The 57,437-nt window shown below is 59.1% G+C and carries 55 protein-coding genes, 1 other RNA gene and 1 pseudogene (1 of these 57 running past the window's edge); 13 read left to right on the top strand and 44 right to left on the bottom strand.

From position 1 onward, the window contains the following. On the bottom strand, positions 1–598 hold the 5' portion of the coding sequence (locus KZO34_RS13415) for an HDOD domain-containing protein (RefSeq protein WP_219477361.1). It extends 659 nt beyond the left edge of the window; only the first 598 of its 1,257 coding nucleotides appear in the window; its start codon is at positions 596–598; its stop codon lies off the left edge, out of view. A gap of 173 nt (positions 599–771) precedes the next feature. Here KZO34_RS13415 and ilvD point away from each other — a divergent pair, with 173 nt between their 5' ends. Next, positions 772–2,607: a dihydroxy-acid dehydratase gene (gene ilvD / locus KZO34_RS13410; RefSeq protein ID WP_219477360.1), complete on the top strand. Its 1,836-nt coding sequence runs from the start codon at positions 772–774 to the stop codon at positions 2,605–2,607. A 66-nt stretch (positions 2,608–2,673) separates the two neighbouring features. Here the strand turns inward: ilvD and KZO34_RS13405 are convergent, their stop codons facing one another. Together KZO34_RS13405 and KZO34_RS13400 are read right to left on the bottom strand one after the other, a co-directional pair. Beyond that, on the bottom strand, positions 2,674–3,105 hold the full coding sequence (locus KZO34_RS13405) for a peptidoglycan-binding domain-containing protein (RefSeq protein WP_257900428.1): 432 nt from the start codon (positions 3,103–3,105) through the stop codon (positions 2,674–2,676). A gap of 107 nt (positions 3,106–3,212) precedes the next feature. Beyond that, the gene (locus tag KZO34_RS13400) at positions 3,213–4,313 is read right to left on the bottom strand and encodes an AI-2E family transporter (protein ID WP_219477359.1); all 1,101 of its coding nucleotides are present in this window, start codon (positions 4,311–4,313) and stop codon (positions 3,213–3,215) included. A gap of 152 nt (positions 4,314–4,465) precedes the next feature. Between KZO34_RS13400 and KZO34_RS13395 the strand changes: the two genes are divergently transcribed. From KZO34_RS13395 to KZO34_RS13385, 3 genes are all read left to right on the top strand, one after another. Beyond that, positions 4,466–4,810 (top strand): hypothetical protein, encoded by a 345-nt coding sequence (locus KZO34_RS13395; protein ID WP_219477358.1) that lies wholly within the window; start codon positions 4,466–4,468, stop codon positions 4,808–4,810. 77 nt (positions 4,811–4,887) lie between these two features. Next, the gene (locus KZO34_RS13390) at positions 4,888–5,136 is read left to right on the top strand and encodes a hypothetical protein (protein ID WP_219477357.1); all 249 of its coding nucleotides are present in this window, start codon (positions 4,888–4,890) and stop codon (positions 5,134–5,136) included. 147 nt (positions 5,137–5,283) lie between these two features. Then, positions 5,284–6,183 (top strand): haloalkane dehalogenase, encoded by a 900-nt coding sequence (locus KZO34_RS13385; protein WP_219477356.1) that lies wholly within the window; start codon positions 5,284–5,286, stop codon positions 6,181–6,183. A 27-nt stretch (positions 6,184–6,210) separates the two neighbouring features. Here KZO34_RS13385 and KZO34_RS13380 read toward each other — a convergent pair whose 3' ends face one another. Further along, positions 6,211–6,999: an acyl-CoA thioesterase gene (locus tag KZO34_RS13380; RefSeq protein WP_219477355.1), complete on the bottom strand. Its 789-nt coding sequence runs from the start codon at positions 6,997–6,999 to the stop codon at positions 6,211–6,213. Positions 7,000–7,195: 196 nt separating this feature from the next. Here KZO34_RS13380 and KZO34_RS13375 point away from each other — a divergent pair, with 196 nt between their 5' ends. Then, entirely contained in the window at positions 7,196–8,710 is a 1,515-nt protein-coding gene (locus KZO34_RS13375) for a DEAD/DEAH box helicase (RefSeq protein ID WP_219477354.1), read from the top strand. On the opposite strand, the gene KZO34_RS13370 is transcribed toward KZO34_RS13375, so the two are convergent. Genes KZO34_RS13370 through KZO34_RS13355 form a run of 4 tightly spaced genes read right to left on the bottom strand, consistent with a single transcriptional unit; the run spans position 8,707 to position 11,709 of the window. Next, positions 8,707–9,216 (bottom strand): dihydrofolate reductase, encoded by a 510-nt coding sequence (locus KZO34_RS13370; protein WP_219477353.1) that lies wholly within the window; start codon positions 9,214–9,216, stop codon positions 8,707–8,709. The two genes, KZO34_RS13375 and KZO34_RS13370, sit on opposite strands and share 4 nt — an antisense overlap. A gap of 60 nt (positions 9,217–9,276) precedes the next feature. After that, entirely contained in the window at positions 9,277–10,116 is an 840-nt protein-coding gene (locus tag KZO34_RS13365; protein ID WP_219477352.1) for a thymidylate synthase, read from the bottom strand. Further along, entirely contained in the window at positions 10,113–10,901 is a 789-nt protein-coding gene (gene lgt / locus KZO34_RS13360) for a prolipoprotein diacylglyceryl transferase (RefSeq protein WP_219477351.1), read from the bottom strand. The genes KZO34_RS13365 and lgt overlap by 4 nt, the downstream gene beginning before the upstream one ends. 10 nt (positions 10,902–10,911) lie before the next feature. Then, on the bottom strand, positions 10,912–11,709 hold the full coding sequence (locus KZO34_RS13355) for a sulfite exporter TauE/SafE family protein (protein WP_219477832.1): 798 nt from the start codon (positions 11,707–11,709) through the stop codon (positions 10,912–10,914). 89 nt (positions 11,710–11,798) lie between these two features. Between KZO34_RS13355 and KZO34_RS13350 the strand changes: the two genes are divergently transcribed. The 4 genes from KZO34_RS13350 (at position 11,799) to dxs (ending at position 15,842) form a co-directional block, all read left to right on the top strand. After that, complete coding sequence (locus KZO34_RS13350; RefSeq protein WP_219477350.1) at positions 11,799–12,572, top strand: NRDE family protein; 774 nt, start codon at positions 11,799–11,801, stop codon at positions 12,570–12,572. 55 nt (positions 12,573–12,627) lie between these two features. Continuing rightward, positions 12,628–12,882 carry an exodeoxyribonuclease VII small subunit gene (locus KZO34_RS13345; RefSeq protein WP_219477349.1) on the top strand — a complete coding sequence of 85 codons (255 nt, stop codon included), beginning with the start codon at positions 12,628–12,630 and terminating at the stop codon, positions 12,880–12,882. Continuing rightward, a complete protein-coding gene (locus KZO34_RS13340; protein ID WP_219477348.1) occupies positions 12,882–13,778 on the top strand; it encodes a polyprenyl synthetase family protein in 897 nt (298 codons plus the stop codon). Before KZO34_RS13345 ends, KZO34_RS13340 begins: the two co-directional genes overlap by 1 nt. A gap of 132 nt (positions 13,779–13,910) precedes the next feature. After that, positions 13,911–15,842: a 1-deoxy-D-xylulose-5-phosphate synthase gene (gene dxs / locus KZO34_RS13335; RefSeq protein ID WP_219477347.1), complete on the top strand. Its 1,932-nt coding sequence runs from the start codon at positions 13,911–13,913 to the stop codon at positions 15,840–15,842. A gap of 67 nt (positions 15,843–15,909) precedes the next feature. On the opposite strand, the gene ribA is transcribed toward dxs, so the two are convergent. The 6 genes from ribA to KZO34_RS13305 all read right to left on the bottom strand — a co-directional run bounded on the left by ribA (position 15,910) and on the right by KZO34_RS13305 (position 23,417). Then, positions 15,910–16,524 (bottom strand): GTP cyclohydrolase II, encoded by a 615-nt coding sequence (gene ribA, locus KZO34_RS13330; RefSeq protein WP_219477346.1) that lies wholly within the window; start codon positions 16,522–16,524, stop codon positions 15,910–15,912. Between the two features lie 141 nt (positions 16,525–16,665). Further along, on the bottom strand, positions 16,666–17,148 hold the full coding sequence (gene moaC, locus KZO34_RS13325; RefSeq protein ID WP_219477345.1) for a cyclic pyranopterin monophosphate synthase MoaC: 483 nt from the start codon (positions 17,146–17,148) through the stop codon (positions 16,666–16,668). 88 nt (positions 17,149–17,236) lie between these two features. Then, positions 17,237–18,208: a Nudix family hydrolase gene (locus KZO34_RS13320; RefSeq protein WP_219477344.1), complete on the bottom strand. Its 972-nt coding sequence runs from the start codon at positions 18,206–18,208 to the stop codon at positions 17,237–17,239. Between the two features lie 2 nt (positions 18,209–18,210). Continuing rightward, a complete protein-coding gene (argJ, locus tag KZO34_RS13315) occupies positions 18,211–19,428 on the bottom strand; it encodes a bifunctional glutamate N-acetyltransferase/amino-acid acetyltransferase ArgJ (RefSeq protein ID WP_219477343.1) in 1,218 nt (405 codons plus the stop codon). 106 nt (positions 19,429–19,534) lie between these two features. After that, positions 19,535–22,285 (bottom strand): preprotein translocase subunit SecA, encoded by a 2,751-nt coding sequence (gene secA / locus KZO34_RS13310; protein WP_219477342.1) that lies wholly within the window; start codon positions 22,283–22,285, stop codon positions 19,535–19,537. Between the two features lie 196 nt (positions 22,286–22,481). Then, the gene (locus tag KZO34_RS13305; protein WP_257900426.1) at positions 22,482–23,417 is read right to left on the bottom strand and encodes a M23 family metallopeptidase; all 936 of its coding nucleotides are present in this window, start codon (positions 23,415–23,417) and stop codon (positions 22,482–22,484) included. A gap of 232 nt (positions 23,418–23,649) precedes the next feature. Here KZO34_RS13305 and KZO34_RS13300 point away from each other — a divergent pair, with 232 nt between their 5' ends. Then, on the top strand, positions 23,650–24,096 hold the full coding sequence (locus tag KZO34_RS13300) for a DciA family protein (RefSeq protein ID WP_219477340.1): 447 nt from the start codon (positions 23,650–23,652) through the stop codon (positions 24,094–24,096). Between the two features lie 11 nt (positions 24,097–24,107). On the opposite strand, the gene lpxC is transcribed toward KZO34_RS13300, so the two are convergent. The 18 genes and pseudogenes from lpxC to rsmI all read right to left on the bottom strand — a co-directional run bounded on the left by lpxC (position 24,108) and on the right by rsmI (position 43,811). Next, entirely contained in the window at positions 24,108–25,025 is a 918-nt protein-coding gene (gene lpxC / locus KZO34_RS13295; protein ID WP_213479049.1) for a UDP-3-O-acyl-N-acetylglucosamine deacetylase, read from the bottom strand. Positions 25,026–25,415: 390 nt separating this feature from the next. Beyond that, positions 25,416–26,405: pseudogene (gene ftsZ, locus KZO34_RS13290) on the bottom strand (cell division protein FtsZ); the annotation flags it as partial. A gap of 98 nt (positions 26,406–26,503) precedes the next feature. Further along, complete coding sequence (gene ftsA, locus KZO34_RS13285) at positions 26,504–27,739, bottom strand: cell division protein FtsA (protein WP_219477338.1); 1,236 nt, start codon at positions 27,737–27,739, stop codon at positions 26,504–26,506. Positions 27,740–27,774: 35 nt separating this feature from the next. Continuing rightward, positions 27,775–28,614: a cell division protein FtsQ/DivIB gene (locus KZO34_RS13280; RefSeq protein ID WP_219477337.1), complete on the bottom strand. Its 840-nt coding sequence runs from the start codon at positions 28,612–28,614 to the stop codon at positions 27,775–27,777. After that, positions 28,607–29,572, bottom strand: a complete 966-nt coding sequence (locus KZO34_RS13275) for a D-alanine--D-alanine ligase (protein ID WP_219477831.1) — start codon at positions 29,570–29,572, stop codon at positions 28,607–28,609. Before KZO34_RS13275 ends, KZO34_RS13280 begins: the two co-directional genes overlap by 8 nt. A 1-nt stretch (position 29,573) precedes the next feature. Next, complete coding sequence (gene murC / locus KZO34_RS13270; RefSeq protein ID WP_219477336.1) at positions 29,574–31,019, bottom strand: UDP-N-acetylmuramate--L-alanine ligase; 1,446 nt, start codon at positions 31,017–31,019, stop codon at positions 29,574–29,576. Next, the gene (gene murG / locus KZO34_RS13265) at positions 31,012–32,097 is read right to left on the bottom strand and encodes an undecaprenyldiphospho-muramoylpentapeptide beta-N-acetylglucosaminyltransferase (protein ID WP_219477335.1); all 1,086 of its coding nucleotides are present in this window, start codon (positions 32,095–32,097) and stop codon (positions 31,012–31,014) included. Before murG ends, murC begins: the two co-directional genes overlap by 8 nt. Further along, entirely contained in the window at positions 32,090–33,271 is a 1,182-nt protein-coding gene (ftsW, locus tag KZO34_RS13260) for a putative lipid II flippase FtsW (RefSeq protein ID WP_374706533.1), read from the bottom strand. The genes murG and ftsW overlap by 8 nt, the downstream gene beginning before the upstream one ends. Positions 33,272–33,288: 17 nt before the next feature. Next, positions 33,289–34,629, bottom strand: a complete 1,341-nt coding sequence (gene murD / locus KZO34_RS13255; protein ID WP_219477333.1) for a UDP-N-acetylmuramoyl-L-alanine--D-glutamate ligase — start codon at positions 34,627–34,629, stop codon at positions 33,289–33,291. A 15-nt stretch (positions 34,630–34,644) separates the two neighbouring features. Further along, on the bottom strand, positions 34,645–35,730 hold the full coding sequence (gene mraY, locus KZO34_RS13250) for a phospho-N-acetylmuramoyl-pentapeptide-transferase (RefSeq protein WP_219477332.1): 1,086 nt from the start codon (positions 35,728–35,730) through the stop codon (positions 34,645–34,647). After that, a complete protein-coding gene (locus KZO34_RS13245; RefSeq protein ID WP_219477331.1) occupies positions 35,715–37,106 on the bottom strand; it encodes a UDP-N-acetylmuramoyl-tripeptide--D-alanyl-D-alanine ligase in 1,392 nt (463 codons plus the stop codon). Before KZO34_RS13245 ends, mraY begins: the two co-directional genes overlap by 16 nt. After that, on the bottom strand, positions 37,103–38,587 hold the full coding sequence (locus tag KZO34_RS13240; RefSeq protein WP_219477330.1) for a UDP-N-acetylmuramoyl-L-alanyl-D-glutamate--2,6-diaminopimelate ligase: 1,485 nt from the start codon (positions 38,585–38,587) through the stop codon (positions 37,103–37,105). Before KZO34_RS13240 ends, KZO34_RS13245 begins: the two co-directional genes overlap by 4 nt. 4 nt (positions 38,588–38,591) lie before the next feature. Continuing rightward, positions 38,592–40,331, bottom strand: a complete 1,740-nt coding sequence (locus KZO34_RS13235; protein WP_219477329.1) for a peptidoglycan D,D-transpeptidase FtsI family protein — start codon at positions 40,329–40,331, stop codon at positions 38,592–38,594. A gap of 33 nt (positions 40,332–40,364) precedes the next feature. After that, complete coding sequence (ftsL, locus tag KZO34_RS13230; protein ID WP_219477328.1) at positions 40,365–40,769, bottom strand: cell division protein FtsL; 405 nt, start codon at positions 40,767–40,769, stop codon at positions 40,365–40,367. A gap of 2 nt (positions 40,770–40,771) precedes the next feature. After that, positions 40,772–41,755 carry a 16S rRNA (cytosine(1402)-N(4))-methyltransferase RsmH gene (rsmH, locus tag KZO34_RS13225; RefSeq protein ID WP_219477327.1) on the bottom strand — a complete coding sequence of 328 codons (984 nt, stop codon included), beginning with the start codon at positions 41,753–41,755 and terminating at the stop codon, positions 40,772–40,774. After that, the gene (gene mraZ / locus KZO34_RS13220; protein ID WP_218636862.1) at positions 41,752–42,204 is read right to left on the bottom strand and encodes a division/cell wall cluster transcriptional repressor MraZ; all 453 of its coding nucleotides are present in this window, start codon (positions 42,202–42,204) and stop codon (positions 41,752–41,754) included. The genes rsmH and mraZ overlap by 4 nt, the downstream gene beginning before the upstream one ends. 304 nt (positions 42,205–42,508) lie before the next feature. Beyond that, positions 42,509–42,859: RNase P RNA component class A (rnpB, locus tag KZO34_RS13215), an RNA gene on the bottom strand. A gap of 55 nt (positions 42,860–42,914) precedes the next feature. Beyond that, complete coding sequence (gene rsmI / locus KZO34_RS13210) at positions 42,915–43,811, bottom strand: 16S rRNA (cytidine(1402)-2'-O)-methyltransferase (RefSeq protein WP_219477326.1); 897 nt, start codon at positions 43,809–43,811, stop codon at positions 42,915–42,917. 132 nt (positions 43,812–43,943) lie between these two features. Between rsmI and KZO34_RS13205 the strand changes: the two genes are divergently transcribed. From KZO34_RS13205 to KZO34_RS13195, 3 genes are read left to right on the top strand one after another with little or no spacing between them, the layout of a single operon-like run. Continuing rightward, positions 43,944–45,827: a penicillin-binding protein activator gene (locus KZO34_RS13205; RefSeq protein ID WP_219477325.1), complete on the top strand. Its 1,884-nt coding sequence runs from the start codon at positions 43,944–43,946 to the stop codon at positions 45,825–45,827. Between the two features lie 25 nt (positions 45,828–45,852). Then, positions 45,853–46,218: a YraN family protein gene (locus KZO34_RS13200; RefSeq protein ID WP_219477324.1), complete on the top strand. Its 366-nt coding sequence runs from the start codon at positions 45,853–45,855 to the stop codon at positions 46,216–46,218. A gap of 9 nt (positions 46,219–46,227) precedes the next feature. Continuing rightward, positions 46,228–46,818 (top strand): D-sedoheptulose-7-phosphate isomerase, encoded by a 591-nt coding sequence (locus KZO34_RS13195; protein ID WP_219477323.1) that lies wholly within the window; start codon positions 46,228–46,230, stop codon positions 46,816–46,818. 54 nt (positions 46,819–46,872) lie between these two features. Here the strand turns inward: KZO34_RS13195 and KZO34_RS13190 are convergent, their stop codons facing one another. The 12 genes from KZO34_RS13190 to KZO34_RS13135 all read right to left on the bottom strand — a co-directional run bounded on the left by KZO34_RS13190 (position 46,873) and on the right by KZO34_RS13135 (position 57,291). After that, positions 46,873–47,280, bottom strand: coding sequence for a ClpXP protease specificity-enhancing factor (locus KZO34_RS13190; protein WP_257900445.1), 408 nt, complete (start codon positions 47,278–47,280; stop codon positions 46,873–46,875). A gap of 59 nt (positions 47,281–47,339) precedes the next feature. Then, positions 47,340–47,969, bottom strand: coding sequence for a glutathione S-transferase N-terminal domain-containing protein (locus tag KZO34_RS13185; protein WP_219477321.1), 630 nt, complete (start codon positions 47,967–47,969; stop codon positions 47,340–47,342). 109 nt (positions 47,970–48,078) lie between these two features. Next, complete coding sequence (locus KZO34_RS13180; RefSeq protein WP_219477320.1) at positions 48,079–48,834, bottom strand: cytochrome c1; 756 nt, start codon at positions 48,832–48,834, stop codon at positions 48,079–48,081. Beyond that, positions 48,834–50,066: a cytochrome b gene (locus KZO34_RS13175; protein ID WP_219477319.1), complete on the bottom strand. Its 1,233-nt coding sequence runs from the start codon at positions 50,064–50,066 to the stop codon at positions 48,834–48,836. The genes KZO34_RS13180 and KZO34_RS13175 overlap by 1 nt, the downstream gene beginning before the upstream one ends. After that, a complete protein-coding gene (petA, locus tag KZO34_RS13170) occupies positions 50,066–50,659 on the bottom strand; it encodes a ubiquinol-cytochrome c reductase iron-sulfur subunit (protein ID WP_219477318.1) in 594 nt (197 codons plus the stop codon). The genes KZO34_RS13175 and petA overlap by 1 nt, the downstream gene beginning before the upstream one ends. 242 nt (positions 50,660–50,901) lie before the next feature. Continuing rightward, on the bottom strand, positions 50,902–51,294 hold the full coding sequence (gene rpsI / locus KZO34_RS13165) for a 30S ribosomal protein S9 (RefSeq protein WP_041340250.1): 393 nt from the start codon (positions 51,292–51,294) through the stop codon (positions 50,902–50,904). Between the two features lie 12 nt (positions 51,295–51,306). Next, a complete protein-coding gene (gene rplM, locus KZO34_RS13160) occupies positions 51,307–51,735 on the bottom strand; it encodes a 50S ribosomal protein L13 (RefSeq protein WP_218636853.1) in 429 nt (142 codons plus the stop codon). Between the two features lie 208 nt (positions 51,736–51,943). Further along, positions 51,944–52,720 carry a TatD family hydrolase gene (locus KZO34_RS13155; protein WP_219477317.1) on the bottom strand — a complete coding sequence of 259 codons (777 nt, stop codon included), beginning with the start codon at positions 52,718–52,720 and terminating at the stop codon, positions 51,944–51,946. A 20-nt stretch (positions 52,721–52,740) separates the two neighbouring features. Next, on the bottom strand, positions 52,741–54,321 hold the full coding sequence (gene prfC, locus KZO34_RS13150; RefSeq protein WP_219477316.1) for a peptide chain release factor 3: 1,581 nt from the start codon (positions 54,319–54,321) through the stop codon (positions 52,741–52,743). Positions 54,322–54,410: 89 nt separating this feature from the next. Next, the gene (gene rimI / locus KZO34_RS13145; RefSeq protein WP_308318822.1) at positions 54,411–54,929 is read right to left on the bottom strand and encodes a ribosomal protein S18-alanine N-acetyltransferase; all 519 of its coding nucleotides are present in this window, start codon (positions 54,927–54,929) and stop codon (positions 54,411–54,413) included. Further along, entirely contained in the window at positions 54,896–55,708 is an 813-nt protein-coding gene (locus KZO34_RS13140; RefSeq protein WP_219477315.1) for a 2-isopropylmalate synthase, read from the bottom strand. Before KZO34_RS13140 ends, rimI begins: the two co-directional genes overlap by 34 nt. 32 nt (positions 55,709–55,740) lie before the next feature. Further along, positions 55,741–57,291, bottom strand: a complete 1,551-nt coding sequence (locus tag KZO34_RS13135; RefSeq protein WP_219477314.1) for a 2-isopropylmalate synthase — start codon at positions 57,289–57,291, stop codon at positions 55,741–55,743. Positions 57,292–57,437: the final 146 nt, after the last annotated feature.

Below are 57,437 nucleotides of genomic sequence, written 5' to 3'. Positions count from 1 at the left end.
TGTTACAGGCCCGCACGAGCTTCGCAGCCATGGCCGGGTCCGCGGAAATGGCGTTGGCCACCTGCTCGGCCGTGGAGTCCTCGCGGTCAACCGCCCGACGAACTTTCCAGGCCACGTCCGGCACGCTGGGCAGCTTGACCTGATTTGAGCGCAGTTCGGAGTAGAACTCCATCAACAGCTCATGCTCCTCGCCGTCACCGCCCCCAAAGCCTTCACCCGAATCCATTTCCACCTGCTCAACCGGCGCGGCGCGCAGCAGCTGGTTCAGGATGTCCTGCTCGACCACAAGAAACTCGCACGGTTTAACTGCGGTCACCTCGTACATCCGGGGCTGCAGTCTGGCGATCGGGTTGAGCGCTTTTTCGGTCTCAGACTCAATCAGGGACTTGCGATGGTCAACCGATTCCAGCTCCACCATGCCCGCCACCAGGAAAAAATCGAGTCCGTCCCGGATGCCGCGCTCCACCACACGCTGGCCGGGGCCGTAGGTCCGGCGTTCGGCGCGACTGGCCAACAACACCAGTTGATCATCGCTGAGCCGGTTCAGAGGCTGGAATTCTTTCAGGCGGCGAAGTGGCAGGCTGTCCTGGCCGGCCATAGGCAAGCTCCTTGTGTAATACAAATCCACGGGCGATCGTCGGTCCCTGTTACTCATTGTAAACACGGTCAGCTAAAACAACCATGCGATAGGAGTCTAATCTGGTATCCTTTGTGGTCGCACAATGCCAACCAGAAACCACCGTCAGGTAATAACAGAGAGATCAGAACATCATGCCTCAGTATCGTTCGCGGACTTCCACCGCTGGCCGTAACATGGCCGGCGCCCGCGCCCTCTGGCGCGCCACCGGTATGAAAAACGAGGATTTCGGCAAACCCATCATTGCGGTTGCCAACTCCTTTACCCAGTTTGTGCCCGGTCACGTCCACCTGAAAGATCTGGGGCAGCTGGTCTGCCGTGAAATCGAGCAAGCTGGCGGCGTCGCCAAGGAATTCAACACGATTGCCGTCGATGATGGCATCGCCATGGGCCACGATGGCATGCTGTATTCCCTGCCCTCCCGGGAGATCATCGCCGACTCCGTTGAGTACATGGTTAACGCCCACTGCGCCGACGCGCTGGTGTGCATCTCGAACTGCGACAAGATCACCCCGGGCATGCTGATGGCCGCCATGCGCCTGAACATTCCCGTCATCTTCGTATCCGGTGGCCCGATGGAAGCCGGTAAAACCAAGTTGTCGGAACACAAGCTCGACCTGGTGGATGCCATGGTCATCGCCGCGGACCCCAACGCCGATGATGAAACCGTGGCCGAATACGAGCGCAGCGCCTGCCCGACCTGCGGTTCGTGTTCCGGTATGTTCACCGCCAACTCCATGAACTGCCTGACCGAGGCGATCGGCCTGGCCTTGCCCGGCAACGGCTCAATGCTGGCCACCCACGCCGACCGGGAGCAACTGTTCCTGAATGCCGGCCGTCAGATTGTGGAGAATGCCCGGCGCTATTACGAGGAAGACGACGCCAGCGTGCTGCCCCTGAGCATTGCCTCCATGGCGGCGTTTGAAAACGCCATGGTGATGGACATCGCCATGGGCGGTTCCACCAACACCATCCTTCACCTGCTGGCAGCGGCCCAGGAAGGTGGCGTTCCGTTCACACTGAACGAAATCGACCAGCTGTCCCGCAAGGTGCCCCAGCTGTGCAAGGTTGCCCCGAACTCCCCGAAATACCACATGGAAGACGTCCATCGGGCAGGCGGCATCATGGGCATTCTCGGCGAACTGGAGCGCGGCGGCCTGATCAACACGGATCTGCCGACCGTCCACAGCAAAACCATGAAGGAAGCCCTCGAAACCTGGGACATCATGCGCTCCCCGCCCGCTGAAGTGGTGGAATTCTACAAGGCCGGTCCGGCCGGGATTCCGACCCAGACAGCATTCAGCCAGAGCACCCGCTGGCCGACCCTTGACGGAGACCGGGAGACCGGCTGCATCCGCTCGGTTGAGAATGCGTATTCCTCCGAGGGCGGACTGGCGGTGCTTTACGGCAACATCGCCCTGGATGGCTGCGTTGTGAAAACCGCCGGCGTGGATGAGAGCATCTACGTGTTCGAGGGGACTGCACGGGTATTCGAGAGCCAGGACTCCGCCGTGGCGGGCATTCTGAGCGATGAAGTCAAACCCGGCGACGTCGTTATCATCCGCTACGAAGGTCCCCGCGGCGGGCCCGGCATGCAGGAAATGCTTTACCCGACCAGTTACCTGAAGTCCAAAGGCCTGGGCAAGGACTGCGCTCTGCTCACCGACGGCCGCTTCTCCGGCGGAACTTCAGGCCTGTCCATCGGTCATGCCTCACCTGAGGCCGCAGCGGGTGGCGCCATTGGCCTGATCGAGAACGGCGATCGCATCCGCATTGATATCCCCAACCGCACCATCAATGTCGAGCTGGATCAGCACGAACTGGATCGTCGCCGGGAGGCTCGGGATACCAAGGGCTGGAAACCGGATCTGGCCCGGGACCGCAAGGTGTCGGCAGCACTGAAAGCTTACGCCCTGCTGGCCACCAGCGCGGATAAAGGCGCCGTACGGGACCTGAGCAAACTCGACTAGGCCACTGTCCGCCCACAAAAAAGCCCGCTCAGGATCTCTGGCGGGCTTCTTTGTGTCAGGGCCGGCTTACCAGAGCGACCAGCCGCCGTCGTCGTCTTCTTCGATCGCACCCTCCTCGGCGCTCTCGGTCTGCTCCGTTGCCGCCGGTTCAGCCTCGGCCGCGGCACTGGATCCGGAGTCATTCTGGGCCGGAGCCGTTGAGGCCGCAGCCACCTGGACCGAGATCATACCCAGCGCTTTCTTGGTCTCGTCGTCCAGAATTCCTGTCGCCTGGAGCCCATTTTCCTTCTGGAACGTGGTCAGTGCCGCGCGGGTCGCATCGTCCATCTGGGAACTGACATTCGAGATGTTGTACCCCGCGCCGTAAAGCGCGTTTTTGAGGGCAACGGTTTCGTTCGCATAGGCTGCGGGCGCCAGCCCAAGCATAGCAGCAGTGCCAGCCGCAATTGCCAGACGGCCCAGATGGTTGGTCGCTTTTCTCATGGTACTCACCTGCATACTCCTGATATCTTGCCGATACCCGTTTCTTTATTGTTTTGTGGTGCCTATCTCCACAGGCTGGGGCAAACAGTGAAAATCGTATCACACTTTGGCGACATGTAACCTCAACGCGGATCATCCTCATCATGGGTCGGAAGAGCGCGCCCTCTTCCCTCTCGGTGCGATTCTTCCCCAAACTCCCGGATGAAGATGCCCCAGAAGGCCATGAACAGGGCCGCCACCAACGGCCCCATCACAAACCCGTTGACCCCGAACATAACAATGCCGCCCAGGGTGGACAAGAGCACGATGTAGTCGGGCAGTTTGGTATCCCGGCCCACCAACAACGGACGCAACAAGTTATCCGCCAGCCCAATGACGACCACCCCGAATATCGTCAGGACCACCGCTTCTATCACATCCCCGACCGCCGCCAGGTAGATCGCAGCCGGCACCCAGACCAGCGCCGCCCCCACTGCCGGCAGCAGCGACACAATCGCCATCACCACGCCCCAGAGCAGCGCGCCATTGATGCCCAGAATCCAGAAAATGAGTCCGCCGAGGGCGCCCTGAATGATCGCTATCAGCAAATTCCCCTTGACCGTGGCGCGGGTCACTTCGGCAAACTTGGCAAACAGCAACCGCTCACGCTCATCACCGAGGGGCAGCGCCCGAATCAGGAGTTCCACCAGCTTGGTACCGTCCCGCAGAAGGAAGAACGCAAGGTAAACCATCAGGGCCAGACCGAGGAAAAACTGGAAGGTATTCTGACCGACCCCAAGCGCCTGCTTGGCAAGAAACTGGCTACCACCAACGAAGATGCTGACCACCCGGTCACGGATTTCGGCAAAATTGATATCAAACTGGGCCAGAAACGACTGAATGGCGGGAAACGATTGGTTCACCTGATCGATGTACTCGCCCGGACGTATTTCTCCCGCCTGGATCCGCTGGTAAAGACCGACACCCTCGGCAATGAGCGAGGTCACCAGCACCAGCACTGGAATGACCACAATCACCATGCAGATGACCAGCGTGATCAGCGCATTCACGTTCGGGCGATCCCCAAGCTTACGCACCAACAATTGCTGGACCGGATGAAAAATCAGCGCGATGGCCACGGCCCAGAAGATGGGGCCAAAAAACGGCTTCATCAGCAGCACGAATGCCAGGGAAACCCCCACCAGCATCGCGAGAAAAGTCCGTGTTTCCAGTTTTGCGTACATAGTTGTGGTTTTTCCTGACAAGTAAGAGCAAAAGACGCCCTGACCGGCATCTGCGGCGGGACAGGGCTAGCCTACCACGGCAACGTGGCCACTGTAGCCTGCTTCGGGTTATAGTGGACGGTTGTTGATCAGCTATTAAACAGGTCGAGCTGTTGGAATTGGAAACCTTTAACCCGGAAACCGCCCTGGAAGCCGCCATCGAACTGCGCCGGGTGCTGGCAGCCCGTACCCATCGCCGCAAGGTGTTGGGGCAGGAGGTGCTTGTCCCCGGTCAGCTGGGAGAGGCGCTCCAGCTTCCGCGCACGATCAACCGGTTGCAGAGCAAGCAGCAGCGGCAACGGGAACTCGGCCTGGACGATTTTCAGGAATTGTGGCCAACCCTCTCGCCGACAACTCGCGAAAAAGTACTTGATGGCATAGGCTGGTATAATCCGAAGGAGCTTGATTGGGAAGACAAGCGCTCCAACCGTCGACCAGTGGTCGATCCGGATAACTGAGCCGTAATGGGGTAGGAGACTTTAATTTGTAACACTCCGCCCCTAGGTTGGACTTTATCAGGAGGATAATAATGAGCATGAATGAACAACCTATCTACACTGCCCTGGTGGCCGAGGGCAGCGCCGTCCCCACCCTACTCTGCGGCCACTGTCGTTCGATCCTGTCCCGCGCACGGATTTTCCGGAACGAAGGCGATAGCCAGCAGGACGTCGAGTGCATGACCATCGGTCTGTGTTCTGCCGACGATTGCGGCGCCGTCAACTGCTGCGATGCGGCCATGGCAAGCATTGACAACCCGGAACAGCTGTTCGGAATGGCGTCCTGATTCAAAGCGGCAACGCACTGTTACGCAACTCAAACACACAAAATTTCCATCTGATTTATCCTGATTGTCGACGATTGTCTTATCGGGCTTCCCAGTGTCGGAAGCCCTGGGCAATCACGCAACCAATCAGCCGGGACAGTCGATGGCATGCGTATTCTGAGAACCGATGAAGCCCGCTTCGCAGGTCTTCCGGATTACCCTTTTGCTCCGCATTATCTGGATGTAGCCCCCAACCTGCGGATGCATTACGTAGACGAGGGTCCGGAAAACGCTTCACCGGTGCTGATGCTGCATGGGGAGCCGTCATGGTCTTACCTGTACCGGCACATGATTCCGCTGGTCGCCGGAGCAGGCCACCGGGTCCTGGCACCTGACCTGATTGGCTTCGGAAAATCCGACAAGCCCGCGGACGTCGAAGACTACAGCTATGACCGCCATATGACCTGGCTCGCGAGCTGGCTCGAATCCCTCGATCTCAGGAACATCACCCTGGTGTGTCAGAACTGGGGCTCACTGCTGGGATTAAGGCTGGCGGCGGAGCATCCGCACCGCTTCCGTCGGATCATCGTTGGTAACGGCATGCTGCCGACCGGCGAGAGTCGGGTTCCGACGGTGTTTACACTCTGGAAAGCTTTTGCCAGCCACAGCCCCTGGTTCCCGATCGGTCGCATTGTTCAGCTGGGTACCGAACGCACCCTCTCGAAAGATGAACTCGCCGCCTATGAAGCCCCGTTCCCTACGGCGGATTACAAGGCAGGCGCCCGGGCATTCCCGAAACTGGTCCCGGTCTCTGGCGATGACCCATCCGGCGAAGCCAACAAAGAAGCCTGGCGGGTGCTGGAGAAATGGCGCAAACCCTTCATCACCTGTTTCAGCAATGGCGACCCAATTACCCGGGGCGGTGATCGCTACATGCAGCGCCGGATTCCCGGGGCCCATGGCCAACCACACATCACGTTGAGAGGCGGGCATTTCCTGCAGGAAGACTCCCCCGAGGACTTCGCCCGCATCATCATAGACGCCATGAAGTCGGAAATGGCGGCCTGAGCCGCCTGTTTGGCGTCCCCCCTTCCGTCAGCCAAACACCGTTACCGTCTGCCGGCTCAGCGCGACCAACTCACCCTCGGCCGTCCAAATACCGGCGTGGGTGTGGCCGTATCCGGCTCCAGCCTGGTCGATGCTCGCTTTGTAGAGCAGCCAGTCGCCCGGTGTCAGAGCGGGGCGCGGGTGGACAATGTCCAGCGCCCAGCTCAGCGAGCTAGCAGGCACCCGGCTGCTCAGGTGGGGCAGGACCGCCGGTGGCCAGGCATCAACCAGCGCCACAATATGGGCATCGGAAAACGTTTCTGGAGTCTCACGGAATTGCATCCACCCTCCTATTTCCCGACCGCCTTTACCGGAAAATGGCATGTGTCCGAACGACCAGCGCATCTCGATATGCTGGATGAATTCCGGTGTCGTGCCGGGAACATAGGGCAACGACGGGCATTGCTCCACCGGCTGGGCCTCGGGCGCCGGACGGGCCTCAACCTTCACCACCGATTCCCGGTCGCCACCGAAACTGGCCAGACACACTAGCCGCGGCTCGCCGTTCTGCACGATACGCCCCTGGACCTGGCTGACAGCCTTGCCCTCACGCAGGATTTCCGCGTGGAATGTGGCCGGCACCCCCGGCTCGACCGGCCCCACGAACGACACCTGCATCGACCGCATCGCTCGTCCCTCACTGACCAGGTGTTCCATGCGATCGAACATGAGTGCAGCAATCAGGCCACCAAAACTCGGTCGACCCTGGCTCCAACTGGCAGGAATTACTAGCTCCTCGTCGGCCCGAACCGCCAACAACAACTGATCAAAGGTCATTCTGGATTCCTGTTAGCAACCTATCGGCAAACAGGAAGACTGCCGCAGATAGCCTCCCAAAGCAATCATGCCGCACCGGCAACTACCTACAGGGATGAGGGGATTATGCGTATTAAAGGAGCTCCAAAGCGGCTATAATGCGGCCACATCATGCATTGCCCGGCAATGCCTTACCCCCCGAATTCCGAGTAAATCAATGTCAGAAATGTCCTTTGCCGAACTGGGTCTGGATCCGGCCGTACTTGAAGCCGTGACCGCTGTTGGCTATGAAAAACCGTCGCCTATTCAGGCTCAGTCTATCCCCGCGCTGCTGGCCGGCAATCATCTGCTGGGTGTCGCCCAGACAGGTACCGGCAAAACCGCCGCCTTTGCCCTGCCGCTGCTGAGCCGAATTGACGCGTCCGTGACCGAGCCCCAGATTCTGGTTCTGGCCCCCACGCGGGAACTGGCCATTCAGGTCGCCGAGGCCTTCACGACCTACGCCAGCAAATTCCGCCAGTTTCATGTGCTGCCCATTTACGGCGGCCAGGACTTCTATCCCCAGATCAAGGGCCTTCGGCGCGGCGCCCAGGTGATTGTTGGGACTCCGGGACGCATGCTCGACCACCTGCGTAAGGGCACGCTGAAACTGGACAGCCTCAAGGCCCTTGTTCTGGACGAAGCCGACGAGATGCTTCGCATGGGCTTCATTGACGATGTCGAGGCAATCCTGGCCAAGACGCCTGACAACTGCCAGCGCGCGCTGTTCTCTGCCACCATGCCGCCGCAGATCAAGAAGGTCGCCCAGACCTACCTGCGCGATGCTACCGAAGTAAAAATTGCGAGCGAAACCCGCACCGTTGAACGGATTTCCCAATTCGTGCTGCCGGTCTATGCCGAGCGCAAGCTGGACGCCCTCACCCGCATTCTGGAAGTGGAGCCGGTTGACGCTGCCATTATCTTCGTGCGCACCAAGGCCGAGACCACCATGCTGGCCGAAAAGCTGTCGGCCCGGGGCCATGCCGTCGCACCCCTGAGTGGCGATCTGAACCAGCGCCAGCGGGAGCAAACCGTTGAAGACCTGAAGCGTGGCAAGAAGGACATCATTATTGCCACCGATGTCGCCGCACGTGGCCTGGACGTCGCCCGCATCACGCATGTGATCAATTACGATGTGCCTTACGATACCGAAGCCTACATCCACCGTGTTGGCCGGACTGGCCGCGCAGGGCGCACAGGCAAGGCTATTCTGCTGGTTACGCCCCGGGAGCGCAGCTGGCTGAAGACCCTTGAGCGAGCGACCAATTCGCCGATGGAAGCCTACGAACTGCCGTCACCCACCGATCTCAAGAAGATGCGGGAGCAGCAGTTCGAAGCCCAATTGCTGGGCTTCGCGGAAGATAAGAAACTGGCCAAGGCCATGTCGCTGCTCGATGAAATTGCCGAGCGCAATGACATGGATATGGCGATGGTCGCCGGCGCCCTGGCGTGCTGGATGGAAGCCGCGCAGCCGGGTTCACTGCCGCTGGAGCAGCCAGAAGCCCTGCCGGTGGTTTCTGCCACCCCGCCCCGCCGTGATCGCAAGGGTGGTCGTCCGGGCGAGTTCCGGAAGGGCCCGAAAGGCGGCTTCAAGAAAGGCGGACCCAAGGGCAAGGGCGGCCCCGGCGGTCGCGGTAAGCCTCCCGGCAAGGGCGGCAAGCCTGCTGGAAAGCGCCCACCTCGCCAGGCTTAAGCCTGGCGCTGGTAGACGACGAAGCTATAGTCGTACGGATTGTTGTCGGACGCGGAGAAATCCTCCCGTCCGATTTCTTCCCACTGATCCCAGTTCACTTCCGGAAAAAATGCGTCCCCGTCCACTTCTGCGTGCACCTGGGTGACATACATTCGATCCACCATCGGCAGCGCCTCGGTATAGATCTGGCCACCCCCGATGATCATCACCTCTTCACCACCTTCCAGTTCCGCCTGGGCCTCAGCCTTGACCAACGCCTCCTGCAATGACGTTGCCGCCACAGTTCCTGCTGGCGCCTCCCAGTCGGGGTTCCTCGAAATGACAACGTTCATTCGGCCCGGCAATGGCCGACCGATGGAGTCCCAGGTCTTGCGCCCCATGATGATGGGCTTGCCCATGGTCGCCTGCTTGAAGTAACGCAGGTCGCCCGGAAGGTACCAGGGGAGGTTGTTGTTGCGGCCGATGACCCGGTTTCGGGACATGGCGACGATGAGGGCTTTCCTCATTTCGGGTCCTCTTGCTTCGGAGTTGGCAAGCGGCAGACTGAAGAAACAGCCTGCTGAAGTTTAAATCGCAATCGGTGCCTTGATCCCCGGGTAAGGGTCGTAGCCTTCAAACTCAAAATCTTCCAACTCATATTCAAAGATCGATGCCGGCTTTCGCTTGATCACCAGCCTGGGCAAGGCACGCGGTTCACGTCTGAGCTGTTCGAAAACGATGTCGTCGGTCAGGTGGTTCTGGTACAGGTGACAATCGCCGAATGTGTGCACGAATTCCCCGACGTCGAGATCACACTGCTGGGCAATCATGTGCGTCAGCAGGGCATAGGAAGCAATGTTGAACGGCACACCGAGGAACAGGTCAGCACTGCGTTGGTATAGCTGGCATGAAAGCTTGCCGTCCACGACGTAGAACTGGAACAGACAATGGCAGGGAGCCAGCGCCATGCGCCCTTCCCGCACATTCTCCTGGGGACCGATAGACTCGTCCGGAAGCTCGGCCGGATTCCAGGCGGAAACAATGAGGCGTCGGGAATTGGGCTTGGTGCGAATCTGCTCAATCACCTCACTGATCTGGTCGACCACGCGGCCATCCGGGCACTGCCAGCTGCGCCATTGTTTGCCGTAAATCGGCCCCAGATCGCCATCGTCCAGCGCCCACTCATTCCAGATCGACACCTTGCGCTCTTTCAGCCAGGTGTTGTCGGTGGAGCCGTTCAGGAACCAGAGTAATTCGCAAATGATACTGCGCACGTGGACTTTCTTGGTGGTGACCAGGGGGAAGCCGTCCTGGAGGTTGAAACGGATCTGGCGCCCGAACACGGATCGGGTGCCAACGCCGGTCCGGTCACCCTTGTCGAATCCGTTATCGACAACATCCTGCATCAGGTCGAGATAGGCCTTCATTCTGCGTTTCTCCGGTAAGCAATGAACATCAGGGCGGCGCCCGCAACAATCATCGGCATCGACAGCACTTGTCCCATGGTCAGCCAGTCAAACGCCAGGTAGCCGAGCTGCGGATCCGGCTCGCGCACGAACTCAACCATAAACCGGAATATGCCGTAGAAAATCAAAAACATTCCGGATACTGCCATCCTCGGCCTGGGCTTGGCGGAGAACCACCACAGGATAACGAACAGTGCAACGCCCTCAAGGGCAAACTGATAAAGCTGGGAGGGGTGCCGGGCCAGAGCATCCGGCGCTGTCGGGAAGACCATTCCCCACGACACATCCGTCGGCTTGCCCCAGAGTTCACCGTTAATGAAGTTTCCAATGCGCCCTGCGCCGAGCCCCACTGGAACCAGGGGCGCCACGAAGTCGGCGATTTTCCAGAAACCGGCGCCGACTTTGCGGCCATACCACCACATCGCGAACATCACACCCAGAAGGCCGCCGTGGAATGACATACCGCCCTCCCAGACTCGGAGCAGCCAGAGAGGGTCCGCCAGAAAAACATCGAAATTATAGAAGATGACATAGCCGAAGCGCCCACCCAGTATCACCCCGAGGGCGAGGTAGAACAGCAGGTCGCCCATCTGCTCTTCATTGATTGGCGACCAGGGCTTGCGGGTGCGCAACCGCCCAAGCCACCAACCAGCCACAAAGCCCACCAGATAGGTCAGGCCGTACCAGTGAATCTTGAGCGGGCCGATGGCTATCGCCACCGGATCAATTTGGGGATGCTGCAGCATCGACAACCTCTCAGCTCAGAAGGAAACGAAGCCCCACGACAAGCAGGACCACGGCAAAAATTCGTTTCAGCACCGCGGCATCCAGCCGGTGCGCCAGCGCCGCCCCTACCCGGGCGAATAATACGCTGGTCAGAATAATACCCAGCAGCGCAGGCAAGTATATAAAGCCAACGCTGTACTCTGGCAGGTAGGGGTTGTCCCACCCGGTCCAGACGTTACCCAGCGCACCGGCGACGGCAATGGGTAACCCGCACGCTGCGGACGTACCTACCGCGTGCTGCATTCGCACATTGCACCAGGTCATGTAGGGCACCGTCAGAGTGCCACCGCCGATCCCGAAAATGGCAGAGGCCCAGCCAATTATCCCTCCGGATGCAACAAGACCGGACTGCCCCGGAACCACCCGTCCGGGTTTGGGGTTAGCACCGGTCAGCATCTTGATGGCAACCGCGATGACGAAAACCCCGATCACCAGTTCCAGTGCCGGCCCGCTCAACAGCGACGCGGACCAGGCGCCAACCACCGCACCAACCACGATGCCTACTGCCATGGGCCGGAAAATGTCCCAGCGGACAGCCTCGTGCTTGTGATGCGAGCGAATGGAGCTGAGGGAGGTGAACACGATGGTCGCCAGCGACGTGCCAACCGCCAGGTGGGCCGCCACTTCAGGACTGATGCCCTGGAGCCCGAAACTGAATATCAGGACCGGGACAATAATCAGCCCGCCACCGATGCCAAACAGACCCGCCAGCGTGCCTGCCAGGGCACCAAGCGCCAGATAGGAAGCAAATACGTAGATCAGGGTCATCGCCTTGTCCATAGCCCCGGGAAACAAGGCTGGTATGATACACACCGCAACTGCCAACTTCATTAACTCCAGGAGCGTCGCGAGACACCATGTGCCTTATTGCCTTTGCCCTTGGCCAGAGTCGCCATTTCCCCCTGGTGGTAGCTGCTAACCGGGACGAGTTTTTCCGCCGCCCGACAGCGCCAATGGACTGGTGGGAGACGGCTCGGGGCACCCAGATACTGGCCGGCCGGGACCTTCAATCCGGTGGCACCTGGCTTGCGGTATCTCGGGATGGCACCGTCAACGCCGTGACCAACGTCCGCGAAGGTACACCGGAAGACGGCCGCCACAGTCGCGGGGAACTGCCCTTGCGAGCCCTTGAGGAACCGATCCCGGACCTGGCAGCCAGCCTGGCTGCGAAACCCGGGCAGTACGCGGGTTTCAACCTTGTGCATCTGAGCGACTCCTCGGGTTGGTATTACAGCAACCGGGACGCCCATCCCGGGCGGGACATTCACCGCGGCGTGTATGGCCTGAGTAATCATCTACTGCAGACGCCGTGGCCCAAACTGCTGCGCCTGCGGCAGGCCGTGGGCGACGCCGTGGCATCCGCCAGCGGTGACGGGGAAGCGTTACACCAGGAGCTGATTGCCCTGCTCCAGGACACAACACCGGCGCCGGACAACCTGCTGCCGGATACCGGCATCGGTATCGAGACCGAGCGCTTCCTGTCGTCACCCTTTATTGTCGGCGACGCCTACGGGACCCGCGCCACCACCGTCGTCAGTGTTTCCCGGCGCGGTGAAGTCCGGGTTAGCGAACAAACCTGGGGGCCGAATGCACAACCTCAGCATTGCCGCCGGTTCCACTGGCAGCGATAGCCCACAAGCTCTGATATAATCCGCGAAATTCTGCCACCCGATCGGAGGGCCCCTGATGGCCAGTGAACAAGGCGCCACATCCATTGCCGATTTTGAAAAGTCCCTTGATGAACTGGAAACGCTCGTGCGGAATCTGGAACAGGGCGAGCTGTCGCTCGAACAGTCTCTGACCGCGTTCGAACGCGGCGTAAAGCTTACCCGGGAATGCCAACAGGCACTGAAAAATGCCGAACAGAGGGTCGAGCAACTGGTTCAGAACAGCGATGGCACCCTGGGAACCCAACCGTTTACGCCGGACGACGCCGACTGATGACTGACCAGAACAAGCTGGCGCTGGATTTCCTCGAGGCCTGCCGGGGCCGGGTGGACGCCGAACTGGAGCGCTGCCTCGCGCACGGCTCCGCTTCCGAGCGACTGCAGGACGCCATGCGGTACAGTGTGCTTGGCGGAGGCAAGCGGATTCGGCCGGCCCTGTGCCTGGCGGCGGCCAAGGCCGCCGGCCAGACAGGTGACGAGGCGCTGGCACCCGCCTGTGCGGTGGAGCTGATCCATGCTTACTCCCTGATCCATGACGACCTGCCCGCGATGGACGATGACGAATTGCGCCGGGGCCGACCGACCGCCCACATCGCGTTCGACGAGGCCACCGCCATTCTTGCCGGCGACGCACTCCAGGCGCTGGCGTTCCGCTGCCTGTCCGGAAACGACAACATCGACGCTGCCGCGCGTCTCGCCATGGTGCACGAGCTGGCAGGGGCAAGCGGCCATTACGGCATGGTCGGTGGCCAGGCCATTGATCTGGAATCCGTTGGCAAAACCCTGTCACTCGCCCAGCTCGAAACCATGCACCGGCACAAGACTGGCGCTCTGATCGAGGCCAGTGTAAAGCTGGGTGCACTGACAGCTCCCTCAGTGCCCAAATCAACCCTGGACAATCTGGCAACTTATGCCAAGGCATTGGGGTTGGCGTTCCAGGTGCAGGATGACCTGCTGGACATCGAAGGTGATACCGCGGTTATTGGCAAGCCTCAGGGATCAGACGCCGCCCGCGCCAAACCCACCTATCCGGCCCTGCTTGGCGTGGACGGTGCTCGTGAGCATTTGGCCGCGTTGCTGGCGCGTGCGCTGAAAAGCCTCAGGGACTTTGGGCCAGAGGCGGATCCACTGCGCGCCATGGCCGATTACGTGGTGGCACGAACCCATTGAATCCCGGCGCCTGAAGGGCGCACACTGAGCTTAACAATCTCGCAACAACTGGCCCGATTGGTGTGAAACAGGCGCCCCTGTTCCCCTATAATGCCAGGCAGTTGCCGAACATTCCGGAAAAGACCCGAGCAGATGCAGGACACTTATATTTTCAAGGAAATTCCGTCACAGCGGCCCAACACGCCTCTGCTGGACCGGATGGATTCACCGGCTCAGTTGCGAGAGCTGCCGGCTGACCAGCTCACCCAGCTGGCCAGGGAGCTCAGGGCGTTTCTGCTGTGGTCGGTCGGTCAGACCGGCGGCCATTTCGGCGCAGGGCTGGGCGTACTGGAACTGACCGTTGCTCTGCATTACGTGTTCAACACCCCGGAAGACCGACTGGTCTGGGATGTGGGCCATCAGGCCTATCCCCACAAGATACTGACCGGCCGGCGGGAACAGATGGGCACGATCCGTCGCAAAGACGGTCTGGCCGGATTCCCGAAGCGGGCCGAAAGTGAGTACGACACCTTTGGTGTGGGCCATTCCAGCACATCCATCAGCGCCGCACTGGGCATGGCCATCGCCGCGCGCCTTCAGAAAACCGGTCGCAAGAGCATCGCCGTGATCGGCGACGGCGCCATGACCGCAGGCATGGCCTTCGAAGCCCTGAACCATGCCGGCCACCTGCATGCCGATATGCTGGTGATTCTGAATGACAACGACATGTCGATCTCCCACAACGTCGGAGGCCTGTCCAATTACTTTGCCAAGCTGCTCTCCAGCCGGACCTATAACCAGGTTCGGGACAGCAGCAAGAAGGTGCTTCAGGGCACCCCTCACCTGATGGCACTGGCCAAGAAGACGGAAGAGCACTTCAAGGGCATGATCGCGCCCGGCACCCTGTTCGAAGAGCTTGGTTTCAATTACATCGGCCCGATTGATGGCCACGACCTGCCGCTGCTGGTGGAAACCCTGGAAAACATTCGGGAGCTGGAGGGCCCACAGTTTCTGCACGTGGTGACCACCAAGGGTAAAGGCTTCGCCCCCGCGGAGGCGGATCCCATTGGTTACCATGCCATTAACAAGATTGAACCGGTACCTCCCAGCAAACCGGAACCGATCAAACCCAAGCCGACCAAGCCAAAGTACGCCAACATCTTTGGCCAATGGCTGTGTGATGCGGCAGCGCAGGACGAACGGGTTGTGGGCATCACTCCGGCCATGTGTGAAGGCTCGGACCTGCTGGCCTTCTCCGAACGCTTCCCGGACCGCTACTTCGACGTCGCCATTGCCGAACAGCATTCGGTCACCCTGGCGGCGGGCCTAGCCTGTGATGGTGCAAAACCCGTGGTGGCGATCTATTCCACCTTTCTGCAGCGGGGCTATGACCAGCTGATCCACGACGTTGCCATCCAGAACCTGGATGTGCTTTTCGCGATCGACCGGGCCGGCCTGGTGGGCGAGGATGGTCCCACTCACGCGGGCGCCTTCGACATCAGCTACCTTCGCTGCATTCCGAATATGGTGGTGATGACGCCCTCCGATGAGAATGAAACCCGACAGCTACTGCATACCGGCCTGATGATCAGTGGCCCGGCGGCGGTGCGCTACCCTCGCGGCACTGGCCCCGGCGTCCGGATCGAACAGGAGCTGCAGGCGCTTACCATCGGCAAGGGGCGGCTGATTCGGGAAGGCGGCGACATTGCCATCCTGAACTTTGGCACCCTGCTGGCTCCCGCACTGGAGGCTGCCGAGGCATTAGGAGCCACCGTGGCGGACATGCGATTCGTGAAACCGCTGGATGAAGAGATGGTGCTGGCACTGGCGGAGCAACATGAGCTGCTGGTGACCCTCGAGGAGAACGCCATTGCCGGTGGTGCGGGCAGCGCCGTGACCGAGTTCCTGAGTCGCTGCGAGGTGACGATGCCGGTCCTGCAACTGGGGCTGCCCGACGCCTTCATCGATCATGGTAAGCACGGTGAACTGCTCCACGACTGCGGCCTCGACGCCGACGGCATTCGGGTCGCTATTGAAGAACGGATGGAACGCTTGCAGCGTCAGCGCCTGAAGGCGGTTAAATAGCTCCAGCGCCAGACATAAAAAAGCCCGCCAGTTGGCGGGCTTTTTTATGTCTGACAAACGCAATGCTTCACCCTTCAGGGTCGTCGTCCTGATGAGTCTCCAGCCAGTGACCGAGCTTGCTTTGTTTGGTGTCCAGGTAATGCTCGTTGTGGGGGTTCCGGCCCACGTGCAGCGGCACCCGCTCGGCAATATCGATACCGTAGGAGGTCAAGGCTTTCACCTTGCGCGGATTGTTGGTCATCAGTCTCAGGCTCTTGATGCCGAGATGCTCCAGCATGTCCTTACACATGCTGTAATCCCGAAGATCCGCCGCAAAACCCAGCTTTTCATTGGCTTCGACGGTATCGGCCCCCTGGTCCTGGAGATGGTAAGCGCGAATCTTGTTAAGCAGCCCGATACCCCGCCCTTCCTGGCGCAGGTACATGAGGATGCCCCGGCCCTCTCGGGCAATGCTGCGAAGAGCCTCTTCAAGCTGATAGCCGCAGTCACACCGCATGCTGTAGAGGGCATCCCCCGTCAGGCACTCAGAGTGGGTGCGGGCAAGCATGGGTTCGGTGCTGTTCAAGTCACCCAGGGTCAGGGCCACGTGCTCTTTGCCAGTGTCCGGTTCTTCAAAGCCGTGCATGTCAAAAACCCCGAACGGGGTCGGCAACCGGCAGGTCTGGATGTAACGAACAGCCACAGTCGTTCCTCGTGGTTCAGTCAATCGGGCCGCGCATTCTATCACGCGGCCGTCAGCTTGGCGTAGTCCCGGCACTGTAGCCCCTCCGATGATGCTGAGATATCGGTGATTTACGTACCGGCGATCCTCGCGGATTAGATCTCAGGAGCTTTCTGCCACCCAATGACCACTGCGCCCGCCTTTCTTCTCGAGCAGGCGAACTGCCCCTATTTCCATGCCGCGGTCCACCGCCTTGCACATGTCATAGAGGGTCAGGGCGGCGACGCTGGCAGCAGTCAGCGCTTCCATTTCCACACCGGTCTGACCGGAGAGCTTGCAACGGGTCAGGATATGGACGGAGGCGCCATCGTTTCCGGGGGTCAGTTCCACCTTTACCGAGGTCAGGTTGAGCGAATGGCACAAGGGTATCAGCTCATGGGTTTTCTTGGCGGCCATGATGCCCGCAATGCGGGCAACTGCCAGCACATCGCCCTTGGGATGCTCACCATCAACAATCATACTCAGAGTCGCCGGTGCCATGCGGATGGTGGCCTCGGCCCGGGCCTCTCGCTCGGTGACCGCTTTCTCGGTCACATCAACCATGCGGGCCTCACCCTTGTCGTCAAGATGCGTCAGTCTGCTCACAACGTCTCCAGAAATGCCTTGAATCGGGGAATGGATACTGCAGGATGTCGAGCATACCAGAGATAACCGGCAATGCCGCCGCCCGCTCTCAGATTTCAGGCCACCAGAACCGGATACCCGCGACACCCTGTCCGCCCTCATCCCGGGCGCGTAATATGTCGTCCGGCCCCAATCCGCCAAGGGCATAGACCGGCACCCGGGCGGCAGCGGCCAGGCACCGGAAGTCATCCCATCCGATCCCGCTGGCTTCCGGATGGGTCGCCGTCGGCTTGACCGGACCCAGGGTAACGTAGTCTGCCCCAAGCGCAGTCGCCTGGGCAATCTGACCCGCGTCATGGCAGGACACTCCCAGCCAGGCGCCATCGGGAATCGGCCTGGCCGACAGGCCGGCCGCTTGTCGCCAGGGCAAGTGTAGTCCGGCCGCACCCGGGGTTTCCCGGAATAACGCGGGCGCACCATGGACAATCACTCCAACACCGGCGTCACTGCCTACCGAAACCGCCTGCCTCGACAGCTGCAGATAGTCTGCAACCGGCAGATTCGTCGCGCGCAGAACGACCATTTCTCCCGACAACCTTGCCAGTGATGTTCGCAGCGTCGACAGGCCTTCAGCAACATTCTCGACAGTACCGGTAATGGCCAGGACCGGCGGCAACCTCAGAGCCCGGATGATGGGACGGTTGGCAGCGGGAAAATCCTCATCGCGCAGTTCATCCGGCCACACCCACTCCACCGGCTGGCCTTCACGGCCCTCGGCCTCACCGAGAGCATCCTGGGTGCTCCAGACGTCCAGAAACACTCGCTTGTCGCCATAGTCATGACGAATCCCGATAACCGGCGCCAGGGATCCCTCGGGTACGCTAAGGCCCGTTTCTTCCGCAATCTCTCGAACCAGAGCCTGCTGCACGGTCTCATCCAGCTCAACCTTGCCACCGGGAAACTCCAGTAACCCACCCTGATGCACATGATCCGGACGCCGGGCAATCAGAACCTTGCCATCACGGATTACCACCGCCACCGCGACGTGCACCTCTCGGGCCGCAACCACTGCCTCGGTCATGCTCAAGTCCGGTACTCGGCGTTGATGGTGACGTAATCGTGGGAAAAGTCACAAGTCCATACCGTTTCCACCACGTCGCCCCGTTTCAGGTCGATGGCGATGGTGATGTCCTCCCGGTCCATCACCGCCTGCCCCCGCTCTTCCGAGTAGTCTTCGGCTCGCCCGCCATGTCGGACCAGACAGACATCGCCCAGGAAAATTTCCAGGGCATCAAGGTCCAGGTCGGGAACCCCGGCCCGCCCGACCGCCGCCAGAATCCGGCCCCAATTGGGGTCCGACGCAAACAGCGCCGTCTTCACCAAAGGAGAATGTGCAACCGTGTAGGCGACGTCGAGCGCCTCCTGCTGGTCAGCGGCGCCGCTGACCTCAATGGTGACAAACTTGGTGGCGCCTTCACCGTCCCGGACAATGGCATGGGCCAGCTCCAGGTATACTTGCTCCAGCGCCACCCGAAGTTTCGGCAGCGTCGGGCTGTCGACGCTGATCTCCGGCCCGTCATACTGACCGCTGGCCATCAGCATGCAGCAGTCGTTGGTCGACGTGTCACCGTCGATGGTAATTCGATTGAAGGATTTTTCACCAAGCTCTGATGCCAGGGTCTGCAACAGGCCGGGCTCAATTCGGGCATCGGTCGCGATGAAGCCAAGCATGGTAGCCATGTTCGGGCGAATCATGCCGGCGCCCTTGCTGATGCCGGATATGGTCACGGTATGACCATCGAGATCCAGCTGACGAGACGCGCCCTTTGGGCGGGTATCCGTGGTCATGATGCCACTGGCCGCCTCGGCCCAGAGATTTTCATGGGTGCTCGCCAGCGCTTCTGGAAGCGCGCGGGTGATCTTCGCCACAGGCAATGGCTCGCCGATCACGCCGGTGGAAAAGGGCAGCACCTCGGCCGTGCTCACGCCGGCCTTTTCAGCCAGGGCATCACAGCAGGCAATGGCATCGGCCATTCCCCGCTCGCCGGTACCGGCATTGGCATTACCGGTATTGATCAGCAGGTAGCGCGGCGCCGTCTGCGCCAGGTGACGGCGACTCAAGGTCACGGGTGCCGCGCAGAACTGGTTGCGGGTAAAAATACCGGCAACACGGCTTTCCGGCGCCAGCTCAAACACCACGACGTCTTTTCGACCGGGCTTTTTGATCCCGGCACTGGCTATCCCCAGCCTGACTCCGGCAACCGGGAAAAATTCGGGCAAGGTTCCGGGACCTACCGCCATCCTGCATCTCCTCTGACAACGCCTGGAACAGGCAATTCAAAACGTAAAAACCCGCAGCCTGACGGTTTCAGGTTGCGGGTCTTGGACTTCGGCTCAGTGTCGGCGGTCAGCTGACCTTGCCATGACACTGTTTGTACTTCTTGCCGGACCCGCACGGACACGGCTCATTGCGCCCGACCTTGCGCTCCTGCCGGACAAAGGTTTCCGGCGTAGCCGCAGGCTGCTGTGCGCCCTGGCCCTGGCCTTCTCGCTCACGCTGTGTCTCCGCCGTCGCACTGGTCTGATCATGACGCAGCCGAGCTTTGGCCAGTTCCTGCTCAAGCTCCTGTTTCCGACGGCGCTCGACTTCCTCCATTTCCTCACGGCTCTGGACCCGAACATGACAGAGCACGCGGGTGACATCCCGCTTCATGGTCTCAAGCATGTCTTCAAACAGGTTAAAGGCTTCGCGCTTGTACTCCTGCTTGGGGTTCTTCTGGGCATAACCGCGCAAATGAATACCGCGGCGCAGATGATCCATGTTGGAAAGGTGCTCTTTCCAAAGGGTATCCAGCACCTGCAGGAACACCTGCTTCTCAAACTTGCGCATTGGCTCGGCGCCGGCGATTTCTTCTTTCGCCTTGTAGGCGGTCACAACCTCGTCGAGAATCTTCTGTCGGAGATTTTCCTCGTACAGGTTGCTGTCCTCCTCCAGCCATTTCTGCACCGGCAGCTCCAGAGCCATCTCAGACTGCAGCTGCGCTTCCAGGCCGGCAACATCCCACTGCTCCGGCATGCTCTGGGGTGGAATGTACTCGCTGATCAGGGTATCGACCACATCAGCCCGGATGGTATCCACCATCTCGGAGATGTCGGCCGACGACATCACCTCGTTGCGCTGGTCATAGATAACCGTGCGCTGATCGTTGGCCACGTCGTCGTATTCCAGCAGGGTTTTCCGCATGTCGAAGTTGCGACCCTCGACCTTACGCTGGGATTTTTCGATGGCATTGGTGACCATGCGATGCTCGATGGCTTCACCCTTCTTCATGCCCATGGCCTGCATCAGGCTCTTGACCCGATCCGGCGCGAAAATGCGCATCAGGTTGTCTTCCAGGGACAGGAAGAAACGGGAAGAACCAGGATCGCCCTGACGCCCGGCACGGCCGCGCAGCTGGTTATCGATACGGCGGGATTCGTGCCTTTCGGTGCCGATGATGTGCAGGCCGCCGGCGTCCAGCACCTGATTGTGGCGCTCGGTCCATTCGGCCTTAATCTTCGCGACGTCTTCCTCGCTCGGATTCTCCATGTCGGCAACTTCAAATTCCCAGTTACCGCCCAGCACAATGTCGGTACCACGACCAGCCATGTTGGTGGCGATGGTCACCGCGCCGGGGCGACCGGCCTGGGCAATAATCAGGGCTTCGGAATCATGCTGTTTGGCGTTCAGGATCTTGTGATCGATTCGCGCCTTCTTCAGCAGCATCGACAGGAGTTCTGACGCTTCGATGGAAGCCGTACCAACGAGGATGGGGCGACCTTCGGTCGTTACATCCTTGATCTCGTCAATGATAGCGTGAAACTTTTCTTCCTGAGTCAGGTAGATGAGGTCATTGTAGTCGATACGCTGGATCGGCTTGTTGGGCGGAATCACCACCACGTCGAGGCCGTAGATCTGACGGAACTCAAAGGCCTCGGTATCAGCGGTACCGGTCATGCCCGCAAGCTTGTCGTACAGACGGAAATAGTTCTGGAAGGTGGTGGAGGCCAGGGTCTGGCTCTCGGCCTGAATATTAACCCCTTCCTTGGCCTCGACCGCCTGGTGCAGGCCCTCACTCCAGCGACGGCCAGGCATGGTCCGGCCGGTGTGTTCATCCACGATAACCACCTGTCCGCCCTGGACGATGTAATCCACGTCTTTCTGGAACAAGTGGTGGGCGCGCAGCGCCGAATGCACATGGTGCAGCAAACTGAGATTGGCGGCGGAATACAGGCTCTCGCCTTCAGCCAGCAGGCCCTGGTTGAGCAGCAATTCCTCAACCCTTTCGTGACCCGCCTCGGTCAATTCGACCTGACGGGACTTTTCATCAATGGTGAAGTCACCGGTCGGCTCGCCCTCTTCCGGCACTTCACCCTTTTCCAGGTTCGGAATCAGTTCGTTGATGGCCTTGTAGAGCTTGGAGCTGTCTTCAGCCGCACCGGAGATGATCAGCGGCGTACGCGCCTCATCGATCAGAATCGAGTCGACTTCATCGACGATCGCGTAATTAAGGCCACGCTGCACCTTGTCCTCAGTGCTGAACGCCATGTTGTCACGGAGATAATCAAAGCCGAACTCGTTATTGGTACCGTAGGTGATATCGGCCTGGTAGGCGGAACGTTTTTCCTCCTGCGGCTGGCCAGAAGCCACGACCCCGACCTGCAAGCCCAGGAACCGGTACAACTTGCCCATCCAGTCCGCATCCCGGCGCGCCAGGTAATCGTTGACAGTAACAACATGCACACCTTTGCCTGGCAGGGCATTGAGATACACTGACGCGGTCGCCACCAGGGTCTTGCCCTCACCGGTCTTCATCTCTGCGATATGTCCCTCGTGAAGGGTAATACCACCGATCAACTGGACGTCGTAATGGCGCATGCCCATGACCCGGCGGCTGGCCTCACGGACCGTGGCAAATGCCTCCGGAAGGATCGCCTCCAGGCTCTCACCTTCATCAATGCGACGACGGAACTCAGCAGTCTTGCCTTGCAGCTCGGAGTCGGACAAATTGCCAAATTGTTCCTCAAGTTCGTTTATGCGCGACACCGACTTACGCATACGCTTGATTTCTCTGGCATTTTTACTGCCGAACATCTTGGTTGCAAGCTTTGTGAACATAGACCACTGCTTCTTTGATTAAACGGAGGAAGCCGGCATTCTAACCTTATTTCGCGACAGGACAAAAGGCAGGCCTCACAGCCGCGGAGTTTGGGATAACTTATTGATGCCCCGGCCGCCGGCCAGTGTGACTCAGGACAACACCAGCGGCAACGGAACTCAGATAAAAGGCAGGATAACCGGAGTGAAATCGCGCTCAGTTGCTCGACCGCGCAATGTATTTTACAGGATCCTTCGAGCGTCCGTTGTCCAGAACCTCGAAATGCACATGGGGACCGGTAGACCGCCCCGTACTGCCCATCAGGGCAACCACCTGCCCTTTCTGGACGACATCGCCGACCTTGACCTTCACGGTCTTACAGTGGCCGTAACGGGTGACCAGGCCATCACCATGATCAATTTCCACCAGATTGCCGTAGCCATAACGATCTCCGGCCCAAGTTACAACACCGCCAGCCACCGAAATGATATCGCTGCCGTCCTTGCCCGCGAGGTCAACACCGTCGTGCCAGGTCCGCTTACCATTGAAAGGATCGGACCGATACCCGTACTTCGAGGATAGCCAGCCCCAGGTAATGGGCCGCCCCTCGACAAACATCTCCTCCTCCAGCTTCTGCCGGGAGGCGAGCTTGTCCAGCAGGCGCAGCTGCTGTTCACGGTCTTCCAACTGAACCTCGAGGCGCCGGATCATGGCGGTGAGACCAGGCACGGTAAACGATTCTTTCGCAGTACTACCCTCCGGACCACCGACAGCCGCGGGTTCCTCAAAGTTAAACTCTTCGCTGGCGACCAGCCCGGATTCAACAAATCGTTGCCCCAGAGCATCTAGCCGAAGCAGGCGCCCCTGCATTTCCCCGAGACGAAGGGTGAGAGCGTCAATTTGCTGCTGGACTTCCTGCTCAACCGCGGCCAGCTCCGATTTCTGCTCATTCAGACGCGCCTGCCAGTGGGCAACCAGACCAGACGGGGTCGGCTTCGTTGATTCGACTTTGCTGATGGCGACCTGGTAGCCCGCCCAGCCGGCTGAACCGAGCAAGGCAAGCACGAGAAAAATCAGGCCGACGGCAACGGCGCCGTTCAAGGCCACCACACGGGATTTCCCATGGTGCTTGCCAACAAGGATAATGTTCATATCGTCATCTGGTTTCATCGTTGAGCCGCAACCTGGTTCCTGTAGTGTTGCGCCCCGGAAGTTTCCGAGTGGGCTTGCCGTCCATGACAACAACTACGTACTTGAAAGTCGCAGCGCCCGGGTAGACATACTGAGTTTCCACAATGTAAAACGAGTCTAATACAGGCACTACGCACAAACCGTGCCGAAGTGTAACCAATCGTAACCGAACTCGTCGAGTGAGCGCACGTCAATGAAGCGAAAAAGTGATCAGAAATTGAGCTTCGACAAACTCGGTGGCACACCGGTTCTGAAGGACCTTGTCGCCAAAGCGGAACTTCACCGCCAGGCGGAAGAGCAGGTATTGGCTGCCGTACCGCCAGCACTTGCCGCCGGCACCCGGTTTGTCAGTTGCCGGGAAGGCGAACTGGTCCTGTCAGCGGAAAACGCGGGCAAAGCCAGTCAGATCCGTTTTCGCCAACACGAGATCATGGAAAAGGTTCGGGAGCATGAGCTGTTCCGCTTCGTCTGGAAGCTGAAAGTGAAGGTTGCCCCGCCCCGATTTCAGGACAAACCGACCTTCAAAAAAGCGCCGCTCAGCAACGAAAATGCCCGGCTCCTCAAAGAGGAAGCCGGGCACACGAAGGATAAAAAACTGCGCGAGGTTCTCGAAAAACTCGCAAGCCACGTCCGGGATTAAGGCGTCCCGCCTTAAGCCTGGGCCGCCAGCACAGGTTTCATATAGGAGATGGGCGCTGTAGCTTCGTCATCAAACGTGACCACTTCCCATGCATCCTCTTCCGCCCTGAGCTTGCGCAGCAGCTTATTGTTCAGGTCGTGACCGGACTTGATACCGCGGAACTCACCAATCAGGCTGTTGCCAAGCAGGTACAGGTCGCCGATGGCGTCCAGCACCTTGTGTTTGACGAACTCATCATCGTAACGAAGACCGTCTTCGTTAAGAATCTTGTAGTCATCAACCACGATCGCGTTATCCACGCTGCCACCCAGTGCCAGATTCATCGCCCGCAGCTTCTCGATATCACGCATGAACCCGAAGGTCCGGGCGCGACTCACTTCCTTGACGAAGGAGGTGCTTGAAAAGTCGACGGTTGCGGTCTGGGCACGCCCCTTGAAGACCGGGTGGTCAAAATCAATGCCGAAACTGACCTTGAAGCCTTCGAACGGCAGGAAGGTCGCCTTCTTGTCGTCTTCTTCAATGGTCACTTCGCGCTTGATGCGGATAAAGCGCTTGGCCGCTTCCTGCTCGGCAATACCGGCAGACTGGAGCAGAAACACAAACGGTCCAGCAGAACCATCCATGATCGGCACCTCAGCAGCACTGAGTTCCACAAAACAGTTGTCGATACCGAGACCAGCCATGGCTGACAGCAAATGTTCAACTGTTGCCACCCGGACACCGTCTTTTACCAGCGTCGTGGACAGCATGGTCTCACCCACATTTTCCGCGCAGGCACGAATCTCGACCATTGGGTCCAGATCGGTCCTCCGGAAGATGATTCCCGAGTCAACCGGCGCGGGCTTCAGGGTCAGGTAAACCTTCTCTCCTGAGTGCAGCCCCACACCCGTTGCACGGATAGTGTTTTTTAGTGTCCGTTGTCTGATCATCGGTTCATTATTCCGTCACAAATTGTCGATATTCTGAGCAAAAATCTGCCCGGAGAATATCAGAAAGAAATACTGAGTACCATTTAGCCAGCCTGGCTTTGCGTCAAATTTACAATAAGCCAACGTTCGGTAAACAGTGCACGTTTTTCCGCATTAAAGGTTCATTATTTTTTACCTGCGATAGATAAAACCCCTAAACCGGACCACAATTGCGACAGATTATCAATCAGCCTGCCGACGCAGGAATGCGGGAATATCGAGATAGTCGACTCCCTGCTCTTCGCTGTCTTTGCTCTGGTCAATCGCAACGTTTCCGTTGGATACGGCTCGACGACGCAGAACGGCCGGACGATCAAGCTGGTTGTAATCAGTGGTACCGTCCAGGGTGCGGGTATTGTCCACCACCTTGGTCGGCTTCTCACGGTCGCCACCCAGGCCGGTCGCGACCACGGTCACCTTCAGTTCATCAGTCATCTCCGGATCAATCACCGTGCCTACCACGACGGTGGCGGAATCGGACGCGAATTCGCGCACAATGTCACCGACCTCGGAGAACTCACCAAGGTTGAGATCCATGCCAGCAGTGATGTTGACGAGGATACCCTTGGCGCCCTGCAGGTTGATATCTTCCAACAGCGGGCTTCGTACGGCGGCTTCGGCAGCTTCGCGGGCCCGGTTCTCGCCGGTGGCGCGGGCGGTGCCCATCATCGCCATGCCCATCTCGGACATCACGGTTTTCACGTCGGCAAAGTCGACGTTGATCATGCCATTGCGGGTAATCAGGTCAGCAATGCCCTGAACCGCGCCAAGCAGTACATCGTTGGCGGAGGCGAAGGCATCCAGCAGGCTGGTTTTCTTGCCCATGACCGCCAGCAGCTTCTCGTTCGGAATGGTGATCAGCGAATCAACGCTCTCTTCCAGTTCCTTGAGCCCGGCGTCGGCGACGCTCATGCGCTTGCCACCCTCAAACATAAACGGCTTGGTGACGACCGCAACGGTCAGGATCCCAAGTTCACGAGCAACATCCGCTACCACGGGCGCCGCCCCGGTGCCGGTACCACCACCCATGCCGGCGGTGATGAAGACCATGTCCGCGCCCTTCAGGGACTCGGCAATACGATCCCGGTCTTCCAGAGCCGATTGACGCCCCACTTCCGGGTTCGCGCCCGCACCCAGCCCCTTGGTGATATTGCCACCCAGCTGGATGATCTGACGAGCATCCATATCGGTCAGGGCCTGGGCATCCGTGTTGGCGCAGATGAATTCCACACCTTCAATGTCGCTGTTGAGCATGTGACGTACGGCATTACCGCCGCCACCACCAACACCGACGACCTTAATGACAGCGTTTTGCTGGACATTATCGACGAGTTCGAACATTTCCCCTACTCCTTCGTGCTGTTTTATTCAGCCTTTCCAGGCTGTTATTTCGAGATTGTGTTTTCGAGATACCTTCGTTTACTGCTTACCCGGCGCCGTCAGAAATGACCGGTGAACCAGGCCTTCATGCGCTCAAACAGCGTGGGTGCATCTTCACCCTTGAGCACCGGCGCCCGCCCCAGATCCATCTGGCGGAAGCCATGGATCAACAACCCCACGCCCGTGGCGTAGATCGGGTTGTTGACCACTTCCGTCATGCCGGAAACCGCCTGCGGACAGGCCAGCCTTACCGGCATGTGGAAGATTTCCTCAGCCAGTTCCACCACACCTTCCATGGTGGAGGAACCGCCCGTAATCACGATGCCTGCGGGAATCAGATCCTCGAAGCCAGAGCGTCGAAGCTCCGACTGGACCAGGGTGAACAGTTCCTCATAGCGAGGCTCCACCACCTCCGCGAGGGCCTGGCGGGAGAGATCCCTGGGCGCACGGTCGCCGACACTCGGGACCTTGATGGTTTCATCCGCACCGGCCAGCTGGGTCAGCGCGCAGGCATATTTGATCTTGATCTCTTCGGCGTTCTGCGTTGGTGTGCGCAGCGCCATGGCAATGTCGTTGGTGACCTGGTCGCCGGCAATGGGAATCACCGCGGTGTGCCGGATGGCGCCACCGGTGAAGACAGCAATATCCGTGGTACCGCCGCCAATATCCACGACACAGACACCCAGTTCTTTCTCATCCTCGGTCAGGATGGCGTGGCTTGATGCCAGCTGTTCAAGAATGATGTCGTCAACTTCCAGACCGCAACGCTTCACACATTTCTCGATGTTCTGGGCCGCATTCACCGCGCAGGTCACCAGATGCACTTTTGCCTCCAGGCGCACCCCGGACATCCCCATTGGTTCCTTGATTCCTTCCTGGCTATCGATCACGAATTCCTGCGGCAGTATGTGCAGGATTTTCTGGTCGGCCGGAATTGCCACCGCCTGAGCAGCATCGATCACCCGGTCGATGTCAGCCTGAGTCACTTCACGGTCACGGATCGCCACGATGCCATGGGAGTTCAGACTCTTGATGTGACTCCCGGCAATGCCCGCATACACCGAGTGGATGCGACAGCCTGCCATCAGCTCAGCTTCTTCGACCGCCCGCTGGATGGCCTGGACGGTGGTTTCGATATTCACCACGACGCCTCGCTTCAGTCCCCGAGAGGGGTGTGAGCCAATGCCCACAACCTCAATGGTGCCGTCCATCTTGCGCTTGCCGACAATCGCAACCACCTTGGATGTTCCGATATCGAGGCCGACAATCATGTTTTCCGTTTCAACCGATGACATGTATCTCACCAAACCGTGGTCTGAATTAACCGTTACTATGATTTCGGGCCGGAGGCGGCTTCCGCCGCTTTCCACTGCACCGCCACACCATTGGTGTAACGCGCATCCACCCGACTGACTTCATCCGACCGTGACGCCAGTCGGGTTTCATACACTGTGATAAATCGTTCGAACCGCTGTTCTACCTGGTCCCGACCGAGCACAACCTCGATGCCATTGGCCAGGATCAGCGTCCAGGCACCGCGCTGTTCCAGCGACAGTCCCGCAAAATTCAGCCCGTGACTGACCAGTTGCTCACTCATGGTCTGGGCCATTTGAATGACGTCCCGCACCCGTTCATCCGGGCCCGCCAGTCGCGGCAGACGGCCGGCCACCTGCGGATTGGACGGCGCAAACAACTCGCCTGTCCGACTCACCAGGCGCCCATCGGTCCAGTAGGCCAATGGCTTTTTCTCCCGAACGTCGATCACCAGCCGATCAGGCCAGACCCGGCGCACAGCCGCCGATTCAACCCAGGGCCGCCGTTCGAGCTCGGTTTTGATCTCCGACAGGTCGGTGGCGAAATAGCTTTTGCCAATCCAGTTACCGGCGGCCCGCTCAATCGCCACCCGGCTGTCACCGATGAATTCGCCATTCACATCCACCGCCATGATCTGCTGATCCATGGCACCCAGCACCTTGCTGGTCCCCCAGGGCACCAGAGCCGCCAGCAATACAATCACCGCGCCCATGCCCACCTGCAGCCAGGGCACGGCGGCAAGCACCGCTCTCAACACACCAAACCGGTCCCGCTCGGGTCCGAGGGACGTTGCCCCCCGGCGCCTCGAGGGTTCGGACGGTACCGCCCGACTCCGGATCAGCAGTGTCTCAAGCATCAGCCCCCTCCAGGGTGTCGCGCAGAATCCGGACCACCAGCTCTTCGAAGCTGATGCCCGCGGCTTTCGCTGCCATCGGCACCAGGCTGTGGTCGGTCATTCCCGGGACGGTATTTACTTCCAGGAGCCAGAACTGGCCCTCATCGTCCTGCATGATGTCGACCCGCCCCCAGGTCCGGCAGCCAACAACGCGGAAAGCATCCAATGCCAACTGCTGAAGACGAAGCTCATCCTCTGGGGCAAGACCGCAAGGAATCCGGTAATGAGTGTCATCGGCCAGATACTTGGCGTCATAGTCATAGAACACATGATCGGTGCTCAGACCAATGGCCGGAAGCGCCTGATCCTGGAGCAAGCTGACCGTAAACTCCGGGCCCTCGATCCATTCCTCCACGAGCACCAGGGTATCCAGCGCCTCGGCCTCTTCGTAGGCCTCGACCAGCTCCGCGGCGGTATTGACCTTGCGAATGCCGATACTCGACCCCTCCCGCGACGGTTTCACGCTCAGCGGCGGTCTCAGTTCGCTGACGATCTGGTCCGCTTCTTCCACGGCGGACATGGTGCGGAACCGGGGTGTCGGCAGCCCGCAACCCTCAAACACGTACTTGGTGCGCAACTTGTCCATCGCCAGAGCCGACGCCAGAATTTCACTGCCGCTGTAGGGAATGCCGGCCTGGGACAAAATTGCCTGCAAGGTTCCGTCCTCACCGCCGCGCCCATGCAGAGCAATAAAGACGCGGTCGAAATCCGGGCTCTCCACGGTCTTCAGCAGGCAGCCACGAACGTCTACCGCAAAGGCATCTACACCGGCGGACAACAGTGCCGCCAACACCGCTTTGCCGCTTTTCAGGGACACCTCGCGCTCGGCGGAATCGCCCCCCATAAATACAGCAACACGACCCAGCGCCCGGACAAGTTCCGGGGGCGCCTGGTAGGCCTGTGGTTCGGGATGTTGCATGTCACTCACTGGCAATTACTCCTGCTGCGGCCAATCTAGCCGCTACCCCACCAATATCCCCGGCGCCCTGCGTCATCAACAGGTCGCCGTCCTGAAGCACGTTCGCCAACAGGCTCTCGATTTCGTTGTTGTCCTCGACAAAAATGGGTTCTACCTTGCCCCGCTGCCTGATACTCCGGCATAACGCACGGCCATCAGCACCCGGAATGGCAGGCTCACCCGCGGAATACACTTCCATCAACAGCAGACCGTCTACCTCCGACAGAACCCGGACAAAATCCTCATATAGATCCCGCGTACGGCTGTATCGATGAGGCTGATACAGCATCACCAGCCTGCGACCGGGCCAGGCGTCGTGAGCGGCCCGGATCACCGCCTCCACTTCGGTGGGATGGTGACCATAGTCATCCACCAGGGTGATGGTGCCCTTCGGGGTCTGATAGTCGCCATAGACCTGAAACCGACGGCCGACGCCAGCAAAACCCGAGAGCCCCTTGCAGATCGCATCGTCGTCAACGCCCTCATCGGTCGCCACCGCAATCGCCGCAAGAGCGTTAAGCACGTTGTGGCGGCCCGGCATCTTGAGTTCTACCGCCAGATCACTTCGACCGCCCGGGCGTTTGACCACAAAACGGGTCCGCAGACCATCGGATTCGATCTCTTCCGCGCGGTAGTCGGCCTCGGGATTATCGATACCGTAGGTAATGATCGCCCTTGAGATTCGCGGGATAATTTCCCGAACATAACCGTCATCGACGCACATGACCGCGATGCCATAGAACGGCAGGTTGTGCAGAAAGTCGACAAACGTCTGTTTCAGCTTTTCGACGTCCCCACCATAGGTATCCATGTGGTCCGCTTCGATGTTGGTTACCACCGAAATGACCGGAGTCAGATGCAGGAACGACGCATCGCTCTCGTCCGCCTCTGCGACCAGATACCGGGAATCGCCGAGCTGTGCGTTCGTGCCAGCGCTGTTCAGCTTGCCACCGATGACAAAAGTGGGATCGAGTCCTGCCTCACCCAGCACCGATGCAATCAGGCTCGTGGTTGTCGTCTTGCCGTGAGTGCCTGCCACCGCTATTCCGTGGCGATAACGCATGATTTCCGCCAGCATTTCCGCGCGCGGCACGATCGGCACCCGGCGACCGCGGGCTGAGGCTACCTCGGGGTTGTCGTCAGCGACCGCCGAAGAAACCACAACAACGTCCGCCTTGGCACTGTTCTCAGGGCGATGACCAATGTGCACTTCCACGCCCATGGCTTTGAGCCGCGCGGTGACGGCCCCCTCTTTGAGGTCAGAACCGGAGACATCGTAGCCCTGGTTCTTCAGTACTTCGGCAATGCCACTCATGCCGGCACCGCCGATACCCACGAAGTGGATATGGCGGATCCGGCGCATTTCCGGCACCTGATAGACCAGCGGCGGATTCTTTGTGTCAGCCATTGGCGGCCTCCAGACAGTAATTCACGACTCTCTCCGTTGCATCCGGGCGGGCCAGCGTACGCGCGGCCTTCGCCATGTTCGTTACCCGGGCCCGATCCCTGCTCAGATCGCCCAGGGTCTCTGCCAGCCCTTCGGGGGTCAGTCGCCCCTGGGGAATCAGGATGGCGGCACCCGCACTCACCATTTGCTGACCATTCTTCGTCTGATGGTCATCCACCGCGTGCGGGAATGGCACCAGGACAGCCCCCACCCCGGCCGCACAGAGCTCGGAAATGGTCAGAGCACCGGCCCGACACAGCACCACATCAGCCCAGTCATAGGCCTCGGCCATATCCTTGATAAACGGTTCAACGCTGGCATCAATCCCGTGCTGCTCATAGGCTGACCGGGCGGCCTCGAGATGTTTTTCACCGCACTGGTGCCGAACAACCGGCCGCTCATCACTCGATATCTTCGCCAGCGCCTCCGGTACCTGCTGATTGAAAACCTGGGCCCCGAGACTTCCGCCCACCACAAGCAGCCGCAAGGCACCGTCTCGATCCGCCATGCGCTGGTCCGGGGTCGGCAATTTCGCCAGATCCTGCCTGACCGGATTGCCAGTACACCGGGTAATGACCTCGGTGCCGAAACTGCCCGGAAAAGCTTCCAATACCGTTTCTGCGAACCGCACCAACAATCTGTTAGTCAGGCCCGCGACCGCGTTCTGCTCATGGATCACCAGCGGCGTACGGGTCAGCCAGGCGGCCACGCCCCCCGGACCGGTCACAAAACCACCCATGCCCACAACACAGTCCGGACGGATCCGCCGCATGATGGTGAACGCCTCACCCAGCGCTCGCATCAGCCGGAACGGCGCCAGCAGCAAAGCCAATTTGCCCTTGCCCCGCAAACCCGAGATGTGAATCAGCGACAGCGGGATATCGGTATCGCCAATCAGGCGCTGTTCCATGCCGCCACTGGCCCCTAGCCAGTACACCTGGTGTCCCTTCTCCTCAAGCGCTCGGGCAGTTGCCAGCGCCGGGAAAACGTGTCCACCGGTGCCACCGGCCATCATCAGGAAGCGACGCTGATCAGTCATAAACTGCGCCTCCCCGGGTTCGTGGACCGGCCTTCTCCTGACCGAGGCGAACCTGGTCCAGGCGCTCCATTTCGACCCTTGCCAAGACACCGATGCACACACACATGATCATCAGGCTGGAGCCGCCGTAGCTCACCAGCGGCAAGGTCAGGCCCTTGGTTGGCAGCATACCGGTACTGACGGCAATGTTGATTGTCGCCTGCAGGCCGATCAGCAGCGTGATGCCGTAGGAAAAACACGCACCAAAGGGCATGTTCGCCTTCTCGGCCCGCCGGGCAATCACAAACCCGCTGACCACCAGCAGGGTGAACAGCGCCAGGACAATCAGCGACCCCAACAAGCCGAATTCCTCAGCGATGATGGCGAAAATAAAGTCCGTATGGGCTTCCGGCAAATAGAACAGTTTCTGAATCGAGTTGCCGAGACCGACCCCGCCCCAGTCGCCACGACCAAACGCAATCAGCGACTGGGTCAGCTGGTAGCCACTGTCGAACTGGTCCTTCCAGGGGTCGAGATAGCTCACCACCCGCTTGAGGCGGTATGGCTGAGTCAATACCAGCAACGCCCCGAGCACAACGAGAGTGACGATCAGCGGCACGAACCGGCTAAGCCGAACCCCGCTGAGGAAAATCATGCCGGCCGCGGCCGACACCAGCACCACGGTTGCCCCGAAGTCCGGCTGAATCACCAGCAGCACCGACGCCACCCCGAGCACCACCAATGGCTTGAGGAAGCCGACCCAGGTATTCAGCAGTTCTTCCCGGCGGCGAACCACGTACCCGGCGAGATAGGCGATCAGGCAAAGCTTGGCCACTTCGGATACCTGGACGTTGAACAGTCCGAAAGGAATCCAGCGGGTGGAGCCATTGACCGTGCGCCCCAGCGGCGTCAGGACCAGCACCAGAACGACGAGGCCAATGCCCAGAAGAAGCCAGCCGCTGCGCTCCCACCATGAAATCGGCACATTAACAGCGACAAGGGCCAGCACACAGCCCATTACGGCGAAGAGCAGCTGACGAATTACGTAGTGGTAGCTGTTGCCCATGGTCTCCGCGGCCATGTCCATGGACGCGGACGAAATCATCACGACGCCCATCACCAGCAATGCGACGGCGCTGATGACGAGCATTGGCAGCGGCTGAAGCTCACCCAGCCACTGGTTTCGGTTTGGCATTGTGATTCCCGTCTGCATCACAAGGCCTCCACCAGCGCGCGGAACTGGTCACCCCGGTCACCGTAGTCCCGGAACATGTCGAAGCTGGCGCACGCGGGCGACAGCAGCACCCGGTCACCGTTCTGAGCCAATCCGGATGCGATGGAAACCGCTTCCGCTAGCGACCGGGCGATGTGGCTGTCAACACCGCTACCTATGGCTTCGGCTATCTGGCCGGCATCCCGGCCAATCAGCACCAGTGCCCGACAGTGCATCAGGGCGGGCGCCTGCAGCGGGGCAAAGTCCGCGCCTTTGCCGTCACCCCCCGCGATGAGCACGACCTTGCCGCGCTCGGGTACCAGGCTCTCAATTGCGGCCACCGAAGCCCCGACGTTAGTCCCTTTGGAGTCGTTGATGTATTCGACGCCACCGACTTGCCGGATAAACTCACAGCGATGCGGCAATCCCCGGAAGCGACGAGCGACGTCGAGCATGGTCTCCATTGGCAGACCGGCGGCGTATCCAAGACCCAGCGCGGCCATGACATTGCTGAGGTTGTGATGTCCCATCAGGTGCAGTTCACTGGCCAACAGCAGGTTGTCAAAACCGAACGTAATCCAGGTGCCCTGATCGTCGTCCCGGGTACTGAAGGTTTCCGGATTCACCCGGTGAAACCCGAAACAGATGAACCGGAGGTTATCCCGGGCCATGGGGGTACTCAGGGCATCGTCGAGATTGACAACAGCATTCTTGCAGCCCCGGAAAATCCGTTGCTTGGCCTGAAAATAAGCCATTTTGTTCGGATAACGATCCATGTGATCATCACTGACATTCAGAACCGTCGCCGCCAGCGCATTCAGCTCCGCGGTGGTTTCGAGCTGAAAACTGGACAGCTCCAAAACATAAAGGTCGGCATCACGCCCGAGCAGATCCAGTGCCGGCGTGCCAATATTGCCGCCGACTTCCACCCGGCGGCCAGCGGCTCTGGCCATCTCTCCGACCAGCGTGGTCACCGTGGTTTTACCGTTGGAGCCGGTAATGGCCACGATGGGAGCATCGGCGGCTTCGGCAAACAGATCGATATCGCCGCGTATCAGGGCGCCGTTCTTGCTCGCCTGGGCAATAGCCGGCTCAGCGATGCTGATACCGGGGCTCACCACCAGCTCGTTGAAACCGGAAAACAAATCCGCATCAAACGCACCCAGATGAACGGGCACATCCGGCCAGCCGGCCCGCAACTCGTCCAGTCCCGGCGGCGTTTCGCGGCTGTCCGCAACCGCAATTTCCCGTCCCTGCCCGGATAGATAGCGCACGCAGGAAAGCCCGGTTTTTCCGAGCCCTACAATCAGTGTGCGACGATCCGAAACAATGACGCCCATAGTCGATGCGTACCCTTATCGTATCTTCAGACTGGCGAGGCCAATCAGAACCAGAACCACGGTTACCACCCAGAACCGCACAATGACGCGCGGCTCGGGCCAGCCCTTCAATTCAAAATGATGGTGCAGGGGCGCCATCCGGAAGATGCGACGTCCCGTCAATCGGAATGAGGCCACCTGCAGAATCACCGACACCGTCTCCATCACGAACACGCCACCCATGATGAACAGCACGATTTCCTGACGAACGATGACAGCCACCACGCCAAGGGCAGCCCCCAGCGCCAACGCGCCAACGTCGCCCATGAACACCTGCGCCGGATAGGTGTTGAACCACAGGAAACCCAGCCCGGCACCGACAATGGCACCGCAAAATACAATCAGCTCACCGGTGCCCGGCAAAGGAGGAATCAACAGGTAGTCGGCGAACTGGGCGTGCCCGGAGACGTAGGCGAATACACCGAGGGCCCCGGCGACCATCACCGTTGGCATGATGGCAAGACCATCGAGGCCATCAGTAAGATTGACTGCGTTGCTGCTGCCGACAATGACGAAGTAGCTGAGCAGGATAAAGATCACCGGGCCCAGCGTCAGGGAGACCTGCTTGACGAAGGGCACATACAGCGACGTTTCCTGCGGCAGGGACGAAGTGAAAAACAGGGCAATAGCAGCACCCGCACCAATCACCGACTGCCAAAAGTATTTCCAGCGTCCGGGCAATCCTCTTGGGTTACGCTCGACCACCTTGCGGTAGTCATCGACCCAGCCAATGGCACCGAACAGCAAGGTAACCAGCAGGGTTACCCAGACATAGCGGTTGGTGAGATCAGCCCAAAGCAGCGTGCTGATTCCGATAGCGACCAGGATCAGGGCGCCTCCCATAGTCGGCGTGCCGGCCTTGCTCAGGTGAGTCTGGGGACCGTCATCCCGAACCGCCTGACCAATCTGGTACTGGCTCAGCTTCCGGATCATGACCGGGCCAATGATCAATGAAATCAGCAAGGCAGTAAGCGTGCCCAGTATCGCCCTCAGGGTCAGGTACTGGAACACCGTCAGTGCCGTGAAATATTGGGATAGAACCTCTGTCAGCCAGAGCAGCATGAGTTATTCACCTTTTCTTTTATTCCCTCCACCACGTGATCCATGGCGGAACTGCGAGAACCTTTCACCAGCACCGTCATCGGCGATGAAACGGCACTGACGATGGCGTCAACCGCTTCGTCATGGGTGTGGTACATTTCTGCTCCAACGCCGAAGCCATCGGCATAGCCTTCGCACCCTGGGCCGACGGTAAGCAATCGCTCAATCTCTGCGGCCCGGGCGAACTCGCCAACTTCCCGGTGAAGGGTCCTGGCGTCCGAACCAAGCTCTGCCATGGCGCCAAACACGGCGATCCTCTGGCCCTCACGCCTGGCCAATACGCTCAGCGCGGCCTTCATTGAGGCCGGATTGGCATTGTAACTGTCATCGATTACCGTCAGACCGGGTGCCATCTGAAGGCTCTGCAAACGCCCTTTCACCGGCTCCAGCTGGGCCAGCCCGTCGGTAATTGCCTCATTCCCGGCCCCCATGCGTCGGGCGGCGGCGATCGCAAGCATGGCATTGGTCTGGTTATGCTCACCCTCAAGGGCAAGGCGCACAATGCAGGCCCAATTATCGGGACCGCTCACCCGGAAACTCTGACCCGGCGCATCCGACTCGAGCGGCTCAGAGCGGTAGTCAGCACCCGGGTGCCCAAGACGACTGACACTGACAACAGGGCGCTGACCTGCACGGGCCTGCCATTGGTCAAACGCGGGATCGTCCCGATTCAGCACCACCAGACCGTTCTCGGCGACACCGTCAATGATTTCGCCCTTGGCCTGAACGATATTCTCGTAACTGCCAAATCCTTCCAGGTGGGCCGAACCCGCATTGGTCAGGATCACCACCTCGGGGCGGGTAATCGCGACGGTATGTGCAATCTCGCCCAGCCCGCTGGCTCCGAGCTCAATCGCACCGTACCGGTGGTCCGGCGTGAGGCCAAACAGGGTCAGGGGCACACCAATGTGATTGTTCAGGTTGCCCCGGGTAGCCAGGGTCGGTCCCATCCTCGCCAGGATGGCCGCCGTCATTTCCCTTACGGTGGTCTTGCCGCTGCTGCCTGTAACGGCAACGAACCGGGCGTCACTTTCGTTCCGGTTGCCGGCCGCCAGCTGCGCCAGGGCGACAACGGTGTCACTGACCACCAGTTGCGGCAAGTCAACAGCCGCATCTGCGGTGTCGACAACGGCGGCCACCGCACCGCAGTCCTTTGCCTTCTGCAAGAAACGGTGGCCATCAAAATTCTCACCTCGCAAGGCAACAAACAGCTGACCTTGTGCAAGTGACCGGGTATCGGTGGAGACACCGGTAAAAAGCAGTTTCTCCAGACTCGGAGTTCCACTGGTCGCGCCAGTCCAGCGCTGCGCGTCGGCGAGGGAGAATGCGCGCATCATGCCACACCCCCATTCAGGTTGAGGCCATGACGCACCTGCTCCGCATCACTGAAAGGAATCTTCTGGCCAGCCACTTCCTGGAAAGCTTCGTGGCCTTTGCCGGCTACCAGAACAAGATCATCAGCCGATGCCATCTGGATGGCGGAACGAATCGCTTCCGCCCGATCATGGATCACTGAAGCTCGTTCCGGCTCCGAGAAGCCCGCCACTATGTCCGATGCGATTTCAGCGGGATCCTCACCGCGCGGGTTGTCATCGGTGACGACGATGACATCGGCCCCTTTTTCGGCCTCCTTTGCCATTTCCGGGCGCTTGCCGCTGTCCCGGTCGCCGCCGCAACCAAAAACGCAGATCAGTCGACCCTCAACATGTGGCCGCAGGGCCGCCAGCGCGTTGGACAAGGCATCCGGAGTGTGGGCGTAATCCACAACCACTCGAACCCCTTCGGCGCTACTGAATTTTTCGAGCCGGCCCGGAGGCGGCGTCAACCTGCTGACCGCCTGCTGCACACGCTCAACCGGAACGCCGAGGGTCAGGACCATGGCCATCGACGCCAGAACGTTACTGGCATTGAAACTCCCCATCAGCGGCACGGCAATGTCGAACGCGCCCCACTGGCCGTCCACACTCGCCTCAAAGCCATCGTCGGTTGGACTGAACGATTTCAACCAAAGCTCGGTCTGGGCTTCGTGCAAGCTGAAGCGCACCCGATCACACCGTCCTTCCAACTGATCGAACAGCTGGCGACCAAATGGATCGTCGAAATTGATCACGGAAAAATGCAGCTCTTCCCGGTCAAACAGCCGGGCCTTGGCCTCGCCGTAGGCTTCCATGGAACCATGGTAATCAAGGTGATCGCGGGTCAGGTTGGTGAATATGCCTCCCGCGATCATCAGGCCATCGACCCGCCCCTGATCAAGGGCATGGGAAGACACCTCCATAACCGCGACCCGCCCTCCCTGGGCCAGAATCCGCGACAGTACCCGATTCACCTGAACGACGTCCGGGGTGGTATGCGTCGCCGGCTGCAGCGCGCCAGGCATGCCATACCCGAGGGTTCCCAGCACGCCGCAGGGGGTGCCGGTTTCCTTAAGAAGTTGTGCCACATATTGGGTGACCGACGTTTTGCCGTTGGTTCCGGTGACCCCGATCAATCGCAATCGTTGGGATGGGTGCTCAAAGAAGCGGTCTGCAATCTTGCCCAGCAGGCTACGCAGGCCGACCACGGGCACCACCAATGCTCCGCGATATTCAGAGCATTCCCCCGCCTCCCCGGATTCCAGCAACACTACCGAGGCGCCCGCAGCAATGGCGTCTTCCAGGTAGTGATCCGCAGCCGTCTGGGTGCCGGCCAGGGCAACAAAGGCGTCGCCCGACCCGACATCCCGACTGTCCGTCTTGAGTCCATGTATGGTTACGTCGAATACCGACGGCACCGCCACAATACCTTGCAACAACGTGCTGAGAGATGTGATGCACATACGCTTACCCTCGCTCCCCGGCTGTCTTTTCAGGCACCTTCATGCCACCGACTTCCAGTTCAGGCTTCACATTCAGCAGTCGCAGTGCGTCACTCATGACCCGGGCAAATACCGGAGCGGCTACTTCGCCACCGTAGTATTCGCCGGACTGCGGCGCATCAACGGCCACAACCGTAACAATTCTGGGGTTATCAATAGGCGCCATGCCAGCGAATATCGCTTTGTACTGGCTGTCTTCATAACCCTGTTCGCCAACGAGATGGACGGTCCCGGTTTTCCCGCCAGCCGAATAAAAGCCCGGCTGGGCCCGTTTACCGGTGCCGCGGGAAACGACTTCCCGGAGCATGTTCCGAACTTCGTAGGTCACCTTTTCTGAGAGTACCCGCTGACCCTCAGGTTCCCTGTCAAGCTTGATCAGGCTCAACGGATAACGTACACCTCCGTTGGCAATAACCATATAGGCCTGGGCCAGCTGAAGCGCGTTTACGCTCATGCCATACCCATAGGACAGGGTCGCCTCCTCAACCGGGCGCCACTTTGGCGGTGATGGAAGCACGCCAACCGCTTCCCCGGGGAATCCGATGCCGGTTGGCTGACCCAGTCCCAGCCGACTGTAAAGGTCTCGAATGGTGTCGCCACCAATGTCGGTAGCAATCTTGCTGATCCCCACATTGCTGGACTTGGCGATGATATCGGTCAGATTCATCACGCCGTAGTTTCGATGGTCGCGTATGGTAAAACGACCGAAACGCCGGTAGCCGGGAGACGTATCAATGGTGGTTTTGACCGAATACTTGCCGGTTTCAAGGGCGGCGGCCATGGTGACCGGCTTCATGGTTGAGCCCGGCTCGAAAAGATCGGTGATCGCCTTGTTTCTGAGATTCTCGGGCGCTAACTGACTACGATCATTGGGGTTGTAGGAACCCTGGTTGACCATGGCCAGCACCTCACCGGTGTCCACATCGAGCATGACGAGGGTTCCGCCCCGTGCGCTGTGGGCATTAACCACGGCTTTGAGCTCACGATAAGCCAGGTATTGCAGGCGCAGATCAATGCTCAGCTGGAGGCTGTGTCCGGGCCGGGCATCCCGAATCAGAGTCAGGTCCTTGATTACGCGACCGCGATTGTCCTTAAGAACCCGCTTGCGACCAGATTCACCGGAGAGCCATTGATTGTAGGCCAGCTCCATACCTTCCTGGCCACGCTCGTCGATGTTGGTAAAGCCGACAATGTGAGCGGTCACTTCGCCGGCCGGGTAATAGCGGCGATACTCCTGGCGGGTGTAGATGCCATCAATATCCAGAGCCATTGCCTTGTGCGCTAACCCGGGCTGAACCTTTCTGCGCAGGTACATGAATTCACGGCCTGCATAGTTGTTCAGGCGCTCACGTAGCCCCGCTTCGCTGATGTCGAGCAACCGGGCAAGATTGGCCAAGCGTGCTTCACCGGAATCGGCCTCGGACGGGTTGGCCCAGACAGTCTGAACCGGGGTACTTACCGCGAGGGGCTCACCATAGCGGTCCGAAATGACACCACGATGGGCGTCAATGGATTCAACCCGGATGGTACGAACATCTCCCTGCTTGCGGAGAAACTCGTTATCAACAATGTGGAGATCAACGAGACGCCACCCAAGACCGGCCACCACCATCAGGAAAACGCCCAGCACAGAGCAATAGCGCCAGGCCTTCAGGCCGGACACCAATCGCTGGCTCCATGTTGTCTGCGCTTCCTGACCGGACAAATCGATCACCCTGACGGTTGTTGTTATCGTGTATTAAGGCGTTAACGCCGGCGACATCAGCGGTACCAGAACAATATCCTGGCGTCCCGGAACCACCATTCCGAAACGCTCTGCAGCAAGGTTTTCAACACGCCCATGAGCACTCAGCGCACTCTGTTCCAGGAGCAGCTGACTCCATTCCTGCTGGTAGCGATCACGCTCACCCTGCAGGTGGGACAGGGTGTTGAACAGCTCGCGGTTTTCGTGAGCGCTGACCACCACACCAATGGAGGAAGCGACCAGCAAAGTCACCAGCGCCAGAGAAATCAGAACATTGCGCTGGCGAGTAGCATCGAAGACCCGTCGTGAAATCCGCACAGCAGTCGCAACACCATCTCGCACCCGCTGCTTGTTAAGCTTGGCCGTTTTTACCGGCTGTTCTATGGCGACGGCACCCATGGTTATGCGCTCCCTTTAGAGTTCGCTTCTGAATCAATACGCTCCAGCACCCGCATCACTGCGCTTCGAGCCCTGACGTTGTCACTCACTTCGTCCGCACCCGCCTTGGCGGCCTTGCCAATCAGACGAAAGGCCGAAGCCTCCTGATCCGCGGTCACGGGTATTCCCTTGGGCAGCTGCGGCCCCCGTGCCAGATCCCGCATGAAGCGCTTGACGACACGATCCTCAAGGGAATGAAAACTGATCACCACCAACCGACCACCGGGCCCCAGTCGATCGACTGCTGCCTGCAAGCCAATTTCCAGGTCTTCAAGCTCCCGATTGATGAATATCCGGATAGCCTGGAAGGTCCGGGTCGCCGGGTGCTTGTGTTTTTCTTTTTTGGGCACAGCTTCGCTGACCAGTTCAGCGAGCTGACGAGTTGTTTCAATCGCCTCTTCCTGGCGACGCGCCACAACCAAACGGGCGATACGACGAGAGAACCGCTCCTCCCCGTATCGCCAGATTACATTGGCAATATCCTTCTCATCGGCCTCGGCGAGCCATTCGGCCGCGCTGGGCGACTGTTGCGGATTCATCCGCATATCCAGGGGCCCGTCGCGCATGAAGCTGAACCCTCGGGACGCATCATCCAGTTGCGGCGACGACACGCCCAGGTCCATCAAGACCCCGTTGACCTCATCCTGCTCCCGCCGGGCAAGCGCGAGCTCAAGCTCCGCAAAAGAGCCGTGGAACCAGGAGAACCGCGAATCCTTGACGGCGAGTTGCTCTGCCACGCCGATCGCCTCCGGATCCTTATCGATGCCCAGAAGGTGCCCGTGCTCAGCCAAACGGTCCAGAATCAACCGGCTGTGACCACCCCGGCCAAAGGTGGCATCCACGTAGTAACCGTCGGGGTCATTGACCAGGAAGTCGACCGCCGAGTCCAGAAGCACCGAGCGATGCGGAAGCGCAGCCCCGTGCCCCTGCTTGCGATCGGAGGTCATAAGGAAAGCGCCTCCATTTCAGGCGGCATTTCGTCGTCATCGGAGGACTCGTCCAGCCAGGCGAACCAGCGCTCTTCGCTCCAGAGTTCCAGCTTTTTACCCTGGCCAATCAACATCAGTTTCTTCTCAAGGTGGGCATAACTTCTCAGTGTCGGCGGAATCAGGATACGCCCCGCAGAGTCCAGCTCCATGGGTGCGGCATTACCAAGCAGTAACCGCTGCAACCGGCGCGCGGCCTTGTTCATATTGGGAAGCGCTTCAATTTTGGGCCGCAACTCTTCCCACTCAGGCTCGGGATATACCAGCAAGCAACGCTCCTCATCAGCATTGGCCGTCAATACAATGCGCCCACCACAGGTCTGCGCGAGTTCTTCGCGCACCTTGGCGGGGATCGCCAGGCGACCCTTCGCATCCATATTGATGGCATTGCTGCCGAGAAATTTGCTCATTTACACCGTCTCTGGGAGCTAGATACCCACAAAAAACCACTAGAAACCACTTTTTCCCACTTCTGCACACTATAGAAACACGCAATACACAATGCAAGCGCCGCGGATGGCGTCGCACTGGCAAAAGTTCCTTTTATGACAAGAGGTTACAGCCAAGGATTTGAGCAAACGGCGAGATTACGAAAAAGAAAAGAAGAAAAATCAAACACCTGCAAAAATGTCTGAAGAAGGCAAGTTAGGTTTAAGATTTTTTAGCTATAACGGAAATCTACTGAGAATGATGTGCATCACACAAAGAAGAGGGAAAATGAGCTCGCCGATAAGCCGGGTTCTGTCGTGGACAGTCATTCATCTAGGGCCTGCGTCACCACAGGCCTCAAGCAACCTACCCGAATCCAGCGCGGGCCACGCCATTGGATTCCTATTTGGTCTTGCTCCAGGTGGGGTTTACCATCGCCGTGGACTGTTGCCAGCCACGCGGTGCGCTCTTACCGCACCGTTTCACCCTTACCGGCACCCGTAGGTGCTTAGGCGGTATACTTTCTGTTGCACTTTCCGTCGGCTCACGCCGCCCAGGCGTTACCTGGCACCTTGCCCTGCGGAGCCCGGACTTTCCTCCCCCGGTTAAACCGGCGGCGACTGTCTGGCGAGCTCGGGCGAGACAATACTCCTGCGGTATTGGCCTTGCAAGGAAAACTCGCAGCGGAACCTCAGCCCTGCTTCAGCTCCAGCGCCCGCTGATACAGATCATTTTTTGATCGGCCGCTGAGCTCAGCGGCCACTTTGGCCACTTTTTTCACCGGCAGTTCCGGTAGCAGCAACCTGATGAGGCGATCGAGGTCCAATGCCCCCGCCGCCTCGTCATGATCGAGCGGCTCCGCGCCCCGGATCATGACTACGAACTCCCCCTTGGCACCATGGGGGTCCGCTTCCAGCGCAGAGCGCACCTCCGCGACTGTCCCTGAGTAGAAAGTTTCAAACGTTTTTGTCAGTTCGCGACCGAGCACAATTTCCCGGGTTTCGCCGAGGACCGTCGCAATATCGCCTACGGCATCCAGTATCCGGTGGGGAGATTCATAGAACACCAGTGTTGCCGCCTCCTCTCTCAATGACTCCAGCGCTGCGCGGCGGCCGGTGCGCTTCGCGGGCAGGAAACCAACAAACAGGAACCGGTCTGTCGGCAGCCCAGCGGCACTGAGCGCAGTAACCAGCGCACACGGCCCCGGAATCGGCGTGACTGTCAGCCCGCGACCCCGGGCCTCACGAACAAGCACGTAGCCCGGATCCGAGATCAGGGGCGTACCGGCATCCGAAATCAACGCAACACTATGCCCACGCTCCAGTTCGTCCAGAATACCGCTGGCCCGATCCCGCTCATTGTGATCGTGGAGCGCAACAAGTCGCTTCTGCAGCCCAAGGTGCTGCAACAAGCGTCCGCTGTGACGAGTGTCTTCCGCGGCAACCACATCAACCCTCGACAGTATCGCCGCAGCCCGGGGAGACAGATCATTCAGGTTGCCAATCGGTGTCGCCACGATATAGAGAACACCGGCGCCCCCATTTCTGCTGCCGGTTACGGATACCGGCCCCTCACCCTCGGATTTCAAATTGCCTGCCCCATCTTTGATAACCCCCACACCATGACACTTACGTCATGTGAATTGACCCCGGAGCTGTTAAACTTGCCACCGTTAGATCGGCGCCACAAGCCCAATAACCCGGAGTAGTTCGAGCTTGCCATGATCAAAATCCCCACCAAACACCGAGCCCTCGCCACCGTGTTTACCGTGGCACTGTTGTCCGCCGGTTGCGCCAGCGTCAACTTGCAGTCCCATGTCGCGCAGACCCCGGAGCAGGCCCTCGAGCTTGCTGGCCAGGAGTCCAATCGCCAGACAGCTCAACAGTATCTGCTGCGCATTGCCAGCCGTTTTCAGGACCAGGGCAACCATGCGGCGGCTCGCACGCTACTGCAAAGCTCTCAGTTGGCGCAAGCAGAGCCGTCACTTGAAAGCCAGAAACGCCTGCTAGCCATGGCGAGCGCAACCGCTCTGGACGACATCGATTGGGCCCGCACTCTGGTAGCCGACCAGTCCCCGGACAGCATTACCGACTACAGCCCGGCGCTGATGGGCCGCGCCGCCCAGTTACAGTCTCAGACCTATGCTCTGGCTGGCGAGCCACTGCCCGCCGCCATGACCCTGGTCCTGCAGACACAGACGGACAGTAACGCCAATCCGCAGCTGCTGCACGACCAGATTTGGCAACTGCTGAAAACAGTGCCCGACGAGGACCTTGAGGCCGCAGGCAGCCGTGCAATCGGCTACGAGACGCAAGGCTGGCTGGAACTGGCCGCGACGGTGCGCGCCCCAGGAGCCGAACTCGATGAACAGGGTCGCAGCATTCGCGGCTGGCAAAACAATTGGCCCGGCCATCCCGCGGCCCAGGTTCTGCCGTCAGAGTTACAGCTGATTGCATCCCTCGCCGAGAGTCGTCCGGAAACCATTGCCCTCGCGCTGCCTCTCAAAGGCCCCCTGGCAACTGCAGGAAAAGCCATTCGTGATGGCTTCATTGCAGCCTACTACCTCGATGAATCCGTTGACCGTACCAAGACCGACATCCGAATCGTCGACACCTCTGATGCCACTTTCAGCGACTTGTACAAAGAGCTGTCCGGCGAGAATGTGGACCTGATCGTCGGCCCCCTCGAAAAGGAAGCACTGACCCAACTGGGGTCCATGAACACTTTGCCGGTGCCGGCCCTGGGCCTCAACTACCTGCCAGCCGACCAGAAAGTGCCGGAGGGGCTTTACCAGTTCGGCCTGTCCGCAGAGGATGAAGCCCGCCAGATTGCAGACCGGCTTGCCTCGAAAGACATTCGCCACGCCCTGGTTCTGATCCCGCAGGGCGAGTGGGGTGACAGGGTCGAGACAGCGCTCCTCCAGCGTATGGCTGCCAACGGCAGTTCAGCGCTGGACATTGAGCGCTTCTTCCGTGATGACAACCTCCGGGCGGTAACGGCGGACCTGCTTGGAATTACCGTGTCTCGAGACCGGGCCATCCAGGTGGAGCGCACCATTGGCCTGGACGTGGAGTTCGAACCGCGGCGCCGGCAAGATGCCCAGGCCATCGTGATGGTGGCTGAACCAACCATCGCACGCCAGTTCAAGCCATTGTTCGCCTTCTACTTTGGCGGCGACCTTCCGGTTTATTCGCCATCTATTGTTTACGAGGGCACACCCGACCCAGCCAGGGACCGCGACCTGGATCAGGTAATTTTCACCGATACACCCTGGGTTCTCGAGGAAGAAAACGAACTACGGGCGAAGGCAGACAAGCACCTGTCCGGCACCCGGGGCCAGCTCGGCCGTCTGTTTGCCATGGGCGCCGATGCCTGGCAACTGAGCAAGCGCCTCCCCCTGCTTCGCCAGGTCGAGACCGCCTCAATCGACGGGCAGACCGGGGTACTCACTATGACCAGCGAGGGCAGTATTCATCGCGAACAACTGTGGGCCCAATTCCAGAACGGTAGCCCCAAGCTGCTACCAAAACCGGAACCACAGCTGTCCGAGCCCACTTCGATCCCGACAGATGACAACAGCGGGTCACAGGACCTCAACCAGTAATTCCTCACTTCGGAACAGCCGGGCCATGGAAGGCAGAAAAGCGTTGGGCAATCACTTTGAAGGGGTGGCTGCCCGCTACCTCGCGAGCCGGGGTGTGACCATATTCGAACGCAACGTCTATAACCGAGGTGGAGAGATCGACCTGATCGGACGGGACGGAGATACACTGGTTTTCTTTGAAGTCCGCTACCGGGGCGCCGGCAGCCTCGCCGATCCGGCCAGCTCTGTCACTCCACCCAAGCAGAAACGGCTACTGAAAGCAGCGTCCTTTTACCTCCACAAACACCGCCTGTGGGACACGCTGAGCCGCATCGATGTCATTGCCATCAGCCCGGGAACCGTCAAAAAATACCGGGTACAATGGATTAAAAACGCAATTCAGGCAGGGTAAAAAGACACAATGACGGACACCGAGCACCAGATCAATCAATGGTTTGCCAGCCACATGGAACAGACCGCCCAGGCGGCCAGCACGGTCGGACCGGCCATTGAGGAAGTCGCAGACGCCTTTGTGAATGCTCTGCTTCAGGACGGCAAAATTATTACCTGTGCCAACGGTAACGCCAATATTCTGGCCCAGTATTTCTGCACCGCGTTACTGAACCGCTTTGATCAGGATCGCCCCGCCTTGCCCGCCATTAATCTGGGTGCAGACGCGACCACTTATTCGGCCATTTGTCGCGACAATCGTTTCAACGATACCTTTTCACGCCAGGTCAGAGCGATAGGAAAACCCGGGGACCTGCTTTTCGTTATCGTCGACGATGGCCACAAGGCCAACCTGATTCAAGCGATTCAGGCTGCCCACGATCGGGAAATGAACGTTGTGGTACTGAGTGCACGCGAGAAATCGGATATCACCTCACTCATGCACCCGGAAGACCACGAAATCGCGCTCAACGACCTTACTCCGACCGAAGCTACACCTCTGCTGCTGGTCATCATCAATGCACTGTGCGGGCTGATCGACAGCAAACTGTTCGGGGGATAAAGAAAAAGCCAGCGATTGCTGGCTTTTTGGCGCTACTTGCTTCCTGGTAAGTCGCTATTTGACGACTTTCAGGGTCGGCCGCCCGGATGGACGCTCGTCGCCACCGTGACGGGAGTCCTCCCTGTCATTGGTACCGTCTGGATCAGGTGATCCCGGCTCACTGCCAAACACCATGCCCTCACCGTTCTCCTTGGCATAGATCGCCATGACCGCCTGCAGAGGAATAAAGACCTGCATGGGCACGCCACCGAACCGGGCACTGAATTCCAGCGCCCCGTTCCCTATAACCAGACCCCGAACAGCGCCCGGGCTGATATTGAGCACGATCTGACCATTGGCAACGTGCTCGGTTGGAACCTGAACACCCTGCACACCTGCATCCACCACGATGTAGGGGGTACAGTCGTTGTCCAGAATCCATTCGTTAAAAGCCCGAACGAGGTACGGCCGACTGGACGTCATGGTGATTTTACTATCAGGCACTGCCACTCTCCTGGCCCGGTATTACGGGAATCGCCAATTCAGCTGCGCATGTCTTCTTCAAGATCCGAGAGGCTGGCCTTGAAACCCTCCCGACTGAAGATGGTCTCCATGTACTTCTGCAACGGCTTGGCCTGCTTGTCGTTCAGCTCGATACCAAGGGCCGGGAGACGCCACAGGATCGGGGCGATGCAACAGTCAACGATCGTGAATTCTTCTGACAGGAAAAACGGCATCTCGCCAAACAGCGGCGCCGTTGCCAGCAGGCTCTCACGCAGCTCTTTGCGAGCCGCTTCCGACGCCTTTGCATTCGGCTGAGACAGGATCTGATCGACCAGACCACACCAATCTCGCTGGATCCGGTGAATCATCAGGCGGCTGTTGGCCCGGGCCACCGGGTACACCGGCAACAGGGGCGGATGCGGAAAACGCTCGTCCAGGTACTCCATCATGATATTGGGCTCGTACAGCACCAGATCACGATCCACCAGAGTTGGCAGGGCGTTGTACGGATTCAGGTCGGCCAGTTCGGCCGGCGGGTTATCCGGATCCACGTCCACAATGTCGACGGTAACACCCTTCTCTGCCAATACAATACGCACCCTGTGGCTGTAATGACTGGCCGGATCCGAGAAAAACGTCATTGATGACCGCTTGGTCACAACGCCCATAGAACTACCTCACGAGTAAACAAACCGAAATGATCCCGAAAAAACGCAAAATTCCAGCGGGCCGGTTATTGCCCGCTGGAAATCAGGAAACGGGATTATACCCTATTTCTCAGTGCACGTCCTTCCAGTACTCACGATTGAGCAGGTAGGCAAAGACGAAGAAAATGGCAACGAAGATCAGGACAAAGATGCCCAGACGCTCACGCTCCACTCTGACCGGGTCCGCCATATAGGACATGAAGTTGGTCAGATCGTACATCGCCTGGTCAAACTCCGCGGCCGACATGCTGCCCTCAACCGCGTACTCCGGGCACGCATCCGCGTTGTTGATGTTGCCGCTTAGCGGCTCAACGCTTGCCTCAACACCAATACGGGGGGGAACTGCGCAGAGGCCCTGCATCTCAACCAGAACGTGCGGCATACCGACATTGGCAAACACCACATTATTAACGCCCAGCGGTCGGGAATCGTCCTGGTAGAAGCCACGCAGATAGGAGTAAACCCAGGACTCTCCACGCAGGCGCGTTTCGAGCGTCAGATCCGGTGGCGGCGCCCCAAACCAGTCGGCAGCCATATCCTTGCTCATGGAATTTTTCATCAGCTCACCGATCTTGGCGCCGGTGAAGATGAGGTTTTCCTCATACAGCTCCGCTGGAATTTCCAGATCGTCGGCGACCCGCTTGTAGCGAGCATATTCCATGGAGTGACACCCCATGCAATAGTTGCTGAAGAGGGCCACGCCGCGCTGCAGGGACTCCTTGTTGGTGTGATCAGTCTCAATGTGATCAAGAGCGACCCCACCACCGGCTGCCAGCCCGAGAGCCGGAAGGAATGCTATGAAAAGACCAAAAATCAGCTTTCTCATTATCCTGTCACCCTCTCTGGCACTGGCTTGGTTTTTTCCATCCGCGTGTAGAACGGCATGAGAATGAAGTAGAGGAAGTACAGCACTGTCAGAATCTGAGCGACAGTGGTACGGCCTGCAGTCGCCGGAACCAGCCCCAGATAGCCCAGAATCACAAAGCTGACGGCGAAGATCGCCAGGGCGATCTTGCTGAGCCAGCCTTTGTAGCGCATGGACCGCACCGGACTCTTATCGAGCCAGGGCAGCACGAACAGGATGGCAATGGCACCACCCATGACGACCACACCCCAGAACTTGGCAGGCAGACCGAACAGGTCAACCGTTACCGCCCGAAGCATCGCGTAGAAGGGCGTGAAGTACCAGACCGGCGCAATGTGCTCAGGAGTCTTCAGCGCGTTGGCCGGCTCAAAGTTCGGCTTCTCCAGGAACAGACCACCCATTTCCGGGAAGAAGAAAACCACCACGAAAAAGATGAAGAAGAACACGCCCACCCCAAGGAGATCGTGGACCGTGTAGTACGGGTGGAACGGGATACCGTCTTTGGGAATACCGTTCTCATCCTTGTTCTTCTTGATGTCGATCCCGTCAGGGTTGTTCGAGCCAACTTCGTGCAACGCCAGAATATGCAGCACGACCAAGCCGAGCAGCACAATCGGCAGCGCCACAACATGCAAAGCAAAGAAGCGGTTCAGGGTAATGCCCGAAATCAGGTAGTCACCACGAATCCACAGTGACAGGTCTTCCCCGATCACGGGGATAGCGCCGAACAGGTTAACAATGACCTGGGCACCCCAATATGACATCTGGCCCCAGGGCAGCAGATAGCCCATGAAAGCCTCGGCCATGAGCACCAGATAAATCAGCATGCCGAAAATCCAGATCAGCTCACGGGGCTTTTGGTACGAGCCATACATAAGGCCACGGAACATGTGGAGGTAAACCACCACAAAGAACGCAGACGCACCCGTGGAGTGCAGGTATCGGAGCAGCCAGCCCCACTCAACATCACGCATGATGTATTCAACGGAGGCGAAGGCGCCTTCCGCTGACGGGTTGTAGCTCATGGTCAACCAGATACCCGTAACCAGCTGGTTAACAAGTACCAGCATGGCGAGTGAGCCAAAGAAGTACCAGATATTGAAGTTCTTTGGCGCGTAATACTTGCCAAGGTGCTTGTTCCAGGCTTCAACGACGGGCAGACGCTCGTCTACCCACTGAATGAACTTCTGCATTACGCTGCCTCCGGGTCAAGACCAATCGTGAGGGTCGCGTCGTCGTCGTAACGATAAGGCGGAACCTCGAGGTTCAGTGGAGCAGGCTGCGCCTCGTAAACGCGACCGGCAAGGTCGTATTTCGAACCATGACACGGACAGAAGAGGCCACCGAGCCAGTCATCACCCAAGTCTGCCGGCGCCACCTCCGGGCGGTAGGACGGCACACAACCAAGGTGGGTGCACAGACCCACAATCACGGCAATTTCGGGCTTCAGGGCGCGATAGATGCCATCGATATATGGAGGCTGCTGCGGCGCTTCGGACTGAGGGTCCTTGACGGCATCGTTCAGCTTCTCGATGTTTTGCAGCATCTCTTCGTTGCGGCGGATAATCCAGACCGGCTTACCCCGCCACTCAACAGTGATCTGTTGACCCGGCTCTATTTTGCTGACATTGACGGTTACCGGCGCACCAGCTGCTTCCGCCTTGGCACTGGGATTCCAGGATGCCACGAACGGAACTGCCGCACCGACGACGCCGACTCCACCTACCACGGACGTAGCACCGATCAGAAACCGGCGCCGGCCTTGGCTCACGTCGCCATTACTCATTATGGTTTTCTCCCATCAGGCGATGTCACAGCCCGCCAAATAGCCGGCAATGTGCATCTAAAAGGACTTCACAACCCAAAAATATAAGCGCCCAAATGGTAATGAAATTAACAGGGGCTTACAAGTCGGATAGCCGCCTCAGGCGGCCCCATCCCTGCTCCAGATCAATTCGTTCGAAATCACCCGGGCATAAAAAAACCCGACCAAAAAGGCCGGGTTTTCTGGATCCTGCTCCAGCGATATTAACGCTTGGAGAACTGAGGACGCTTACGCGCCTTGCGCAGACCCACTTTCTTACGCTCGACTTCACGAGCATCACGGGTAACGTAACCCGCTTTGCGCAGCGCCGGACGCAGAGTTTCATCGTAATCCATCAGAGCGCGGGTAAGACCGTGGCGAATCGCGCCGGCCTGACCACTGATACCACCACCCTTAACGGTAATGTTGATATCAAAACGATCGGCAGATTCAGCAACAACCAGCGGCTGACGAACGATCATGCGCAGAGTCTCACGACCGAAGAAGTCTTCGATGGTGCGACCGTTGATGGAAATGTTACCGCTTCCCGGCTTGATAAAAACCCGAGCCGTGGATGTCTTGCGGCGACCAGTACCGTAATTTTGTGCTACAGACATATCCGCCTTCCGTTAAATGTCGAGTTCTTTGGGCTGCTGGGCTGCGTGAGGATGCTCAGCGCCGGCATAGATTTTCAGCTTCTTGAACATGGCGCGGCCGAGCGGACCCTTCGGAAGCATGCCTTTGACAGACTTCTGGATGATTTGCTCAGGCGCCTTGTCCACCAGCTTCTCGAAGTTGATGGACTTGATTCCACCCGGAAAGCCGGTGTGACTGTAGTACATCTTGTCAGATGACTTGTTGCCGGTAACCCGCACCTGGCCGGCATTGATAACAACAATATAATCGCCGGTGTCTACATGAGGGGTGTACTCAGGCTTATGCTTGCCCCGCAGACGACGGGCGATTTCGGTTGACAGACGACCCAGCGTCTTGCCGGCTGCGTCTACAACGTACCAGTCACGTTTTACTGTTTCTGGTTTCGCACTCAGAGTCTTCATTGATTCCGCCTTGAACGCTATATAAGAAACGTTAAAAACCACCACCGGTAAATGCTTGGCATCCGGAGGAGGTTCTGTACCTGTAATTAATGCGGCAGTGACACTGTTCGGGGCTGAGACAGTGACATCGCCTTGAAAAGCCAGGGCGCGAAGTATACTCGAACCACCAAAGAAAGCCAACCCCGACGCCCGGTGTTTCGTTATTCCCCTATATGCCCCGCTCCCGGCAATACAGCCGGTAGACATTATCCAGCAGGACTGGCGCCAATGTCTCGGGGCTGCTGCCACGAAGTTCCGCCAGGGCCTCCAGAACGAGCCCGATATTGGCTGGAGAATTGCGCCCCTTTTCCACACCGTTCGGTGCCATGTCGGGGGCATCGGTCTCGAGCACCAGCGCGCTGAGCGGCAGCTTAGCCACCGCCTCGCGGGTTTTGCGGGCGCTGGCATGGGTAATAACGCCACCGATTCCGATGAAACAGCCCAGATCCACGAGCTTGGCGGCCTGCTGATAACTCCCGGAGAACCCGTGTACGAGTGCCAGCCCATCCCAGCTGACCCGATTCAGGACGCCATGCACCTCATCGTGGGTTCTGACCGAGTGAATGACCAGCGGGAATTGTTGCCGTGCGGCCAGAGCGACCTGAGCCTCGAACCAGGGCCTCTGCGTATCCAGGTCACCATGGACGCGATCAAGACCGCATTCCCCGATGGCGACGCACCGTTCCGGGCGCCGACTTACGAGCTCCTCGAGCAGCTGTAGGTCGCCATCATCATGCTCGGCCACATACCACGGGTGAATACCGAGACAGTAATACGCCTCGGGAAAGGCGAGGGCCGTTTCACGAACTCGCCCCCAATCGGCGCGACGCACCCCGGGTATAACCAGCCCGGCCAGCCCCGATGCCCGCGCGCGATCAAGCTCGCTGCCCCGACAACCGTCGAATCGCGGAAAATCGAAGTGACAATGAGCATCGACCAGTTGCACTCACACCTCCAGCCGGGACCTCAATGCTCCCGGGTCTTGTGGAACTCGACGTCCGGAAACCGCTCCTGAGCCAGATTCAGGTTCACCATCGTGGGCGCAATGTAGGCGAGTCGATCGCTGCCATCAAGGGCCAGGTTGTCATTATTCTTGCGCTGGAATTCGTCGAATTTGCGCTCGTCCTTGCACGTCACCCAACGCGCCGTTGCCACGTTGATCGGCTCGTAGATCGCCTCAACCTTGTATTCGCTTTTAAGGCGGCTGACTACCACGTCGAACTGAAGCACACCGACCGCTCCGACAATGAGGTCATTGTTCCGGAGCGGACGAAACACCTGGACCGCACCCTCTTCCGACAACTGGATCAATCCCTTCTGAAGCTGCTTCGCCTTGAGCGGGTCTTTCAGGCGAATGCGACGGAACAGTTCCGGAGCAAAGTTGGGGATCCCGGTGAACTTCATGTCATCACCGGCGGTAAACGTGTCACCCAGCTGAATCGTGCCGTGGTTATGCAGGCCAATGATATCGCCGGCGAAAGCCTCATTGGCGTGCTCTCGATCACCCGCCATAAAGGTCAGCGCGTCTGAGAAGCGAACCTCCTTGCCAATCCGGACGTGGCGGGCCTTCATGCCCTGAGCGTACTTTCCGGAGACAATCCGGAGGAACGCAACGCGGTCACGGTGTTGAGGGTCCATATTTGCCTGGATCTTGAAAACAAAGCCGGAGAACCCGTCTTCGGCGGGCTCGACAAGACGCTGGTCCGTTTCCCGCGGTTGCGGCTGTGGCGCCCACTCAACCAGGCCATCCAGCATGTGGTCGACCCCGAAGTTACCCAGAGCGGTACCAAAGAAAACCGGGGTCAGCTCTCCGGCCAGAAACGCTTCCTGGTCGAATTCATGGGACGCCCCTTTTACCAGCTCGATTTCATCCCGTAAATCTTCCGCGTACGCCCCGATCGCCTCATCAAGCTCCGGGTTATCCAGACCTGAGATGATTCGCGCATCCTGAATGGTATGCCCCTGACCCGACTGGTACAGAATCACCTCGTCGCGGAGCAGGTGATACACCCCCTTGAAACTCTTACCCATCCCAATCGGCCAGGTAATCGGGGCGCAGGCGATCTTGAGAACGTCCTCGACCTCATCCATCAGCTCAACGGGATCGCGGGTGTCCCGGTCCAGCTTGTTCATGAATGTCAGAATCGGGGTATCACGAAGGCGAGTCACCTCCATCAGTTTGATGGTTCGCTCCTCAACACCCTTGGCGCTATCAATGACCATCAAGCAAGAGTCAACGGCCGTCAGGGTCCGGTAAGTATCTTCCGAGAAGTCCTCGTGCCCCGGGGTATCCAGCAGGTTCACCAGCTTGCCGCCATAGGGAAACTGCATCACGGAGGTCGTTACGGAAATCCCCCGCTCCTTTTCCATTTCCATCCAGTCAGACTTGGCGTGCTGGCCGGATTTTTTCCCTTTCACGGTACCGGCTTTCTGAATCGCCTGCCCGAACAGCAGGACCTTTTCAGTGATGGTGGTCTTACCGGCGTCCGGGTGCGAGATAATCGCGAAGGTGCGGCGCTTGGCCACTTCCTGGGAAAGGTTTGACATAGTAGAGAGGCAACCTGAATAAGATGTTCCGAGAAAGCGGCTATTATAGGGGCTAAGCGACTCCTACGCGAACCGTTCCACCCCGGGATCTAAGAGCTGAAGCGCAAAGCCATCACGCGGGCATCCTCCCGCCCGTCAGGGGCGGGGTAATAGCCAGGTCTCCTGCCTATTTCGTCAAATCCCTCGGCCACATAAAGCTGATGGGCGGCCTCATTACTCAGGCGAACCTCAAGGATGGTTTGCCAGATCTGCTCGCGTACGGCCTCACCCAGCAGGTGACGCAGCAACTGTCGGCCGATCCCCTGCCCCTGCCGCCCGGGATGTATGCAGAGGTTCAACAGGTGCGCTTCATCAAACATATAGGCAACCACGGCGTACCCCACCAGGCCGTCCCCCTGGTAAGCAGCCCACAAACGGTAATTATCCCGAAAACAATCCTGGAAAACAGTTTCGGCCCAAGGGTGGGAATAACTCTGCCGTTCAATTTCAAGGACCTGGGGGAGATCCTCCCGGGCAAGGGACCGGATCTGAAGGTCACTCTGCATGACCTCACGAAAGGCCTCCCGATTCCGCATCATTGCCCTGCCAGCGGTTTCAGTTCCTGCCACAAGGCCCGCTTCCGGGAGGGATTGGACGCCAACTCAGCCAGTGTTCCCGGAAAGATCAACTCCGGCCGGATACCGGAGATGTGTTGAAGCCAACTATCATCGCCCTGATATCCGTCCGGCCCTTCCAGCCCGAGTACCACTAATTTCTGCCCCTGCAGCGTTGACAAGGTATGGCTAAGAACGGCGCGAAGATCAGCCAGCGAATTCCCTGGCGCCCTCAGGTTGTTGAACACGGGCCAACGAACGGGCCCGACGTTGCGCACCGTGGTTTCACCAAGACTCTTGAGGATGTTTTCAGCCAGGGTTTCCTGCAACCGCAGACTCGCTTCACCCGAGAGGCTGGCGATCAGCGCTATGCCGCGGCCAATCCATATCTGCAAATTCAGATCGAGCTTTAGGACTCCTGAAACGGCGGTGGGAACGCCATGCTCTGGAACTTCCAGTTTGCCCCCTACTGCCGCTTCGGTCTCGGCCAAGGGGACGCTGGCATTATCCGGCCGACTCGAAGAAGGCTGTGCGTCTGCCATCAAGGCTTGCAGGTTGGCGACTCTGGTCGCACCGACTTCCCGACCGGCATCGCCCGGAGACGATGCACCGGGTGCCTGACGACCTGAAACAGAAGGTAAAGCAGCCTCTGAGGGCGCGGCCTCTGCCTCCTGCTCATCATCAAAGACATAGTCCGGGCTGGGCGCCGCTCCCGGCAAAGGGTTCCGGGCGTACCAGAGCTGAACACCGGCCATGCCGAGATAGAACTGTCGTTCGGTTTCCGATTGCATCATTTTGGCTGCCTGGAGCTTCCAATCCTATAGGTTTAAACGTCCGCGACCTGGGGATGCTGCCGCACACCTCCACGGCTGATGAGATTCAGCGCCTCGATATAGGCCTTGGCTGACGCAATGATGATATCGGTATCCGCGCCCACACCGTTGACGATGCGACCACCACGCTCAAGCCGAACCGTCACCTCACCCTGGGCGTCGGTACCACTGGTAATATTGTTCACCGAGTAGAGCTGCAGATTACAGCCGGAATCCACCAGCGACTCGATTGCCTTGAACGTGGCATCGACCGGCCCACTACCTTCAGCCTCTACCTTATGCTCCTTACCGTCGAGGGTAAGGGTCAGATTGGCCCTTGGCACCACACCGGTCTCAGAACATACCTGCATACAAACAAGTCCATAACGCCCAACTTCTTCCTTCTGGCGGGTATCACTGGCAATGGCCTGAAGGTCTTCGTCGAAAATCTCGTGCTTGAGATCGGCCAAAGCCTTAAACCGCGTAAAGGCCTCGTTCAGCTCGGTTTCTGTCTCGAACTGGATACCCAGTTCCAGCAACCGGGTGCGGAACGCATTGCGACCGGAATGCTTGCCAAGAACCAGGCTGTTGGTATGCCAGCCGACATCTTCAGCGCGCATGATTTCGTAGGTTTCACGATGCTTCAGAACACCATCCTGGTGAATGCCTGATTCGTGGGCGAACGCATTGGCGCCGACTATTGCCTTGTTGGGCTGGACCGGGAAACCGGTTATGGTCGATACGAGACGGGATGCCGGGACGATGTGCCGGGTATCGATTCGGGTATCAATCTGGAAGAGGTCCTGACGCGTCCTTACGGCCATCACCAGCTCTTCCAGCGACGCGTTACCCGCACGCTCCCCCAACCCATTGATGGTGCACTCTACCTGTCGCGCACCCTTGGTCACCGCCGCCAGAGAGTTGGCAACAGCCAGCCCCAGGTCATTGTGACAATGAACCGAGAATATGGCCTTATCCGCGTTGGGAATCCGGGTCAGCAACTTCTCGATGGTGTCGCCAAACTGTTCAGGAATAGCGTAGCCCACGGTATCCGGAATGTTGATGGTGCGAGCCCCTGCATCGATTGCCGCCTCAATGATCCGGCACAGGAAATCCAGGTCTGAGCGGCCGGCATCCTCACAGGAGAATTCGACGTCATCAACATGACTGCGGGCACGCTTGACGGCACGCACAGCCTGCTCAACGACTTCGTCGGGCTGCATCTGAAGCTTGTGCTTCATATGAATGGGCGAGGTTGCAATGAAGGTGTGGATCCGCCCACGTTCGGCGGGCTGAATGGCTTCGGCCGCCCGGTCAATATCCTTGTCCAGCGCCCGGGCCAGACTGCAGACCATAGATTCCTTGATCGATTCCGCGATGCCCTTTACCGCCTCAAAGTCACCCTGACTGGCGATGGCAAAGCCGGCCTCAATTACATCGACACGAAGCTTCTCCAGCGCTTTTGCAATCCGAAGCTTTTCGGCCTTGTTCATAGTTGCGCCGGGGCTTTGTTCGCCGTCGCGAAGCGTGGTGTCAAAGATAACCAGATGGTCGTGGGCGGGCATTCGCAGGCTCCATCAAATAGTTTGGTTTGATACGTCGGAGTATACCACTGACGGGGATTTTTTAGGGGCCAATAAAAAACCCCAGCTTCGAGGAAGCTGGGGTTTAGGTATTAAGAGTCTGACGATGACCTACTCTCACATGGGCA

This window comes from Marinobacter sp. F4206 (assembly GCF_019392195.1).
In the GTDB taxonomy this organism is placed as follows: Bacteria; Pseudomonadota; Gammaproteobacteria; order Pseudomonadales; family Oleiphilaceae; genus Marinobacter.
Note: the sequence above shows the minus strand (reverse complement) of the source record. Positions and strands in the feature narration are given on the sequence as shown.

Bases quoted from the DNA above. Each gene is read 5' to 3' on its own strand.
- KZO34_RS13340 (WP_219477348.1), top strand. From the start codon at position 12,882: ATGACTGACCAGAACAAGCTGGCGCTGGATTTCCTCGAGGCCTGCCGG.
- murC (WP_219477336.1), bottom strand. From the start codon at position 31,019: ATGGCTGACACAAAGAATCCGCCGCTGGTCTATCAGGTGCCGGAAATG.
- mraZ (WP_218636862.1), bottom strand. From the start codon at position 42,204: ATGAGCAAATTTCTCGGCAGCAATGCCATCAATATGGATGCGAAGGGT.
- mraY (WP_219477332.1), bottom strand. From the start codon at position 35,730: ATGCTGCTCTGGCTGACAGAGGTTCTATCCCAATATTTCACGGCACTG.
- rpsI (WP_041340250.1), bottom strand. From the start codon at position 51,294: ATGTCTGTAGCACAAAATTACGGTACTGGTCGCCGCAAGACATCCACG.
- lgt (WP_219477351.1), bottom strand. From the start codon at position 10,901: ATGCTGCAGCATCCCCAAATTGATCCGGTGGCGATAGCCATCGGCCCG.
- prfC (WP_219477316.1), bottom strand. From the start codon at position 54,321: ATGTCAAACCTTTCCCAGGAAGTGGCCAAGCGCCGCACCTTCGCGATT.
- ftsL (WP_219477328.1), bottom strand. From the start codon at position 40,769: ATGGGTGCCGTCGCCATAGAACAGCCGGTAAAAACGGCCAAGCTTAAC.
- KZO34_RS13385 (WP_219477356.1), top strand. From the start codon at position 5,284: ATGCGTATTCTGAGAACCGATGAAGCCCGCTTCGCAGGTCTTCCGGAT.
- rsmH (WP_219477327.1), bottom strand. From the start codon at position 41,755: ATGACCTCCGATCGCAAGCAGGGGCACGGGGCTGCGCTTCCGCATCGC.
- KZO34_RS13370 (WP_219477353.1), bottom strand. From the start codon at position 9,216: ATGAGGAAAGCCCTCATCGTCGCCATGTCCCGAAACCGGGTCATCGGC.
- KZO34_RS13390 (WP_219477357.1), top strand. From the start codon at position 4,888: ATGAATGAACAACCTATCTACACTGCCCTGGTGGCCGAGGGCAGCGCC.
- KZO34_RS13245 (WP_219477331.1), bottom strand. From the start codon at position 37,106: ATGATGCGCGCATTCTCCCTCGCCGACGCGCAGCGCTGGACTGGCGCG.
- KZO34_RS13305 (WP_257900426.1), bottom strand. From the start codon at position 23,417: ATGAACATTATCCTTGTTGGCAAGCACCATGGGAAATCCCGTGTGGTG.
- lpxC (WP_213479049.1), bottom strand. From the start codon at position 25,025: ATGATCAGACAACGGACACTAAAAAACACTATCCGTGCAACGGGTGTG.
- KZO34_RS13375 (WP_219477354.1), top strand. From the start codon at position 7,196: ATGTCAGAAATGTCCTTTGCCGAACTGGGTCTGGATCCGGCCGTACTT.
- argJ (WP_219477343.1), bottom strand. From the start codon at position 19,428: ATGGCGGTAGGTCCCGGAACCTTGCCCGAATTTTTCCCGGTTGCCGGA.
- KZO34_RS13400 (WP_219477359.1), bottom strand. From the start codon at position 4,313: ATGTACGCAAAACTGGAAACACGGACTTTTCTCGCGATGCTGGTGGGG.
- KZO34_RS13275 (WP_219477831.1), bottom strand. From the start codon at position 29,572: ATGCAACATCCCGAACCACAGGCCTACCAGGCGCCCCCGGAACTTGTC.
- KZO34_RS13175 (WP_219477319.1), bottom strand. From the start codon at position 50,066: ATGCAGAAGTTCATTCAGTGGGTAGACGAGCGTCTGCCCGTCGTTGAA.
- KZO34_RS13200 (WP_219477324.1), top strand. From the start codon at position 45,853: ATGGAAGGCAGAAAAGCGTTGGGCAATCACTTTGAAGGGGTGGCTGCC.
- KZO34_RS13205 (WP_219477325.1), top strand. From the start codon at position 43,944: ATGATCAAAATCCCCACCAAACACCGAGCCCTCGCCACCGTGTTTACC.
- murG (WP_219477335.1), bottom strand. From the start codon at position 32,097: ATGACTGATCAGCGTCGCTTCCTGATGATGGCCGGTGGCACCGGTGGA.
- KZO34_RS13380 (WP_219477355.1), bottom strand. From the start codon at position 6,999: ATGACCTTTGATCAGTTGTTGTTGGCGGTTCGGGCCGACGAGGAGCTA.
- petA (WP_219477318.1), bottom strand. From the start codon at position 50,659: ATGAGTAATGGCGACGTGAGCCAAGGCCGGCGCCGGTTTCTGATCGGT.
- KZO34_RS13355 (WP_219477832.1), bottom strand. From the start codon at position 11,709: ATGACCCTGATCTACGTATTTGCTTCCTATCTGGCGCTTGGTGCCCTG.
- rplM (WP_218636853.1), bottom strand. From the start codon at position 51,735: ATGAAGACTCTGAGTGCGAAACCAGAAACAGTAAAACGTGACTGGTAC.
- KZO34_RS13320 (WP_219477344.1), bottom strand. From the start codon at position 18,208: ATGACCGAGGCAGTGGTTGCGGCCCGAGAGGTGCACGTCGCGGTGGCG.
- KZO34_RS13180 (WP_219477320.1), bottom strand. From the start codon at position 48,834: ATGAGAAAGCTGATTTTTGGTCTTTTCATAGCATTCCTTCCGGCTCTC.
- ftsA (WP_219477338.1), bottom strand. From the start codon at position 27,739: ATGTCATCGGTTGAAACGGAAAACATGATTGTCGGCCTCGATATCGGA.
- KZO34_RS13240 (WP_219477330.1), bottom strand. From the start codon at position 38,587: ATGTGCATCACATCTCTCAGCACGTTGTTGCAAGGTATTGTGGCGGTG.
- KZO34_RS13345 (WP_219477349.1), top strand. From the start codon at position 12,628: ATGGCCAGTGAACAAGGCGCCACATCCATTGCCGATTTTGAAAAGTCC.
- KZO34_RS13280 (WP_219477337.1), bottom strand. From the start codon at position 28,614: ATGCTTGAGACACTGCTGATCCGGAGTCGGGCGGTACCGTCCGAACCC.
- secA (WP_219477342.1), bottom strand. From the start codon at position 22,285: ATGTTCACAAAGCTTGCAACCAAGATGTTCGGCAGTAAAAATGCCAGA.
- KZO34_RS13140 (WP_219477315.1), bottom strand. From the start codon at position 55,708: ATGATGCAATCGGAAACCGAACGACAGTTCTATCTCGGCATGGCCGGT.
- murD (WP_219477333.1), bottom strand. From the start codon at position 34,629: ATGGGCGTCATTGTTTCGGATCGTCGCACACTGATTGTAGGGCTCGGA.
- ilvD (WP_219477360.1), top strand. From the start codon at position 772: ATGCCTCAGTATCGTTCGCGGACTTCCACCGCTGGCCGTAACATGGCC.
- KZO34_RS13190 (WP_257900445.1), bottom strand. From the start codon at position 47,280: ATGACGTCCAGTCGGCCGTACCTCGTTCGGGCTTTTAACGAATGGATT.
- KZO34_RS13405 (WP_257900428.1), bottom strand. From the start codon at position 3,105: ATGCAGGTGAGTACCATGAGAAAAGCGACCAACCATCTGGGCCGTCTG.
- KZO34_RS13135 (WP_219477314.1), bottom strand. From the start codon at position 57,291: ATGCCCGCCCACGACCATCTGGTTATCTTTGACACCACGCTTCGCGAC.
- KZO34_RS13300 (WP_219477340.1), top strand. From the start codon at position 23,650: ATGAAGCGAAAAAGTGATCAGAAATTGAGCTTCGACAAACTCGGTGGC.
- dxs (WP_219477347.1), top strand. From the start codon at position 13,911: ATGCAGGACACTTATATTTTCAAGGAAATTCCGTCACAGCGGCCCAAC.
- KZO34_RS13350 (WP_219477350.1), top strand. From the start codon at position 11,799: ATGTGCCTTATTGCCTTTGCCCTTGGCCAGAGTCGCCATTTCCCCCTG.
- KZO34_RS13365 (WP_219477352.1), bottom strand. From the start codon at position 10,116: ATGAAGGCCTATCTCGACCTGATGCAGGATGTTGTCGATAACGGATTC.
- KZO34_RS13195 (WP_219477323.1), top strand. From the start codon at position 46,228: ATGACGGACACCGAGCACCAGATCAATCAATGGTTTGCCAGCCACATG.
- KZO34_RS13185 (WP_219477321.1), bottom strand. From the start codon at position 47,969: ATGGGCGTTGTGACCAAGCGGTCATCAATGACGTTTTTCTCGGATCCG.
- ftsW (WP_374706533.1), bottom strand. From the start codon at position 33,271: ATGCCAAACCGAAACCAGTGGCTGGGTGAGCTTCAGCCGCTGCCAATG.